Origin of the sequence: Micromonospora sp. KC723 (assembly GCF_004348595.1) — a bacterium.
In the GTDB taxonomy this organism is placed as follows: domain Bacteria; phylum Actinomycetota; class Actinomycetes; order Mycobacteriales; family Micromonosporaceae; genus Micromonospora.
Genome location: NZ_SMKD01000019.1, coordinates 1 through 56,807, shown reverse-complemented (window position 1 = coordinate 56,807; position 56,807 = coordinate 1). Strand labels below are relative to the sequence as shown.

The 56,807-nt window shown below is 71.8% G+C and carries 50 protein-coding genes and 2 tRNA genes (1 of these 52 running past the window's edge); 27 read left to right on the top strand and 25 right to left on the bottom strand.

What is annotated here, in order from left to right; genetic code table 11:
• Positions 1–172, bottom strand: partial view of a beta-N-acetylhexosaminidase gene (locus E1165_RS07275; protein ID WP_132389006.1) — the 5' portion only. It extends 1,607 nt beyond the left edge of the window; only the first 172 of its 1,779 coding nucleotides appear in the window; it begins with the start codon at positions 170–172; its stop codon lies off the left edge, out of view.
• Between the two features lie 313 nt (positions 173–485).
• Between E1165_RS07275 and ppdK the strand changes: the two genes are divergently transcribed.
• Positions 486–3,215 (top strand): pyruvate, phosphate dikinase, encoded by a 2,730-nt coding sequence (gene ppdK / locus E1165_RS07270; protein WP_132389004.1) that lies wholly within the window; start codon positions 486–488, stop codon positions 3,213–3,215.
• A gap of 54 nt (positions 3,216–3,269) precedes the next feature.
• Here ppdK and E1165_RS07265 read toward each other — a convergent pair whose 3' ends face one another.
• A complete protein-coding gene (locus tag E1165_RS07265) occupies positions 3,270–3,731 on the bottom strand; it encodes a roadblock/LC7 domain-containing protein (RefSeq protein ID WP_132389014.1) in 462 nt (153 codons plus the stop codon).
• 379 nt (positions 3,732–4,110) lie between these two features.
• On the opposite strand from E1165_RS07265, the gene E1165_RS07260 reads away from it, so the two are divergent.
• The 4 genes from E1165_RS07260 (at position 4,111) to E1165_RS07245 (ending at position 8,747) form a co-directional block, all read left to right on the top strand.
• Positions 4,111–5,358: a deoxyguanosinetriphosphate triphosphohydrolase gene (locus tag E1165_RS07260; RefSeq protein WP_132389012.1), complete on the top strand. Its 1,248-nt coding sequence runs from the start codon at positions 4,111–4,113 to the stop codon at positions 5,356–5,358.
• Between the two features lie 56 nt (positions 5,359–5,414).
• A complete protein-coding gene (locus E1165_RS07255) occupies positions 5,415–6,251 on the top strand; it encodes a siderophore-interacting protein (RefSeq protein ID WP_132389002.1) in 837 nt (278 codons plus the stop codon).
• An 85-nt stretch (positions 6,252–6,336) separates the two neighbouring features.
• Positions 6,337–8,214, top strand: coding sequence for a DNA primase (dnaG, locus tag E1165_RS07250; protein WP_132389000.1), 1,878 nt, complete (start codon positions 6,337–6,339; stop codon positions 8,212–8,214).
• Entirely contained in the window at positions 8,214–8,747 is a 534-nt protein-coding gene (locus tag E1165_RS07245) for a hypothetical protein (protein WP_132388998.1), read from the top strand. Before dnaG ends, E1165_RS07245 begins: the two co-directional genes overlap by 1 nt.
• Positions 8,748–8,766: 19 nt before the next feature.
• Here E1165_RS07245 and E1165_RS07240 read toward each other — a convergent pair whose 3' ends face one another.
• From E1165_RS07240 to E1165_RS07220, 5 genes are all read right to left on the bottom strand, one after another.
• The gene (locus E1165_RS07240) at positions 8,767–9,732 is read right to left on the bottom strand and encodes a TAXI family TRAP transporter solute-binding subunit (RefSeq protein ID WP_132388996.1); all 966 of its coding nucleotides are present in this window, start codon (positions 9,730–9,732) and stop codon (positions 8,767–8,769) included.
• Entirely contained in the window at positions 9,729–10,121 is a 393-nt protein-coding gene (locus E1165_RS07235) for a roadblock/LC7 domain-containing protein (RefSeq protein WP_132388994.1), read from the bottom strand. The genes E1165_RS07240 and E1165_RS07235 overlap by 4 nt, the downstream gene beginning before the upstream one ends.
• Positions 10,118–12,403: a sensor histidine kinase gene (locus tag E1165_RS07230; RefSeq protein WP_132388992.1), complete on the bottom strand. Its 2,286-nt coding sequence runs from the start codon at positions 12,401–12,403 to the stop codon at positions 10,118–10,120. The genes E1165_RS07235 and E1165_RS07230 overlap by 4 nt, the downstream gene beginning before the upstream one ends.
• A gap of 65 nt (positions 12,404–12,468) precedes the next feature.
• Positions 12,469–13,488 carry a TAXI family TRAP transporter solute-binding subunit gene (locus E1165_RS07225; RefSeq protein ID WP_132388990.1) on the bottom strand — a complete coding sequence of 340 codons (1,020 nt, stop codon included), beginning with the start codon at positions 13,486–13,488 and terminating at the stop codon, positions 12,469–12,471.
• Positions 13,485–15,590, bottom strand: a complete 2,106-nt coding sequence (locus E1165_RS07220) for a TRAP transporter fused permease subunit (protein WP_132388988.1) — start codon at positions 15,588–15,590, stop codon at positions 13,485–13,487. The genes E1165_RS07225 and E1165_RS07220 overlap by 4 nt, the downstream gene beginning before the upstream one ends.
• Positions 15,591–16,027: 437 nt before the next feature.
• On the opposite strand from E1165_RS07220, the gene E1165_RS07215 reads away from it, so the two are divergent.
• From E1165_RS07215 to E1165_RS07190, 6 genes are all read left to right on the top strand, one after another.
• A complete protein-coding gene (locus E1165_RS07215; protein WP_132388986.1) occupies positions 16,028–16,960 on the top strand; it encodes an ABC transporter ATP-binding protein in 933 nt (310 codons plus the stop codon).
• Between the two features lie 55 nt (positions 16,961–17,015).
• On the top strand, positions 17,016–17,567 hold the full coding sequence (locus E1165_RS07210; protein ID WP_132388984.1) for a hypothetical protein: 552 nt from the start codon (positions 17,016–17,018) through the stop codon (positions 17,565–17,567).
• Between the two features lie 97 nt (positions 17,568–17,664).
• Complete coding sequence (locus E1165_RS07205; protein WP_243704631.1) at positions 17,665–18,459, top strand: ABC transporter permease; 795 nt, start codon at positions 17,665–17,667, stop codon at positions 18,457–18,459.
• 9 nt (positions 18,460–18,468) lie between these two features.
• The gene (locus E1165_RS07200) at positions 18,469–19,278 is read left to right on the top strand and encodes an ABC transporter permease (protein WP_132388982.1); all 810 of its coding nucleotides are present in this window, start codon (positions 18,469–18,471) and stop codon (positions 19,276–19,278) included.
• A gap of 62 nt (positions 19,279–19,340) precedes the next feature.
• Positions 19,341–20,342: a YihY/virulence factor BrkB family protein gene (locus E1165_RS07195; RefSeq protein ID WP_132388980.1), complete on the top strand. Its 1,002-nt coding sequence runs from the start codon at positions 19,341–19,343 to the stop codon at positions 20,340–20,342.
• Between the two features lie 86 nt (positions 20,343–20,428).
• The gene (locus E1165_RS07190) at positions 20,429–21,190 is read left to right on the top strand and encodes a sensor histidine kinase (RefSeq protein WP_132388978.1); all 762 of its coding nucleotides are present in this window, start codon (positions 20,429–20,431) and stop codon (positions 21,188–21,190) included.
• Positions 21,191–21,308: 118 nt separating this feature from the next.
• Here the strand turns inward: E1165_RS07190 and E1165_RS07185 are convergent, their stop codons facing one another.
• Positions 21,309–21,707 carry a hypothetical protein gene (locus E1165_RS07185; RefSeq protein ID WP_132388976.1) on the bottom strand — a complete coding sequence of 133 codons (399 nt, stop codon included), beginning with the start codon at positions 21,705–21,707 and terminating at the stop codon, positions 21,309–21,311.
• A gap of 398 nt (positions 21,708–22,105) precedes the next feature.
• Here E1165_RS07185 and E1165_RS07180 point away from each other — a divergent pair.
• Positions 22,106–22,178 (top strand) — tRNA-Asn (locus E1165_RS07180).
• A 128-nt stretch (positions 22,179–22,306) separates the two neighbouring features.
• On the opposite strand, the gene E1165_RS07175 is transcribed toward E1165_RS07180, so the two are convergent.
• The 6 genes from E1165_RS07175 to E1165_RS07150 all read right to left on the bottom strand — a co-directional run bounded on the left by E1165_RS07175 (position 22,307) and on the right by E1165_RS07150 (position 26,180).
• Positions 22,307–23,071, bottom strand: coding sequence for an ABC transporter permease (locus tag E1165_RS07175; RefSeq protein WP_132388974.1), 765 nt, complete (start codon positions 23,069–23,071; stop codon positions 22,307–22,309).
• Complete coding sequence (locus tag E1165_RS07170) at positions 23,068–23,859, bottom strand: ABC transporter ATP-binding protein (protein ID WP_132388972.1); 792 nt, start codon at positions 23,857–23,859, stop codon at positions 23,068–23,070. The genes E1165_RS07175 and E1165_RS07170 overlap by 4 nt, the downstream gene beginning before the upstream one ends.
• Complete coding sequence (locus E1165_RS07165) at positions 23,856–24,236, bottom strand: DUF1048 domain-containing protein (protein WP_132388970.1); 381 nt, start codon at positions 24,234–24,236, stop codon at positions 23,856–23,858. The genes E1165_RS07170 and E1165_RS07165 overlap by 4 nt, the downstream gene beginning before the upstream one ends.
• Before the next feature lie 2 nt (positions 24,237–24,238).
• Positions 24,239–24,586: a PadR family transcriptional regulator gene (locus E1165_RS07160; RefSeq protein WP_132388968.1), complete on the bottom strand. Its 348-nt coding sequence runs from the start codon at positions 24,584–24,586 to the stop codon at positions 24,239–24,241.
• Between the two features lie 458 nt (positions 24,587–25,044).
• A tRNA-Ile gene (locus E1165_RS07155) sits at positions 25,045–25,121 on the bottom strand.
• Positions 25,122–25,295: 174 nt separating this feature from the next.
• Complete coding sequence (locus E1165_RS07150) at positions 25,296–26,180, bottom strand: NAD(P)-dependent oxidoreductase (protein WP_132388966.1); 885 nt, start codon at positions 26,178–26,180, stop codon at positions 25,296–25,298.
• 93 nt (positions 26,181–26,273) lie between these two features.
• Here E1165_RS07150 and E1165_RS07145 point away from each other — a divergent pair, with 93 nt between their 5' ends.
• Together E1165_RS07145 and E1165_RS07140 are read left to right on the top strand one after the other, a co-directional pair.
• On the top strand, positions 26,274–26,585 hold the full coding sequence (locus E1165_RS07145; RefSeq protein WP_243704630.1) for a helix-turn-helix domain-containing protein: 312 nt from the start codon (positions 26,274–26,276) through the stop codon (positions 26,583–26,585).
• Positions 26,586–26,803: 218 nt separating this feature from the next.
• Positions 26,804–27,199, top strand: coding sequence for a hypothetical protein (locus E1165_RS07140; RefSeq protein ID WP_132388962.1), 396 nt, complete (start codon positions 26,804–26,806; stop codon positions 27,197–27,199).
• A gap of 115 nt (positions 27,200–27,314) precedes the next feature.
• Here the strand turns inward: E1165_RS07140 and E1165_RS07135 are convergent, their stop codons facing one another.
• Both E1165_RS07135 and E1165_RS07130 read right to left on the bottom strand, forming a co-directional pair.
• Complete coding sequence (locus E1165_RS07135) at positions 27,315–28,631, bottom strand: extracellular solute-binding protein (protein WP_165945160.1); 1,317 nt, start codon at positions 28,629–28,631, stop codon at positions 27,315–27,317.
• A 77-nt stretch (positions 28,632–28,708) separates the two neighbouring features.
• Entirely contained in the window at positions 28,709–29,935 is a 1,227-nt protein-coding gene (locus tag E1165_RS07130; protein ID WP_132388958.1) for a GNAT family N-acetyltransferase, read from the bottom strand.
• A 374-nt stretch (positions 29,936–30,309) separates the two neighbouring features.
• On the opposite strand from E1165_RS07130, the gene E1165_RS07125 reads away from it, so the two are divergent.
• The 4 genes from E1165_RS07125 (at position 30,310) to cmdF (ending at position 37,106) form a co-directional block, all read left to right on the top strand.
• The gene (locus E1165_RS07125; protein WP_132388956.1) at positions 30,310–31,686 is read left to right on the top strand and encodes a condensation domain-containing protein; all 1,377 of its coding nucleotides are present in this window, start codon (positions 30,310–30,312) and stop codon (positions 31,684–31,686) included.
• 83 nt (positions 31,687–31,769) lie between these two features.
• Positions 31,770–32,033, top strand: coding sequence for an acyl carrier protein (locus E1165_RS07120; RefSeq protein ID WP_132388954.1), 264 nt, complete (start codon positions 31,770–31,772; stop codon positions 32,031–32,033).
• 40 nt (positions 32,034–32,073) lie between these two features.
• Positions 32,074–35,301 carry an AMP-binding protein gene (locus E1165_RS07115; RefSeq protein WP_132388952.1) on the top strand — a complete coding sequence of 1,076 codons (3,228 nt, stop codon included), beginning with the start codon at positions 32,074–32,076 and terminating at the stop codon, positions 35,299–35,301.
• 188 nt (positions 35,302–35,489) lie between these two features.
• A complete protein-coding gene (cmdF, locus tag E1165_RS07110) occupies positions 35,490–37,106 on the top strand; it encodes a tyrosine 2,3-aminomutase (RefSeq protein WP_132388950.1) in 1,617 nt (538 codons plus the stop codon).
• Between the two features lie 236 nt (positions 37,107–37,342).
• Here the strand turns inward: cmdF and E1165_RS07105 are convergent, their stop codons facing one another.
• The 4 genes from E1165_RS07105 to E1165_RS07090 form a co-directional block, all read right to left on the bottom strand.
• Entirely contained in the window at positions 37,343–38,542 is a 1,200-nt protein-coding gene (locus tag E1165_RS07105) for an acyltransferase (RefSeq protein WP_132388948.1), read from the bottom strand.
• 535 nt (positions 38,543–39,077) lie between these two features.
• Positions 39,078–40,562, bottom strand: coding sequence for an FAD-dependent oxidoreductase (locus E1165_RS07100; RefSeq protein WP_132388946.1), 1,485 nt, complete (start codon positions 40,560–40,562; stop codon positions 39,078–39,080).
• A 314-nt stretch (positions 40,563–40,876) separates the two neighbouring features.
• A complete protein-coding gene (locus E1165_RS07095) occupies positions 40,877–42,244 on the bottom strand; it encodes an FAD-dependent monooxygenase (RefSeq protein WP_165945161.1) in 1,368 nt (455 codons plus the stop codon).
• A 63-nt stretch (positions 42,245–42,307) separates the two neighbouring features.
• Positions 42,308–43,060 (bottom strand): SDR family NAD(P)-dependent oxidoreductase, encoded by a 753-nt coding sequence (locus E1165_RS07090; protein WP_132388942.1) that lies wholly within the window; start codon positions 43,058–43,060, stop codon positions 42,308–42,310.
• A 439-nt stretch (positions 43,061–43,499) separates the two neighbouring features.
• On the opposite strand from E1165_RS07090, the gene E1165_RS07085 reads away from it, so the two are divergent.
• A complete protein-coding gene (locus E1165_RS07085; protein ID WP_132388940.1) occupies positions 43,500–44,687 on the top strand; it encodes an acyl-CoA dehydrogenase family protein in 1,188 nt (395 codons plus the stop codon).
• Positions 44,688–44,884: 197 nt separating this feature from the next.
• The gene (locus tag E1165_RS07080; protein WP_132388939.1) at positions 44,885–46,186 is read left to right on the top strand and encodes an MFS transporter; all 1,302 of its coding nucleotides are present in this window, start codon (positions 44,885–44,887) and stop codon (positions 46,184–46,186) included.
• 118 nt (positions 46,187–46,304) lie between these two features.
• Here E1165_RS07080 and E1165_RS07075 read toward each other — a convergent pair whose 3' ends face one another.
• Entirely contained in the window at positions 46,305–47,318 is a 1,014-nt protein-coding gene (locus E1165_RS07075; RefSeq protein WP_207916694.1) for a LacI family DNA-binding transcriptional regulator, read from the bottom strand.
• 564 nt (positions 47,319–47,882) lie between these two features.
• Complete coding sequence (locus E1165_RS07070; protein WP_132388937.1) at positions 47,883–48,551, bottom strand: DUF4097 family beta strand repeat-containing protein; 669 nt, start codon at positions 48,549–48,551, stop codon at positions 47,883–47,885.
• Between the two features lie 226 nt (positions 48,552–48,777).
• On the opposite strand from E1165_RS07070, the gene E1165_RS07065 reads away from it, so the two are divergent.
• The 4 genes from E1165_RS07065 to E1165_RS07050 all read left to right on the top strand — a co-directional run bounded on the left by E1165_RS07065 (position 48,778) and on the right by E1165_RS07050 (position 52,118).
• The gene (locus tag E1165_RS07065) at positions 48,778–49,554 is read left to right on the top strand and encodes a helix-turn-helix domain-containing protein (protein WP_132388935.1); all 777 of its coding nucleotides are present in this window, start codon (positions 48,778–48,780) and stop codon (positions 49,552–49,554) included.
• A gap of 307 nt (positions 49,555–49,861) precedes the next feature.
• Entirely contained in the window at positions 49,862–50,131 is a 270-nt protein-coding gene (locus tag E1165_RS07060) for a hypothetical protein (protein WP_132388933.1), read from the top strand.
• On the top strand, positions 50,131–51,168 hold the full coding sequence (locus tag E1165_RS07055; RefSeq protein WP_132388931.1) for a hypothetical protein: 1,038 nt from the start codon (positions 50,131–50,133) through the stop codon (positions 51,166–51,168). The genes E1165_RS07060 and E1165_RS07055 overlap by 1 nt, the downstream gene beginning before the upstream one ends.
• Positions 51,169–51,188: 20 nt before the next feature.
• A complete protein-coding gene (locus tag E1165_RS07050; RefSeq protein ID WP_132388929.1) occupies positions 51,189–52,118 on the top strand; it encodes an LLM class F420-dependent oxidoreductase in 930 nt (309 codons plus the stop codon).
• 12 nt (positions 52,119–52,130) lie between these two features.
• Here E1165_RS07050 and E1165_RS07045 read toward each other — a convergent pair whose 3' ends face one another.
• The gene (locus tag E1165_RS07045; RefSeq protein WP_132388927.1) at positions 52,131–52,532 is read right to left on the bottom strand and encodes a hypothetical protein; all 402 of its coding nucleotides are present in this window, start codon (positions 52,530–52,532) and stop codon (positions 52,131–52,133) included.
• Between the two features lie 7 nt (positions 52,533–52,539).
• Between E1165_RS07045 and E1165_RS29495 the strand changes: the two genes are divergently transcribed.
• The 3 genes from E1165_RS29495 (at position 52,540) to E1165_RS07035 (ending at position 54,878) form a co-directional block, all read left to right on the top strand.
• Complete coding sequence (locus E1165_RS29495) at positions 52,540–52,677, top strand: hypothetical protein (RefSeq protein WP_207916691.1); 138 nt, start codon at positions 52,540–52,542, stop codon at positions 52,675–52,677.
• Positions 52,678–52,682: 5 nt separating this feature from the next.
• Positions 52,683–53,927, top strand: a complete 1,245-nt coding sequence (locus E1165_RS07040; protein WP_207916688.1) for an FAD-binding protein — start codon at positions 52,683–52,685, stop codon at positions 53,925–53,927.
• Between the two features lie 84 nt (positions 53,928–54,011).
• Complete coding sequence (locus tag E1165_RS07035) at positions 54,012–54,878, top strand: AraC family transcriptional regulator (RefSeq protein WP_132388923.1); 867 nt, start codon at positions 54,012–54,014, stop codon at positions 54,876–54,878.
• Here the strand turns inward: E1165_RS07035 and E1165_RS07030 are convergent.
• Positions 54,875–56,017, bottom strand: coding sequence for a site-2 protease family protein (locus E1165_RS07030; RefSeq protein WP_132388921.1), 1,143 nt, complete (start codon positions 56,015–56,017; stop codon positions 54,875–54,877). The two genes, E1165_RS07035 and E1165_RS07030, sit on opposite strands and share 4 nt — an antisense overlap.
• 111 nt (positions 56,018–56,128) lie before the next feature.
• On the bottom strand, positions 56,129–56,807 hold a 679-nt coding region (locus tag E1165_RS07025), incomplete at its 5' end, for a L,D-transpeptidase (RefSeq protein ID WP_132388919.1).

The following is a 56,807-nucleotide window of genomic DNA, read 5'->3' as shown; positions in this document are numbered from 1 at the left end:
AGACCGGGGCCGGCACCACGTCGCCGAGCCGGACCGGGGCCGGCGGCGCGAGCAGGTTCCCGGCCGCCCGGGCGGCGGTCCGCGCCAGGTCGCCGACGCCCGGCCGGTGGGTGGGCAGGCCGGCCGCCGGTGGTTGCTGGCCGGTCTCGGGGCTGCGGGGTGTGGGCGGCACGGCGACGACTCCGGGGTGTATTCGCGAGGGATATGGCAAATGTCAGGCTCGGTGGAAACGGCGACGACAACAGTACGGGGGGAGACGCGAATTGCGTGATCATGCGCATGGAAACGTTCCCAGAAACCGCCACGAACGCGGATAGTCGTGATTACTGTGCGCATTGTCACCGAATGGTCCCAGGTCACTCGATGTTCGCTTAACCTTCGCCCACCGACTGCTGACGACGCCGGGATTGCCGGCGGTCGGCCCCGGGGTACCAGAAAACTAAACCTTCGTTAAGTGTCAATTCCGGCGCGTGTGGGAGGCTCTGGTGGCAGCACAGGAGACGGTCGAGCACAAGTACGTCTACGACTTCGCCGAAGGAAACAAGGACCTCAAGGACCTGCTCGGCGGCAAGGGGGCAAACCTGGCCGAGATGTCCAATCTCGGCCTGCCGGTCCCGCCCGGCTTCACGATCACCACCGAGGCGTGCAAGGCGTACCTGGCCACCGGTCGGGAGCCGGACGGCCTGGCCGACCAGATCGAGGCGCACCTGGAGTCCCTGGAGCGGACGATGGGTCGCCGGCTCGGCGACCCGAACGACCCGCTGCTGGTGTCCGTACGTTCCGGAGCCAAGTTCTCCATGCCCGGCATGATGGAGACCGTCCTCAACGTCGGCCTCAACGACCGCAGCGTCGTGGGTCTCGCCCGACAGGCCACCGGCAGCGCCGACCAGGCCTCCGGCGCGGACAGGTTCGCCTGGGACTCGTACCGCCGCCTGATCCAGATGTTCGGCAAGACCGTCTGCGAGGTGCCGGGCGAGGACTTCGAGCACGCCCTCGACGAGGCCAAACGCGCCAAGGGTACGCACAACGATCTGGACCTCGACGCCGACGACCTGCGCGGTCTGGTCGACGCGTACAAGAAGATCTTCGCCAAGCACACCGGCCGGGAGTTCCCGCAACAGCCGCGCGAACAGCTCGACCTGGCCATCCGCGCGGTCTTCGACTCGTGGAACGCCGAGCGGGCGGTGCTCTACCGCCGCCAGGAGCGCATTCCGGCCGACCTCGGCACCGCCGTGAACGTGGTGTCCATGGTCTTCGGCAACCTCGGTCCCGACTCCGGCACCGGCGTGGCCTTCACCCGCGACCCCGGCAGCGGCGCGCAGGGCATCTACGGCGACTACCTGGCCAACGCCCAGGGCGAGGACGTCGTCGCCGGCATCCGCAACACCGTGCCGTTGCAGCAGCTGGAACAACTCGACAAGAAGTCCTACGACGAACTGCTCGAGATCATGGCCCGGCTGGAGCAGCACTACAAGGACCTCTGCGACATCGAGTTCACCATCGAACGCGGCAAGCTCTGGATGCTCCAGACCCGGGTCGGCAAGCGCACCGCCGCCGCCGCGTTCGTCATCGCCGGCCAGCTCGTCGACGAGGGCCTGATCGACCTCGACGAGGCGCTGCACCGGGTCAACGGCGCGCAGCTCGCCCAGCTGATGTTCCCCCGTTTCCAGCTCGATCACGGCATCCGACCGGTGGCCAAGGGAATCGGCGCGTCCCCGGGCGCCGCCTCCGGCAAGGTGGTCTTCACCTCCGCGCGCGCCGTCGAGCTGGCCGCCGAGGGCGAGCCGGTGATCCTGGTCCGCCGGGAGACCAACCCGGACGACCTCAACGGCATGATCGCCGCCCAGGGCATCCTCACCTCCCGCGGCGGCAAGACCAGCCACGCCGCCGTGGTGGCCCGGGGCATGGGCAAGACCTGCGTCTCCGGTGCCGACGACCTGGACGTCAACGTGCCCGCCAAGCGGTTCACCGTCGGCGGGCAGGTCGTCGTCGAGGGCGACGTCGTCTCCATCGACGGCACCACCGGCCTGGTCTACCTGGGCGAGGTGCCGGTCATGCCGTCCGAGGTGGTGCAGTACTTCGAGGGCGAACTCGACCCGGAGCGGACCGACGACGCGCTGGTGGAAGCCGTACACCGGATCATGACGCACGCCGACGCGACGCGACGGCTGCGGGTCCGGACGAACGCCGACACCGGGGCCGACGCCGCGCGGGCGCGGCGGTTCGGCGCCGAGGGCGTCGGCCTGTGCCGGACCGAGCACATGTTCCTCGGCGACCGCCGGGAGTTGGTGGAACGCCTCATCCTCGCCGGCACCGACGCCGAACGGGAGGACGCCCTGGCGGCGCTGCTGCCGTTGCAGCGCGCGGACTTCGAGGAGATCTTCCGGAAGATGGACGGCCTTCCGGTCACCGTCCGACTGATCGACCCGCCACTGCACGAGTTCCTGCCCCCGTTGGAGCAGCTCGCGGTCAACGTGGCGGTCGCGCAGGAACGCGGGGAGGACGTGGCCAAGGAGGAGGCGCTGCTGGCCGCCGTCCGGCGGATGCACGAGGAGAACCCGATGCTGGGCCTGCGCGGCGTCCGCCTGGGCCTGGTCATCCCCGGCCTGTTCGCCATGCAGGTCCGGGCGATCGCCGAGGCCGCCGTCACGGTCGTCCGCGCCGGGGGCTCCGCCTGCCCCGAGATCATGGTGCCGCTGGTCGGCGCGGTGCAGGAGCTGGAGACGGTCCGTGCCGAGGCCGAGAAGATCATCGCCGAGGTGGTCGGGGACAGCGGCGTCGAGGTGCTGATCGGAACGATGATCGAGGTGCCCCGCGCGGCGCTGACCGCCGGTCAGATCGCCGAGGCCGCGGAGTTCTTCTCCTTCGGCACCAACGACCTGACCCAGATGGGCTGGGGCTTCTCCCGCGACGACGTCGAGGGCGCGTTCTTCTGGCGCTACCTCGAACTGGGCATCTTCGGCATCTCGCCGTTCGAGTCCATCGACCGGGAGGGCGTCGGCCGGCTGGTCCGGATCGCCGCCGAGGAGGGCCGGGCGGCCCGCCCCGGCCTGAAGCTCGGCGTCTGCGGCGAACACGGCGGCGACCCCGACTCGGTGCACTTCTTCCACGAGGTCGGCCTGGACTACGTCTCCTGCTCCCCGTTCCGTGTCCCGGTGGCCCGGCTGGAGGCCGGTCGCGCGGCCGTCCGGACCACCGGCTCCGACAGCCGCTGAACGACCCGTCGGCGGCGGCTCCGGTCAGACGCGGAGCCGCCGCCGAGGCGCGGGTCAGCGCGGCGGATGGTGCCGGTCGGTGGTCGCCCCCGGCCGCCGCCGGGCCAGGACACCCAGCGAGGTGCGCGCGCCCAGGGCCGCGTGCACGGCCGGCACCGGCGTCGCGCCGACCGGCTGCGCGTCCACCGCCGCGCCGGCCCGCCCGGCCACCGCCCGGGCCGGGCCGTGCAGGTCCGGCAGGTCCGCGCCCGCGTCCACGACCAGGGCCAGCAGCGCGTTGCGCCCCGCCGGATAGGTCACCACGCACCCGGCCGAGGTGCACACCACGGACTCCCGGAAGGTGCCGGCCCGGAGCCGGTCGGCGACCTGGTGCCCGACCCCGACGCTCACCGCGGCCAGCGCCGCCAGGTGAACGGCCTCGGTGGGCGGCAGGTCGCTGGAGATGAGCAGCCCGTCGCGTCCCGCCAGCACCGCCCCGGTCACCTCCGGATGGTGCCGGCGCAGCTCCCGCAGCATCGCCCCGATCGCAGTGTCCGTGTCTGGTTGCACGAGCGTCCCCCGTTCGTCGCGTCCTCACGTACCGCTCCCGGAACGCTACCGAAGGCCATGCCGGAGCCGCGATCCCGTCACCGTCGGCTCTCAGGCGGCAACTCTCGTCTGATCGGTGGTTGTGCGGACGTCATCGTCTGTTCGCCGGCGCGCCGTCCGCGCCGGTTCGGCGTAACCTGGGCACCCGCGAGGAGTTCCGCACGGTGAAGGGTGGCCGCATGACCAGCGCCTGGGCGAGCGTGAGCGTCGACGCCCACGACCCGGCCCGCCGGCGGGCCGAGGCGCTGGGCCACCACGGCACGCGGTCGAAGGGCTGACGGTGCCGGCCGAGCCGCCCGCCGCCGACCTGTCCGGCGCCGACCCCGCCGACGCCCGCCGATTCGTCGACGAGCCGCCGAAGGACACCGGCGACGGCCGGTCGCCGTACGAGCGGGACCGGGCGCGGGTGCTGCACTCCGCGGCGTTCCGGCGGCTGGCCGCGAAGACCCAGGTGCACGTCGCCGGCACCGACGACTTCCTGCGTACCCGGCTGACCCACTCGCTGGAGGTGGCGCAGATCGCCCGGGAAATGGGCGCCCGGCTCGGCTGCGACCCGGACGTGGTGGACACCGCGGGGCTCGCCCACGACCTCGGCCACCCGCCGTTCGGGCACAACGGCGAGGACGCCCTTGACCGGCTCGCCGCGAGCTGCGGCGGATTCGAGGGCAACGCGCAGACGCTGCGGGTGCTGACCCGGCTGGAGGCCAAGGTGCTGGGCCCGGACGGGACGTCGGCCGGGCTGAACCTCACCCGGGCCGCGCTGGACGCGGTCAGCAAGTACCCCTGGCCCCGCCGCTGCGGTCTGCGCAAGTTCGGGGTGTACGCCGACGACCGCCCGGTCTTCGACTGGGTACGGGCCGGCGCGCCGCCGGGCGGTGTCCGGCGCTGCCTGGAGGCGCAGGTGATGGACTGGGCCGACGACGTGGCGTACTCGGTGCACGACGTGGAGGACGGCATCCACGGCGGGTACGTGTCGCTGCGTCCGCTGCTGGACGATCCGGACGAGCGGGCCGCGCTCTGCGCCGACGTGGCGGCGGTCTACTCCGGCGAGTCCCCGGCCGACCTGGGCGAGGTGCTGGTGGATCTGCTCGCCGAGCCGGTGCTCGCCCCGCTCGCCGCGTACGACGGCAGCCACCGCGCGCAGGCCGCGCTGAAGGCGACGACCAGCCTGCTCACCGGCCGGTTCGTCGCCGGCGTGGTGACCGCCACCCGGGACCGCCACGGCCCCGGCCCGCACCGCCGGTACGCCGCCGATCTGGTGGTGCCGCGACCGGTCCGGGCCCGGTGTGCGTTGCTCAAGGGCATCGCCTGGCGGTACGTGATGCGCCGGCCGGGCGCCCGGGCCCGCTACGACCGGCAGCGGGAGATCCTGACCGAGTTGGTCGCCGTGCTCGCCGACCGGGCGCCCGACGTGCTCGATCCGGTCTTCGCGCCGTTGTGGCGGGCCGCGCCGGACGACGCCGCCCGACTGCGGGTGGTGATCGACCAGGTCGCCTCGCTCACCGACCCGGCCGCCGTGGCCTGGCATGACCGCCTGGTCCGCCCCGGCGCCTGACCGGGCGACGCGGGGCGTCGTCGGACCCCTCCCGCTGGTTAGGCTACCCTAACCTCATGACGGAGCGCGCGAAGATGGTCACCGCCGCCACGGTCCTGCGGACCGAGCGGCCCACCCCCCACCTGATCCGGCTGGTGCTCGGTGGGGAGGAGCTGGCCGGGCTGCCGGTCGGGGAGCACACCGACCACTACGTGAAGCTGATCTTCGCGCCCGAGGGCGTCACGTACCCGCACCCGACCGACCTGGCCACCATCAAGCGGGAGTTCCCGGCCGAGCAGTGGCCCCGGCTGCGCGCGTACACGGTGCGGGCCTTCGACCCGCTGGCCGGCGAACTGACCATCGACGTCGTGCACCACGGCGACGAGGGGTTGGCCGGGCCCTGGGCGGCCCGGCTGCACCCCGGCGACGAGGTGCGCTTCGTCGGCCCGGGCGGAGCGTACGCGCCGGACCCGACGGCGGACTGGCACCTGCTGGTGGGCGACGAGAGTGCCCTGCCGGCCATCGGGGCCGCGCTGGAGCGGCTGCCGGTCGGCGCCCCGGCCGCGGTCCTGGTCGAGGTGCACGGCCCGGCGGACGAGCAGCCGCTGCCCAGCCCGGGCGCGGTGGCGCTGACCTGGTTGCACCGCGGCGACCGGCCGGTCGGCGAGGCACTGGTCGCCGCGGTGCGGGCCCTGGAGTTCCCGACCGGTCGGGTCCACGCGTTCGTGCACGGCGAGGCGACGTTCGTCAAGGAACTGCGCCGGTTGCTGCGGGTCGAACGCGGGGTGCCCCGTGAGGCGCTGTCCATCTCCGGCTACTGGCGGCGCGGCATGGACGACGAGGGCTGGCGCTCCACCAAACCGGACTGGAACCGTCAGGTCGAGGCCGAGGAGGCCGCCGTCGTCGTGGGCTGACCGGGCGTCGGCCGCACGCCCGTCCCCCGGGCTACGGACCGTCGGTCCGGCAGGGCAGGATGTAGGGCCGAGGGGGTGGCAGGAGATGGCTGGGCGGATCCGGGACGAGGACATCGCGCTGGTCCGGGAGCGCACCTCCATCGCCGAGGTCATCTCGGACACGGTGACCCTGCGGTCGGCCGGCGGCGGCAACCTCAAGGGCCTCTGCCCGTTCCACGACGAGAAGAGCCCGTCGTTCAACGTCTCGCCCGCCCGCAACGTCTTCTACTGCTTCGGCTGCGGGGCGGGCGGCGACGCGATCAAGTTCCTGATGGACGCCGAGCACCTCAGTTTCGTCGAGTCCGTCGAGCGGCTCGCCGCCCGCGCCGGCATCCAACTGCGGTACGTCGAGAACGACCAGACCGCGCCGCGCAGCCGCCCGCAGCAGGGGCAGAAGCAGCGACTGGTGGCCGCGCACGCCGCCGCCGTCGAGTTCTACCAGGCCCAGCTCACCACGGCCGGGGCCCGACCGGCCCGGGAGTTCCTGGCCGGGCGCGGCTTCGACCGGGCCGCCGCCGAGCGGTACGGCTGCGGGTTCGCCCCCGACGCCTGGGACCTGCTCACCCGGCACCTGCGCCAGCAGGGGTTCAGCCACGACGAGCTGGTCACCGCCGGGTTGTCCCGCCCGGCCCGCTCCGGCTCGCTGATCGACCGGTTCCGCCGCCGGCTGCTCTGGCCGATCCGTGACCTGGCCGGCGACGTGATCGGTTTCGGGGCCCGCAAGCTCTTCGACGACGACGACGGCCCGAAGTACCTCAACACCCCCGAGACGCCGATCTACAAGAAGTCACACGTCCTCTACGGCATCGACCAGGCCAAGCGGGAGATCGCCAAGCAGGGCAAGGTGGTCGTCGTCGAGGGCTACACCGACGTGATGGCCTGCCACCTGGCCGGCGTGCCGACCGCGGTGGCCACCTGCGGCACCGCCTTCGGCGCTGACCACATCACCGTGCTGCGCCGGCTCCTGCTGGACACCGACGACGTGGCCGGCGAGATCATCTTCACCTTCGACGGGGACGCCGCCGGCCAGAAGGCCGCGCTGCGCGCCTTCGAGGACGACCAGCGCTTCGTCGGGCGTACCTTCATCGCGGTCAGCCCGGACAACATGGACCCGTGCGAGCTGCGCCTGGCCAAGGGTGATCTGGCGGTCCGGGATCTGGTCGCCCGCCGCGAGCCACTGGTCGACTTCGCGTTGCGTCACGTGATCAGCCGGTACGACCTGGACACCGTGGACGGCCGGGTGGAGGCGATGCGCCGTGCCGCCCCCCTCGTCGCCAAGATCAAGGATCGGGAGAAACGCCCGGAGTACGTCCGCAAGCTCGCCGGTGACCTCGGCATGGAGATCGAGCCGGTGCAGCGCGCCGTGCTCGCCGCGGCCCACGCCCCCACCGGCGAGCGGGGGTCGGCGAGGTCCGCCTCCGCCCGGGTCGCCGCGCCCGAGCCGGCGGCGGACAGTCCGCAGTCGATGGTCGAGCGGGAGGCGTTGAAGCTCGCCCTCCAGGAGCCGGTGCTGGCCGGCCCGATGTTCGACGCCGTCGAGGCGACGGAGTACCGCCACCCGGTGCACGCGGCGGTCCGGGCGGCGGTCGCGGCGGCCGGCGGGGTCACGGCGGCGACCGGCGGGGCGGTCTGGATCGAGTCGGTCCGCGACGCCTGCGAGGACCTGGCCGCCCGGGCGCTCGTGGGAGAGCTGGCCGTCGAGCCGCTGCGCATCGACGGCGAGCCCGACCCGCGCTACGTGTCGATCACCATGGCGCAGCTCCAGTGGGGCTCGGTCACCGGCCGGATCCGGGATCTCAAATCCAAGATCCAGCGGATCAACCCGGTGAACAACAAGGACGAGTACTTCGCCCTGTTCGGGGAACTGCTCTCGCTGGAGCAGCACGCGCGGGCGCTGCGCGAGCAGGCCGCGGGAGGACTGTGATGGGACTGTTCAGCCGCAAGCCGAAGCTGCCGCCCGCCGCCCGGCCACCGCTGACCGCCGACGAGCGGGTGCTGGCCTGGGCCGCCGCCGGCAACGGCGAGGGCGACGGCGTGGTGGTGGCCAGCAACCTCGGGTTGTGGCTGCCCGGCCACGGGCACCGCCTGGGCTGGCACGACATCCTCAAGGCGGTCTGGTCCGGCCGCGAGCTGACCGTCACCCCCGCCGAGCTGGTCACCGAGCGGGACGGCTACCGGGTGGTCGCCGACCACCCCGCCGAGACCTACCTGCTGCTCGACCCGGGCGACCTGCCGCACCAGGTACGGGCCCGGGTGACCCGCTCGGTGGCGTGGACCGCCCACCACCGGTTGCCCGGCGGCGCGGGCCGGATCGCGGCCCGGCGGGTCGCCGGCGTGGACGGTCTGGCCTGGACGGTACGCCTGGACCCCGGCACCCCCACCGACGACGAGGTGCTGGCCGAAACCGACCGGCTGGTCGCGGACGCCCGCGCCACCACCGCGCCCGCCGACGTCTGACCGCGCCCTCGCTCGACCGTCAGCCGCCCCGGTAGAAGCGGGCCGCTCCCGGGTGCAGCGGGATCGGGTCGGTGCCCGACGCGCTCTGCCGGGTGAAGTTCCCCGCTTCCGGGTGCACGTCGATCAGGTCACCCTGGTGGGCGAAGAGCAGCCGGGTCAGGTCGTACGCGAGCTGCTCCGGCATGTCGGCGCCGACCAGGATCATGTTCGACACCGTCACGGTGGGCGTGCCGGTTCGCGTCCCGTAGACGTCCCTCGGTAGCTCGGCGGTCGTGTACACCGAGCCGTACGTCGCGTTCAGCGGATCGATCAGGTCGGCGATCGGCAGCAGCTCGAACCTTCCCGGCGCGCTGGCGAGCAGATCGGCGATGCCGGGCGTGGGCAGGCCGCCGGAGAAGAACATCGCGTCCAGGGTGCCGGCCCGCATCCGGGTGACCGTCTCCGGCAGGGACAGGGTGAACCGGCGGACATCCCGTTCCGGGTCGATCCCGCCGGCCGAGAGCAGCCGGCCGGCGATGATGTCCGTGCCGGACCTGGGCGAACCGGTGGAGATCCGCTTGCCGCGCAGGCTCGCGAAGTTCGTGATCTCCGCCTCCGCCCGGACGATCACGTGCGTGTAGTTGCTGTACACCCGGGCCAGCGCACGGACCGGCTGCGGCTGGCGGAACGCCCCCCGGCCGGCGACCGCGTCGGCGGCGGTGTCGGAGAGGCTGAACGCGATCTCCATGTCCCCGCCGGCCAGCCGGGTGATGTTCTCCACCGAGGCGCCGGTCGGTTCGGCCCGCGCCTCGTACCCGGGCAGGTGGCGGCTGATCACGTCGGCGTAGCCGCCGCCGAGTTGGTAGTACACGCCGGTGGTGTTGCCGGTGGCCAGGAAGATCCGGCCACCGTGCCAGGCCTCCGGACGGGTCTCGTTCGGCCCGCAACCCGCCGTGAGCACGGTGACCAGCACCGCCGCCAGCCACCGCGACGGCCGGCCGGTCACGCCCGGACCGCCGGTTCCAGCGCCTCGGCCACCCGCTGCACGAGCGTGGCCGTCTCGAAGCCGATCTGGCCGAGGTCGCAGCCCGGCGCCGCCAGCACCCCGAGCAGCGCCCGCTCGCCGACCGCCATCACCAGCATCACGCCGCCGTCCATGTCGATGATCTGCTGCCGTACCCGGCCGGCGGCCATCAGCCGCGCGGCGCCGATGGTCAGGCTGGCCAGTCCACTGATCACCGCGGCGAGCTGGTCCACCTGGTCGGGGGAGAGATCAGGCGAGGACGCGAGCCGCAGGCCGTCCTGGGAGACCGCCACGGCGTGCGACACGTCGGGCACCCGCTCGGCGAAGTTCGCCAGGAGCCAGTCGAGGCCGGCGTTCCCGGATGAGGTCATTGAGGTCTCCCAATCGGTCCGTTGTGCTGGTCACGTCGCGTCGCGCTCGCCACACCCTCGGCAAGCGCGGAGAGCCTGGCCCGCACCACCTCCGGGTCGAGCGGGTCGTCCGCCTGCGCCGCCGCCGGGGCGTGGTGCAGCGCGGTGGGCAGCGCGCCGCCGCGGGTACGGCGGGGCAGGCCCGTCCCGGTGGTCACGGTGGCCCCGGCAACCGGCGGCAGCGCCGGTGACGCGGCAAGCGCCTCGGCCGGCACCGTCGCCGGGGTGGACGGCGAGTCGTCCCGGGGCCGGAACCAGGCGGCCGACGCGGTGGGCTGCGGCCGACTCGCCGCCGAGGGACGACGGGACACGGTTTCGACGCGGGTGAGCGCCTTCTCCGGGATCTCGACCTGGGCGACCGTGCCCTGCCTGGTGTTGTGCAGCTGCACCCGGATACCGTGCCGGGCCGCGAGGTGCGCCACCACGTGCAGCCCCATGCTGCCGGCCGCCGCGCTGGACAGCACGGCGGGCGCGAGGAGCCGCTCGTTGATCTCGGCGAGCCGGCTCTCGCTGATGCCGATGCCCTGGTCGTGCACCCGCAGGGTGAGCCCGTCGACGGTACGGCGGCCGTCGACGTGCACCGGCGCGTGCGGTGGCGAGTAGTGGGTGGCGTTCTCCAGCAGCTCCGCGAGGAGATGGACCAGATAGCCCACCGCGGCGCCGCGCACCGCGGCGGCCGGCACGTCGATCTCGACGCGCTGGTAGTCCTCGATCTCGGAGGCGGCGGCGCGGACCACGTCGGCGAGCAGATGATCACCCTCGTGCGCGCGGCCCGGCTCGCCGCCGGCGAGAACCAGCAGGTTCTCCCCGTTACGGCGCATCCGGGCGGCGAGATGGTCCAGGGCGAACAGCCGGGCCAGCGCGTCCGGGTCGGTCTCCTCACGTTCGAACTCGTCGAGCAGCCGCAGCTGCCGGGTGATCAGCGTCCGGATCCGCCGGGCCAGCGCCTCCGCCATCCGGGTCACGTCCCGCCGCAGCTCGGCCTGTTCGCCGGCGAGCCGTAGCGCGGCCCGGTGCACCGTGTCGAACGCCTCGGCGACCTGGGCGACCTCGTCGCGGCCCTGCCGGACGCCGGCGGTGAGCCGGGTGACCTCGCCGTCCGCCGGCGTCCCGTCACCGGCTGCGATGGCGGTGATCCGCTTGGGCAGCTCGGTGTGGGCCATGGTGAGCGCGGCGGCCCGCAGCCGGCGCAGCCGGCGGCTGGTGCGTACGGCGAGCAGGGCGGCGGCCAGCAGTGAGGCGGCGGCGACGGCGGTGGTGGCGCCGCCGGTGACCATGGCCCGCCGCCGGGCCTCCCCGGCCAGGCGCGCGGCCTGGTCGTCCAGGTTCTCGGACAGCTCCCGGCCAAGGAGGTTGTACCGCCGGATGACGCCGCTCTGCGCCACGTACCAGGCGTCGCCATCGACCCTGAGCGCCGCCGCGACGATGTCGCTCTCGGCGGCGCCGTCGCGCATCCGCCGCGCGGTCGTCACGTCGCTGCCGGTCATCAGCCGGTCGTGGGTGGCCTGCGCCTCGCGGCTGGCGATCCGGGTGAACTCGGCCTGGCGCTGCTCGTGCGCGCCGCGCAGCCGGCCGAGCCGGACCAGTTCCCCCGGGGCCAGCTCACCCCGGACGAAGACCGCCCGGAGCAGGTCGCGTTCCAGGGAAGCCAGGTGTTCCTGGGCGGCCACGGCAGCCACCTCGCGGGCCGCGTTGGCCAGCTCGGTGTCGCGCAACTGGGCCGGCAGCGCGTCGGCGACGGTGAGCAGGGAGCCGACCAGCGCCACGTAGGTCGCGTCGGTGGCCCCGGAGTTCGCGGCGGCCTCGCGGGCCGGTTCCAGCCGGTAGAGCTGGTCGTCGGCCGTGTCGAGCACCCGGCCGAGGTCGGGCGCCGCAAGGCGGGCCGCCCGCCCGGCGGTGCGGTACCGGTCCACCGCGGTGTCCACCCGCCGCCGCTGCGCGTCGACCAGCGGCCGGCCGCTGGCGCCGCCGCGCTGGCGCAGGGCTGCCGTCTCACCGAGTTCCCGCTCCAGCTCGTGCACCAGGCGCACGGTGGCGGTGGCGGTGCCGGCGAGGACCCGGGCGCGGCCGGCGTCGGTGGAGGCGTCCAGCGCGGTGTCGGTCTGGACGGCGCCCAGTACCACCAGGGACACGGTGGCCACCAGGATGGGCGCGAGAAGCTGGGTGCGTACCGACCAGAGCTGGTCGGTGTGGTCCGTGGGCCGGTTGTGCCGGCGGACGCGGGCGGGGTGGGGGAGCGGCACGGGGCCTCCCGGTGTGGGTCGGAGCGCCGGGTCCGGGCGGCCTCGGCCCGGACCCGGCGTGCGGGTCAGCTCGCGCCGAGGTCCCGCAGGGCCTCGGCCGCACCCCGGTGCAGCGGTACGGGGTCGGTCTTGCGGGCGTTGTCCAGGGTGATGCCCTTCGCCGCCGGGTTGGCCTGGCCCAGCGCCTCCTGCTTCTCGAAGACGGTCCGGGTGATGGCGCAGGCGACGTTCGCGTCGAGGTCCTTGCGGACCAGCAGCACGTTCGGTACGACGATGGTCGGGACGTCCGTGGCGGTCCGGTACGCGTCCGCCTTGATGGTGCCGGCCTGGTAGGCCGGGTTCAGCTCGGTCATCTTCGGCAGCAGCGGGCTGATGTCGATGAACTTCACCTTGTCGCCGGCCGTGGTGAACAGGTCGGTCACTCCGCCGGTGGGCACGCCGCCGGACCAGAAGAACCCGTCGACGCTGCCGTCCTTGATCCCGTCGACGGTCTTGGCCAGGTCGAGACGCTGTGCCTGGATGTCCTTCGCCGGGTCCAGACCGGCGGCGGTGAGCAACCGGTTGGCGATGACCTCGGTGCCGGACTTCGGCGAACCGGTGGAGATCTTCTTGCCCTTCATGTCGGCCACGGAGTTGATGCCCGCGTCAGCTCGGACCACCACCTGCGTGTAGTTGTCGTAGATGCGGGCCAGCGCCTCGACCGGTTGCGGGGCGGTGAAGGTGCCCTTGCCCTGTACGGCGTTGACGGCGGTGTCGAACAGCGAGAAGGCGACGTCGTACTGGCCGCCGACGAGCTGCTCGATGTTCTGCACCGAGGCCCCGGTCTCGGCGGCGGTGCCGGTCAGCTTGCCGCCGGTGGTGGCGGCGAGCTGACCGGCGAGGGCGCTGCCGACCACGTAGTAGACGCCGGTGGCGTTGCCGGTGGCGATGCCGACCCGGGTGTTCTCGGTGACCTCGCAGGTGACCTCCCTGGTGGCGTCGTCCTTCGTCGCGCTGTCCTGACGGCCCCCGCAGCCGGCGGTGCCCGCCACGACGAGGGCCAGCGCCCCCACGCCCACGGCTGTTCGCATGGTGGTTCGCCTCATGAGATCTCCTCCCCAGGATGTCCGGATGGGACTGGTCGTGGCACGCCGGTCCGGCCCGTCGCGCCGCGTCGTACCGCCACACCCGCCACCGCGGCGACGGCCAGGGTCGCGCCGACGGTGACGGGTACGGGTTCGAGCCAGAGCAGCGTCAACCCGGCGAGCGCGCCGAGGATCCGCTCCGGTGTGCCGGCCGGCCCGACGCCGGGCAGCCAGCCGCCCGCCGCGACGGCCAGCACCGCGACGCTCGACGCGCAGACCGCCCCGGCCACCGCGATCCGCCCGGCGCCACCGATTCCGAGCAGCCCGAGCCCGGTCGGGGTGACCACGAAGGCGAGCGGGATCAGGTAGGCCGGAAGGGCGTACCGCAGGGTCTGCCACATGGTCGGCACGAGCCGCCCACCGGTGACCGCGGCGGCGGCGACCGCCGCCAGCGCGGTCGGCGGCGAGACCTCGGACAGCACCGCGAAGTAGAAGACGAACATGGCCGCGGCGGGGGCGGCCACGCCCAGGTCGAGCAGGGCCGGGCCGATGATCACCCAGCCGATCACGAAGGAGGCGGTGACCGGCACCGCCAGCCCGAGCAGGCTGAGCGCGACGGCGGCGAGCAGCGCGGTCAACGCCAGCACCACCGCCGGTTCGGCGCTGACCGCCTTGGCCCCGCCGATCAGCAGGGCGGCGGCCTGCGGGCCGAGGCCGGTCTTGGTCGTGGTGGCGGTGATGACGCCGGCGGCGGCGCAGACCGCGCTGACCGCGAGCACTCCGCGTACCCCGGCGGCGAGCGCGCCGACCATCCGGGCCGGGGTGAGCCGGTGGCGCCGGTCCAGGAAGGACAGGGCGGCGGCGAGCACGATGGCGCCCACCACCGCCCTGGTCGCGGAGAAGCCGAGAGCGAGCAAACCGGTGATCACCAGGAGGGAGAGGAAGTGGTAGCCGAACCTGCCGAGCAGCCGCCAGGGTGAGGCGGCGTCGATGGCCACCGGCCGCACCCCGGAGCGGCGGGCGTCGATCTCCACGGAGAGCAGGATGCCGAGGTAGTAGAGGATCGTCGGGACGGTCGCCCAGCCGAGTACCCGCAGGTACGACACGCCCAGGTACTCGGCGATGATGAATGCCGCCGCGCCGAGGGTGGGCGGGGAGAGGATCGCGCCGACGCCGGCGGCGGCGAGCATCCCGCCGGCGCGCTCGGGCGGGTATCCGGCCCGGCGCAGGACGGGCCAGGTGACCGCGCCGATGCTGACGGTGGTGGCCGCGCCCGATCCGGAGACGGTGCCGAGCAGGAAGCCGGAGGCGACGGCGGTGCGGCCGGCGGCCGTGCGGGAGCGCCGGAAGGCGGCGGCGGAGAGGTCCACGAAGAAGCGGCCCGCGCCGGAGAGGTCGAGCACCGCGCCGTAGACGGTGAACAGCACGATGTATGTGGCCGCGACGTCGAGCGGGGTGCCGTAGAAGCCGCTGTCGGAGTTGTAGAACGCGTCGACCAGTTGGGCGAAGTCGATCCCGGCGTGCGCCACCGGCCAGGACTGCGGCAGCAGCCCACCGTAGTAGCCGTAGCCGAGGAAGAGCAGGCAGACGGCGGGCAGGATCCAGCCGGTGGTGCGCCGGCACGCCTCCAGCAGCAGGAGCAGCAGCACGCTGCCCATGGCCACGTCGAGCGGGGAGAGCAGCGCCTGCCGGTCGAGGAAGGCGTCGTAGCCGCCGCCACCGCCGGGCAGGGAGACCGGTAGCACCGGGTAGAGGCAGCAGACCAGGGCCGCCGCGGCCAGGACCCAGTCGGTCGCGGTGGGTCGCGTGCCGCTGGTGGTCATGCGACGCCGCCACGGCAGGGGCAGATCCGCCGGGTACGCGAGGAAAACCAGTGGCAGTACGCCGGCGAGGAAAATGATCAGGTAGTACTTGCTGCCCTGCGGCAGCGGGGCGAAGACCTGCCCGAGCGCGAACAGGGCGACCGCCACCGCCGTGCCGGTGACCAGCAGTCCCGCGGGTCCGCTGAGATCCCGCCCGGGTTTCTCGTCCTCGAACCGGGCGGCGAGATCGTGCGGGTCGGAGGCGTCCGGGCGGGTCGGATCGGGTGGCGGGTCGTCGGCGGGCGCGGGTGCGCCGTCCACCGTGGCGCCCCGGCCGCCCGATCCGGGCTGCGGCGGTGGCGGAACGGGACCATCGGGCGAACGTACGGACGACACGAGGGGGCACGATACGCGAATTGCCCACCCCAGGGAACATTGCTCATTGTGATTGCGCTCGGTGATGAAGGTGGGCTGCGAATCACGCAGAGACACATCTATTAGGCGTCGTTTCCCAAGAATGGTGAACGGATAGGTTGACAAACGGGCAGAGTGGCCGGCGGGTGGAAGTGATCCGTCCATGATGGTGGTGGATTGCCGGTCCGGCCGACGGTGGCGCGGGTGGCGGACGGTGAGGAAAGATCTCGACACGGCCAGGCACGCTCTGTAGCTGACGTCACGGTACGTGTCGAGCTCCGTGCCGGTTGTGGCGGATGTCGAAAGGCGTCGCGGCTGTCGGAGGTCGCCGGTACGGTCGGCCGGTGACCAGTACGGCACCACTCATCCGGGCGCGCGGGTTGGTGAAACGGTTCGGCGACTTCACCGCCGTCGCCGGCATCGACGTGGACGTCCTTCCCGGCGAGGCCTTCGGCTTCCTCGGCCCGAACGGCGCCGGCAAGTCCTCCACCATGCGCATGATCGGCTGCATCTCCCCACCCAGCGGGGGCGAGCTGCGCATCCTCGGGATGGACCCGGTGCGGGACGGCCCCGCCATCCGTGGCCGCCTGGGCGTCTGCCCCCAGCTCGACAATCTGGACCCGGACCTGACCGTCCGGGAGAACCTGACCACCTACGCCCGCTACTTCGGCGTCCCCCGCGGCGCCGCCCGCGAGCGCGCCGCCGAGCTGCTCGACTTCGTCCAGCTCACCGAACGGGCCGACAGCAAGGTCGAGCCGCTGTCCGGCGGGATGAAACGCCGCCTGACCATCGCCCGCGCGCTGGTCAACGAGCCCGACATAGTGCTGCTCGACGAGCCGACCACCGGGCTCGACCCGCAGGCCCGCCACCTGGTGTGGGAGCGGCTGTTCCGGCTCAAGCAGCAGGGCGTCACCCTCGTGCTGACCACCCACTACATGGACGAGGCCGAGCAACTCTGCGACCGGTTGGTGGTGATGGACGGCGGGCGGATCGTCGCCGAGGGCTCGCCCCGCGCGCTCATCGAACGGCACTCCACCCGCGAGGTGGTGGAGCTGCGCTTCGCGGCGGATTCGCAGGAGGCGTTCGCCGGCAAGCTGGACGGGCTGGGGGAACGGATCGAGGTGCTACCCGACCGGGTCCTGCTCTACGTCGCCGACGGGGACGCCGCCCTCGCCCAGGTCGAGGCGCGCGGGCTCACCCCCGCCGCCGTCCTGGTCCGGCGCAGCAGCCTGGAGGACGTCTTCCTGCACCTCACCGGTCGTACGCTGGTCGACTGACCGCGCCTGCGGCACCGGGGCGTAGCATCGGCGGCCGAAACGGGGGAGGGCCACGATGGATGTTCGCGCACGGCGGCAGGCGGGTCTCACCGCGCTCTATCTCGGTGTCTTCGCGACGATCTGGTTCAGTGTGCCGGCGGCCGAGTCGCCGCTGCGCACCCTGCTCGTGGTGGCCAGCGGCGGGGCGCTGCTGACCGCGTTCGGCGGCGCGGCCCTGGCGCTGCGGGCGGGTCGCGCCGGTGCCGCGGTGCCCCGCGACCGGCGGGCCGACCGGCGGTACCTCGTCATCGTCGCCGTCGAGTTCGCCGTGGCGGTGCTCGGCGCCGTGCTGCTCGCCGCCCTGGGGCGGGCAGAGTACGTCCCCGTCCTGGTCTGCGCGGTGGTGGGCGCGCACTTCCCGCCGCTCGCCCCGGTGCTCCGGGACCGGCTGCTGGTGCCGCTCGGGGTGGCGATGTGCCTGCTCGCCCTGGCCGGGCTGGTCGTCGGGTTCGTCTCCCCGACTCCGCCCGGGCTGGTCGTCGGCACCGGCGCGGGCCTGCTGCTCTGGGCGTACGCCCTGCTAGCCCTGCTCCGCGCGGCCCGGACGGGCCGGGTCGCGGGCCGGTAAAGGCCGCGACACCCCCGGCGGGCGACCGTAGGGTGGGCCTGTTCTGTCGTACCCGGCCGGTAGGAAGACGGGGTGCGCGACGGCGGGGGGAGTCGAGGTGAGCGTGACGCAGCGGGCGCGACCGGGGTTGCCCCGGGTGCCGGCGGTGGCGGTGCTCGCCTACCACCTGACCGGCTACCGCCGCACCTGGCGCTCCGGCGTCTTCTCGTCCTTCCTGCTGCCGACCCTGACCGTGCTGGGCTTCGGTTTCGGCGTCGGCGGTTACGTCGACCAGGGCGTCGACGGGGTGCCCTACCTGGAGTGGATCGTGCCGGGGCTGCTCGCCTCCACTGCCATGCAGGTGGCGATCGCCGAGTCGACCTTCCCGGTGTTCGGCAACTTCCAGTGGACCAGGACGTACACCGCGCAGAACGCCGCGCCGTTGCGGGCCGGCGACATCGTCGCCGGTCACCTCGCCTTCGTGCTGGTGCGAGCGGTCACCGCCAGTGCGGTGTTCCTGCTGGTGACTGCGCTGTTCGGGGCGGTGGTCTCGGTCTGGGCGGTGCTCACCCTGCCGGTGGTGGCGCTGCTCGGTTTGGCGGTGGCCGCGCCCACCTTCGGGTACGCCGCCGCCGTGTCCAGCGACAGTTGGCTGGCCATGCTCTTCCGGTTCGCGGTCATCCCGATGACGCTCTTCGCCGGTGTCTTCTTCCCGGCCGAGTCACTTCCCGACGGCCTGCGTCACCTGGCGTACGCGACCCCGCTCTGGCACGCCGTCGACCTGTGCCGGGCGGCCACGCTGGGCGTGCCGCCGCACTGGTCGGTCGCCGGGCACCTGCTCTATCTCGCCGTCTGGGCGGTGGGTGGCGCGGCGCTGGCCGTCCGCCTGTTCCGTCGCCGGCTCGTGGTCTAGGAGCCGTCCATGGTCACCCTCGTCCTGCCTCGGCTGCTCGGCATCGCCGCCACCACCCGTCGCTCCGCCTCGATGGTCGAGCGGAACGTGGCGGCGCTGAAGTGGGTCTACTCGCTGCTGCTCGTGTCCGGGTTCGTCGAGCCGGTGCTCTACCTCTTCTCGATCGGCGTCGGGGTGGGCCAGCTGATCGACGGCATGACCCTGCCCGACGGCCGGGTGGTGGAGTACGCAGTCTTCGTCGCTCCGGCCATGCTCGCCTCGTCCGCGATGAACGGGGCGCTCGCCGAGACCACCTTCAACTTCTTCGGCAAGTTCAAATACCAGAAGCTCTACGACGGGATCATCGCCACCCCGGTGCGGCCGTTCGAGATCGCCCTCGGCGAGCTGACCTGGGCGATGGTGCGCGGCTCGGCGTACTCGGCGGCGTTCCTCGCGGTGATGGTGGCCATGGGCCTCACCACCGCCGGGCGCGCACTCGTCGCGTTCCCCGCGGCGGTGCTGGCCGGCTTCGCGTTCGGGGCGGCCGGCATGGCGCTCTCCACCTTCATGCGTAGTTGGCAGGACTTCGACCTGATGGGGTCGGCGCAGTTCGTTCTCTTCCTCTTCTCCGGCACCTTCGTGCCCGCCGAGGCGTACCCGGCGGTGCTGCGCTGGCTGGTCGAGGTGACCCCGCTCTACCGGGCGGTGCACCTGCTCCGGGGCGTCTGCGTGGACGGCGGCGGCTGGCCGGTGCTGCCCGACGTGCTCTACCTGCTGGCGTTGACCTCGGTCGGGCTGACCGTGGCGGCCCGGCGGATGGCGGGCCTGCTCTACCGCTGACGGGTTAACGGTCGGCCCTCCCCGGGCATGTCGAGGACACCACCGACCACGAGGAGGGGCACATGGCCTCCGACGACCCGTCCGCCCGGGGTGGGCGCGACCGCACCCGTGACGACCGGCCGGCCCCGACCGACCTGCCCGGCAGCGGGTGGACGGCGGCGGCGCGGCGTACGGTCCGGGAGTTCCGCGACGACAGCCTGGTCGACTGGGCCGCCGCGCTGACCTACTACGGCGTGCTCTCCATCTTCCCGGGCGTACTGGTGCTGATCTCCCTGCTCGGCCTGCTCGGCGACCGGGCCACCACCGGGGTACGGGACACCGTCAACCAGGCGGTGCCGGAGGAGAACATCCGCCGGATCATCGAGGGCGCGATCGACCAGGCGGGCGCGTCCGGCGGGCTGGCCAGCCTCGCCGCGATCGTGGGGCTGCTGGCGGCCTTCTGGTCCGCCTCCGGCTACATCGCCGCCTTCATGCGCGCCTCGAACGCCATCTACGACGTGCCGGAGGGCAGGCCGATCTGGAAGACGCTGCCGATCCGGCTCGGGGTGACCGCGGTGATCGGGGTGCTGCTGCTGGCCAGCGCGGTGATCGTGGTCTTCACCGGTGGCTTCGCCGAGCAGGCCGGCAGCGCGATCGGCGTCGGCCCCACCGCCGTTGCGGTGTGGAACGTCGCCAAGTGGCCGGTGCTGCTGGTCCTGGTCAGCCTGATGTTCGCGATCCTGTACTGGGCCTCGCCGAACGCCCGGCACGGCGGCTTCCGCTGGGTCAGCCCGGGCGGCCTGCTGGCCGTGGTGATCTGGCTGGTGATCTCCGGTCTCTTCGCCCTCTACGTCAGCAACCTCGGGTCGTACAACAAGACCTACGGGGCGCTCGCCGGCGTGATCATCTTCCTGGTGTGGCTCTGGCTGAGCAACATCGCCATCCTGCTGGGCGCGGAGTTCGACGCGGAGTTGGAGCGCAGTCGGGCCATCCTCCTCGGCCACCCGGCGGAGGAGGAGCCCTACGTGGAGCTGCGCGACGACCGCAAGCTTCGCAAGAAGCGCAACGCGCCCGGGAAACGCTGACCCTCCCGGACGTGCACCCGAGCGGGCGCCGGTCGTACCCGCGGTGCGCCGGCCCGGTGGCGGGTCGGCTGCCGTACCGTGGCCGGATGGGAGACCTCGGGCGATGGCGCCGGGTCGCGCGGGCCCGTCCGGCGCTGTCCGACGCGCTGCTGGCCACCGCGCTGCTGCTGGTCAGCCTGCTGCCGGTGGGCCTGTCCGGTGGCGCATCCCGGGGCCTGTCGACCGCCGGAGCGGTGCTGCTCGCCGTCGTCGGCTGCGCCGCGGTGGCACTGCGTCACCGGTACCCGCTGCCGGTGCTCGTCGTGGCCGTCGGCGCGGTGCTGCTCGGGCAGTTCACCGCGCTCGCGTGGGGGCCCTTCGTGCTCGTCGTGGCGGTCGCCGCGTACACCGTCCTGCGGGGCCGGGGTCGCCCCGCTGGCACCGGGGCACCGCCGACGCCCAGCCTCACCCGGCTGGACGCCCTGGTCGAGGCCGGCGGCAGCGGGCGGCCGGTGCGGTGGACGGTCGCCGGCCAGCCCCGGCCACTGCCCGTCGCCGTGGACGAGACGGCGTACCGGATCATCGAGGTGTCGCTGGCCGACGCCGACCGGTACGCGCCCGGAGCGGCCGTCGTGGTCCGCCTCCGGTACGACCCCGACGGCGTCACCGTCGAGGTCCGCGACGGCGGCGTGTCCCGGCCGACGCCGCCCCTCGGGGCCGCCGGGCTCCGGGCGGAGGGCGGGCACGGCCTCGTCGGACTGCGGGAGCGGGCCGAGACGTTCGGTGGCACCCTCGCCGCCGGCCCGTGCCCCGACGGCGGTTGGCTGGTCCGGGCCGCGCTGCCCGCCCCCGAGGAGCAGGCCGGATGACGATCCGGGTGCGGCGACGGCCGGCCGGGCCCGCCCGAACCGCGGCCCTCGTCGTACGTGCGCCCACGCACGTCGGGCCGGTCACCCTGCGGTGACCGGCCCGACGGACGTACGCGAATCAGGCGATGCTGCCGTTGGCGCCCGAGCCGGGGGCCTTGGGCTTCGGGGTGGTGCTCGACGAGCTGGTGGCGTTGGTCGGGCTGGTGGAGCTGCTGCCCGACTTGGCGCCGACGGTGGCCGGGGTGCCGGCGAAGGTTTCGTCCGCCGCGGTGAGCCCCGGCTTGCTGCCGTTGCCGCTCAACTTCTCGCCCAGCTTGGACTGGCCGAGCTTGTCCTTGCCCTCCGAGTAGAGCCGGGTCGCCTGGGCCTGCGCGACCCCGGCCGCCTCCTGCACGGTCGGGTGGTCGAGCACCTTACGGCCGCGGACGACCAGCTCCTCGTACTTCTCCCGGCCGGCACGGGCGCCCAGGACGAAGCCCGCAGCCAGCCCGCCAAGAAACATGATCTTTCCGCGCATGGCGGCTCCTTCCGTTCCTGACGCTCCGCCGATCCCTGCCCGGCTCACCCGGACCGGGGACCGACCTGTTCGCGCCTGCGTCCTCTGTCGGCAGCTAACTACCCATCCTGCTCCGTGCTCATACCTGGTGGTGCCGGGATGGCGATTTGTCCGTATTATTAGTTCGGCGCGGCGACCCCGCCACCCCGGCTGGCGTGCCCGCGCTGCCGAGGTGCCGGTCCCGGGTGCCGCGAGACGGGGTGTCTTGGCTGCCGGGACACCACAGGCTCGGGCGACCGGAGTCGACCGCCCGGCTGGCGTAGGCGGAGGAGTAACCCCCTGGACCGAACCCCCGGGGAATCCTGTACTCTTGTGCCGTCGCCGAGCGCCGGAGAGATCCGGAGCAGGGCGGCATACGGTCCCCCGTAGCTCAATTGGCAGAGCAGCCGGCTGTTAACCGGCAGGTTTTTGGTTCGAGTCCAAACGGGGGAGCTCAGCTCCACACCAAACCGTCGGCCCAGGTCGGCGGGTTTCTCGCTGTCACCCTCCGGCCGGAACGGTCACGTACCAGGGGACAGCGCCGTATCCATGCGGATGCGGCGCTGTCTTCGTGCGATCAGCTAGCTGATCTTCTTGCGGTAGATCGCTGTCGCGGCGGCGTAGGCGGCCACGAGGATGCCGGCGCACCAGGCGAGGGCGATCCAGATGTCGTTGCCGACGGGTTCCTGCGCGAACAGCGCGCGGATGGTGTTCACGATGGACGTCACCGGCTGGTTCTCGGCGAACCACGCGACCGGGGCGGGCATCGAGTCGGTGGGTACGAACGCCGAGCTGACGAACGGCAGGAAGATCAGCGGGTAGCTGAAGGCGCTCGCGCCGTCGACGGTCTTGGCGGACAGTCCCGCGATCACGGCGATCCAGGTCAGGGCGAGGGTGAACAGGATCAGGATGCCGGCGACCGCGAGCCAGTCAGCTACGGAGGCGCCGGTGCGGAAGCCCATGATCAGCGCGACGCCGGTGACGATCGCGATCGAGGCCAGGTTGGCGACGAGTGAGGTCAGCACATGCGCCCACAGCACGGACGGTCGTGGGATCGGCATCGACTGGAAGCGCTCGAAGATGCCGCCCTGCATGTCGAGGAACAGACGGTAAGCCGTGTAGGCGATGCCGGATGCGATCGTGATGAGCAGGATTCCCGGGAGCATGTAGTTGATGTACGAATTGTCAGATCCGGTGTTGATGGCGCCGCCCAGCACGTACACAAAAAGCAGCATCAGCGCGACCGGGGTGACCGCTGTGGTGATGATGGTGTCCGGGCTGCGCAGGATGTGGCGCAGGGAGCGGCCGGTGAGGGTTCCGGTGTCGCTGAGGACGTGGGTGGTCATCGGGGTTCCTCTCCTGCGGGCACTGTGTCGTCGCCGACCAGGGCCAGAAAGACGTCCTCGAGGGTCGGCTGCTTCTGCACGTACTCGACCTTGGCGGACGGGAGTAGCTGCTTCAGTTCGGCGAGGGTGCCGCTCTGGATGATCGTGCCCTTGTGCAGGATCGCGATCCGGTCGGCGAGGTGCTCGGCCTCGTCGAGGTACTGGGTTGTCAGCAGGATGGTCGTGCCGTCCTTGGCGAGCCGCTTCACCGTCTGCCACACCTCGATGCGGGCCTGCGGGTCGAGGCCGGTGGTCGGCTCGTCGAGGAAGACGACCGGCGGGTTGCCGACCAGGCTCATCGCGATGTCAAGCCGCCGACGCATGCCGCCCGAATATGTCGCCGCCCGGCGGCTGCCCGCGTCGGTGAGTGAGAAGCGGGCGAGCATCTCGTCGGCGATCGCACCCGGGTTCTTCAGGTGGCGGAGCTTCGCGACCAGGACGAGGTTCTCCCAGCCGGTGAGCACTTCATCGACTGCGGCGAACTGGCCGGTCAGGCTGATCGACCTGCGTACGTCACCCGGGGCCGAGGAGACGTCGAATCCGTGCACGGTTGCGGTGCCGGTGTTCGCTCTCAGCAACGTCGACAGGATCCGCACCAGCGTGGTCTTTCCGGCGCCGTTCGAGCCGAGCAGAGCGAAGATGCTTCCGGCTGCCACCTCGAAGTCGACACCCCGCAACACGTGCAGGTCCTTGTAGGACTTCGTGATGGCCTGGACCCTGATCGCCGGTTCGCGCGTCATGGTGGTCATGCCCCCTTCTCCTCGCCGTCGTCACCGGCGGCGGCGTCGATCGCCGCCCTGAGGCGCGCGCGTTCCTTGTCTATCCACTGCTTGCCGGAGTACGCCTGCAGGAACGTCTCGGCGAACTCGGCCGGGTCGTCCCCGACGATCGCGCGGACCGGCGTTCTGTCGGCGGCCGCACGCTCCCAGAGGTCGACGAAGTCGCCGAACATCGTGATGAGCGTGTCGCCGTCAAGGATCCCTCCCTGATACATGAAGTACCGGTGAAGCGCCTTCGCGGCGCTGCGATAGGGCTCCGGCAGGGCCCTCATCCGGGCCATGTGCTGCCGGTACTGCTTCTTCTGCTCGAGCGATCCGACCAGCGTCTCGATCCACTTCGCGGCCATGCTCATGCTCCTTCGTGGTGCCGGTTGTCGGTGTGGTGAAGTTGCTCGATGCGTTCGGCGAGGACCGTCCACGTCCTCCAGAACTCGGCGAGCTGGTCCCGCCCCTTCGCGTTGAGCGAATACACCTTCCGCGGGGGACCCTTCTCGGACGGGACCTTCTTCACGTCCACGAACCCGCGCTGCTCGACGCGGACGAGCAGCGCGTAGATGGTGCCTTCCGCGATGTCCGAGAATCCCCGGTCCCGCAGCCACGCGGTGATCTCGTAGCCGTACGCGGGCCTGCGGGCCAGGATCGCCAGGACGATGCCCTCGAGAGTGCCCTTCAGCATCTCCGTCATCTGGTTGCCCATGGGGCTCATCTCCTCGCCTATTCAGCGTCGCTGAGTACCGGTAGACGGTAACACTAGGTACCGGTAGATAGCAACGCTGAATACCGAGGGGTTTCAGAACGGGCCACTCGGCGCGCCGGAGTCCGCACCATGCTGGACTGGGCCCTCATCGCCACGAGCTTTGAGCCCTTGACGCGCACTCTGCCGCCGAGCTCAGTCAGGTGCCAGCTGCTTACCGACGAGCTGCCCGCCGGCGTGCGTGCACCACCGGCGCCGTGCCCCGAGACCGGGTGCGCGGGACCTGAGCCCGAGTGGTAGCCGATCAGGCCGATCGCCGCATCTCTTGGAACGCTCGACCGTCACCGCACGAGCACGCTCGCTCGGCTGGGGTAAGCACGCTCTCCGAGCTCGCGCCGCCTACTGCTAAGACGGCTCGCGTACCGCCCGGCCGTTGCACGTTCTCCCAGCTCGCATGCTGTTGGTGGGGCGGGCGGGACTCGAACCCGCGACCGAGGGATTATGAGTCCCCTGCTCTAACCGGCTGAGCTACCGCCCCGATGCCGCGCCGGATCCTAACCCGCGCGGCGGATCACCGGCCACCACCGAACCGGCAGGAACGATCACGCCTGCACCAGCACGATGGGCTACGCGAGGATAACAGTCAGCACCTGTCGTCGGGTGCCCGCAGGTCCGGTTGAGCCTCCGCAGCGTGCTGACCTCCGAAATCGGCTCAGCGTCGGCCGAGGACCTCGGCGATCCGGATGAACCCGTCCGCGCCGTGGCCCAGCCCGATGACGCGGCGGGCCATGCCCTCGGCCGCGCGCATCACGCCCGCGTCGATGCCGTGCACCTCTGAGGCGTGGATGATGTGGGCCATGGACGATGCCGCCGAGGTGATCGGGTTGTCCTCGCCGGAGTAGCTGCCGCTCTCCACGTCCTGCGCCAGCTCCTCGAACAGCGGAGGGAGAATCGAGCCGATGCCCTTGGCGAAGGGCGCCAGTTCCCGGGCGGAGATGCCTTCCGCCTTCGCCACAGCCAGCGCGTGCGCGTAGCCCGCCATGGAGGTCCAGAAGATGTCGAGCAGGGCGATGTCGTACGCCGCTGCCCGGCCGATCTCCTCGCCCAGGTAGGTGTGGGTGCCGCCCAGCGCGTCCAGCACCGATCGGTGCTCCTCGTAGCGGTCCTTCGGGCCGCTGTGGATGAACACCGCCGCCGGCGTACCGATGGTGCTGGTCGGGGTCATGATCGCACCGTCCAGGTATCCGATACCGTGCCGGGCCGCCCAGTCCGCGGTGTCCCGGGCCCGGTCGGGAGTGTCGGCGGTCAGGTTCACCACCGTGCGCCCCTTGAGGGCGTCGGTGACAGGGTCACGGCGCAGGATCGCGTCCGAGGCGTCGTAGTTCACCACGCAGACGACGGTGAGTCCGCTCGCGGACACCGCCTCCTCGGCGGATCGGGCGCCGATCGCGCCGCGCTCGACCAACCCCCGGTCCCGGCCCGGGGTGCGGTTCCAGACCGTGGTCCGCAGCCCGGCGTCCAGGAACGCGCCGGCCAAAGACCGTCCCATCGGCCCCAGGCCGAGCACGGTGACAGAATTGTCGGGATACGAGGACATGCGGCACTCCTCACTGAGATCTGAAGCGGAACGAACAGAGTGGATAGGACGAACATGGTGCGCAGCCGTGCCCAGGACCCCAACGTCTGCGGAGTGACCGCCGCCATCGCCGTGATCGACGGCAAGTGGAAGACCACCCTGCTCTGGCTGCTGGAATCCGGGCCGCAACGGCCCGGACAACTGCGCCGGCAACTGCCGGGCCTCACCGAGAAGGTGCTGACCCAGGCGTTGCGCGAGATGGAAGCCGACGGACTGGTGCACCGGGAAGCGCACGACGTGCTGCCCCTGAAAACCGAGTACTCCCTCACCGCGTTCGGTCGCGACCTCGCCGAGGCGGTGGCTCCCCTCTCCGAATGGGGCCATCGTCGCCTGGCGATGCTCGCCGAGGCCGAACAGGTCTCCTGAGCCATCACCACCCTCGTCTCGTCGGCGAAACCGCGGTAACCGGCCGCCCGTGACAGCTTCGCCGGGCGCGTCGGCCGCCGCCAAGTACCCACAAAGAAGTGGCTACCCGAGGCAGCCCGCCGCGTCTATGCCGACCGGTCACGATGCGACGGCCACCACAGGGGACGGTGAGTACGTGGGCTCATGCCCGGCTGACCGGCGGCGGCAAGGATGATGGCGTGAACGACACGACTCGCAGCCGCACCCTCCTCAGCGCCCTGGCCCTCGCGGCCGTCACGGTCGCCACCTGGGCAGCCTGGCTGGGCTGGAACACCGGGTACCGGACCGATCCGGTCACCGGCTCGACCACCGGTCCGTACTCGGTCTGGCAGGTGGCCGGCTGCGTGCTCACCCTGGTCCTGGTCGCCGCCGTCGCTGGTCGCAGGTTGCGCCCCTGGCTGGTGGCTCCGGTGATGACGGTGGCCTTCACCGCCGCCTGGTCGGGGCACGCCGCGGCGAACGACGCCAGCGGCCTGTGGGCGGTCGGGGCCCTCCTGGTCCTCGTCGGCACGGCCAGCGGGACCACCGCGGTCAGCCTGGCCGCCGACCTGCTGCGCCGCCGCCGAGCGGCCTGACCGGCCCCACCCCTGACTGCCCGTCCCCGTCCCGGGGGCCCTGTTGGTCGGCCGCGTGTTCAAAGCGGGTGACGCAACGAGGCGGCTCTTCGTGCACGCTGAAGCGATCAGTCGCTCAGGCCGTTGTGGACAGTACGCGGATGTGATCGTCCACGATCTGCTGCGCGGTCGCCGTGGCCGCGGCGAAGCGTTGCGCGGGGTCCGCGTCGTGCACCAGGACGTCGTGCATCGCGGCGGCGAGAACGTCGTCGATGCGGGTGAGCCTGCCGATGATCGGTCCGAGCGCCGCGGGCGACCCGTCCGACCGGCGTAGCTGCTCCACCGCAGCGCGGTGGTGCGGATGCCGCGCGAACCAGCCCTCGGCCTCGAGCAGCCGCTGCCCGGCACCCGTGACCGGCAGGAAGCCGTTGCTGCGGTGCCAGGCGGCGACCGCTGACGGCTGCAGCAGTGACAGCACGAACGCGAGCGCGTGGTCGCGCTTGACCCGGTTCGGCCCGTCGGCGAGCCAGAGCGCGTCACCGGAGACGAAGTTCCCGGCGTACGGCACGTCGTCGTTGTGCGGCATGGCGCTGACAGCGACCTCGAACCCGGCCTCGCGGCCCGCCCCGACCAGTTCCTCGGCCGACTTCGACGAGCTGATCAGGAACGCGACCTGCTGACCGGCGAACGCGCCGAAGCAGCCTTCCCAGTCATCGGGCGTGCCGCTGTAGTGGAACAGCCCGTCGGCGTGCAACTGCCGCCACCAGCTGACCCAGGCCAGCATCGCCGCGGAGGCCAGGTCGACGGTGCGGGCGGTACCGGCGCGTCCGTTGTCGTGGTCGGCCAGCAGGCCGCCCTGCTGGGCGACCGCCTGCTGGAACAGCCATCCGTGGTTGGCCCAGGTGGCCCCGGTCGCGTGACCGCCGGGCAGGGCGCGTACCGCCTCGCAGGCGGTCCGCAGCTCGCGCCAGGTACGCGGCGGTTCGGCGATCCCGGCGAGGCGCAGGAGCGTCAGATTGCTGTACAGCACCGTGGTGGTCGCCGAGAGCGGCACGCAGAGCAGCTCGCCGCTGCGGGTGTAGTAGGAGCGCACCGCCGGTTCGAGGTCGTCGAGGACGACGGCCTCGCCGAGAACGCGGTCCCGGCCGGCCAGGGCCTCGGTGACGCTGACGTACCGCGGGCGCCCGTCCGGTGTCCGGGTGTCCAGCGCCATGCGGGTGTCCGAGGCGTAGTAGCCAGCCACGTCCGGTGCCCGTCCCTGCTCGACGGCCTCGGAGACCTCCTGTGCCATGTCCCAGAAGTCGACACCCCGTACGGAGATCCGGCAGCCGGGATGCCGCTGCTCGAACGCCGCCGCCTGGTCGCGCAGCGGCTGGAGGAACGAGGTCCCCTGATAGGTACGGAACGGGTAGTCGGCGAACCATACGTCCACGACGATGTCTGCTGAGGCCATGCGAACAGGTTGGCCGCCGGTGGGCATATCAGGCATCTCGCCACGTGCGCAGTTGCGTGGCTAGCACCGGACCGGCATCAGTAGATCTCCGGACCGACTGGGGCGAGGTGCCAGCCGAATGCCGTCGAGGCCTCGAACAGCGCCCCCGGGCGCAGCTCGCGAACCCGTCCGGCTGTGGCGAGTGCACCCAGACTCGGCCCACCCAGGTAGGCGGAGCTCAGGTCGCGGATATCGCAGCCGAGGTCGGCCGCTTCGTCGGTGGCGACGCACCGGGCGGCGGTCGGACCGCCGGTGAGCCGCCAGCGGCCAGCGTTCTCCGGGATCACGCTGTCGGTGACGTCGAAGACAAGGTCGACTGGGGTGCGATATCGGCGGGCCGCCAGCGCGGCGTCCACGTGCACGATACGGGCCCACAACGCGTCGACCACGCGGGCGCCCAGGCGATTGGGCTCGCTGGCCAGATGCAGTAGCGGCTCGTCGATGGCGGCGAACTCGTAGTGCACCGTCCGCGTCAGATCGATCGACAGCAGGAACCTCCACAGCGCCAGATACGCGTCGCTGTCCCGGGCCACGACTTCGTCGACCCGCACCTCGCAAGCCGGTCCGGTCGGCGTCCAGTTGAAGCTCGTGCGCCACAGGGCGTAGCCGTCGACGACGCCGTCGACCTCGTGGAACACGCAGATCCGTTCCCCGGCGCCGCCACGAATCGATGGGCTGTCATCGAGGACGTGCGCCCAGTCCACGGCGCTGCGGCTGGAGAAGCCCGGTCGGCCGCCGCGGACCTCGTCGTACACCTTGGCCAGCGTGGTGAGCAGGCTGTGCGGCGCGCCCGTGCGCAGCCTCCCGGGTACCCGTTGCTGTGGCAGGCTCAGCTCGCCGGTCTCGATCTCCAGGCTGAGACGCTGTGTCGCCAGGCCGCAGCCATAGCGCGGATAGATGCGCCCCTCGCTCGGCCAAAAGATCGCTAGCGGCTCGCCAGCCGCCCGGGTGTCACGCAGTTCCTGACAGAACAGCCGGGTCATCAGCCCCCGGCGACGATGGGTGGCGGCCACCGCGGCGAGCGTAATGTGCGCGGCGGGCACGACCGCACCCGGGACACTCAGGTCTCGGGTGCGGGCCGAGATATGACCGATGATGAGGTCGTCATCGGTGATGACCAGTGAACGGTCTGCCTCGAAGATGGGCCGGAACCGCTCGCGGAACAACTCACCGGACGGATTGTGGTAATTGACGGTGAGCAGTTGCGCGATGAGGTCCCAGTCCTGCGGCGTGGCGGTGCGCATCGGCAACTCGGTCTCGGTCATTGCATCTGTCTATAACGCCGGGCGCGTGCGGTCCGACTTCCAGCGTGCGCAGATGCCGCCGTCGGCCACATCCTCAGCCGGTGCCAGTTGATTCGGGCGGCGAAGGCCGCGAACCTCGTGCGCTGGCCGAGGGGTGTTCCACGCTCCTACCGCAAAGCTCCCAGTGACGCTCCGCGTCCGCGTTTCCGGAACCGCACCCTGCTTGCTCGAATGTGGTTACGCGTCGACTGGGCAATGTGAGAGAAGAGCCGCCGCCGATCCGCTGGTTAACCTGGCATCGTCATTGAGGTGTGCGGCGCCGGCCGCCACCCGATCGGCCGCGGAGCGCGACGCGCGAGCGGCCGAATCCCCTTCATAGACGGAGGCCCGGCGGCATGACCATTAGCCGTACGCCCGAAACAGCCGCCGAGCTGTCGGCGGTCGCCCCGCTGTCGGCCCACCAGCAGTTCCTGTTCATGTTCAACCAGGGCGAGGAAGCCGGCCCGTTCGGGCCCCACTACCACATCGCCGCCGGCTGGCGGGTTCGTGGCGCGGTCGACGTGGCGAACCTGCAGGCCGCGCTCGACGGCGTGGTGATCCGGCACGAGGCGCTGCGTACCGTGATCGTCCGCGACGCCGAGCGGCCCCACCAGCGCATCTGCCCGCCCGGCCGGGTCCGGCTGGAGGTGCTCGACCGGCCGGAGCCGCAGGAGTCGCTGCGCGACCTGCGGGCCCAGTGGGCACTCAACGAGGTCGAGGCGGGCCCGTTCCCCCTCCACGACCTGCCGTTGCTGCGTGCCGTGCTGATCCGTTTCGCCCCAGACGATGCCGTCCTGGTGCTACAGGCGCATCATTCGGCCGTGGACGCCTGGTCCCTGCAGATCCTCATGCGTGACGTGGCCAACCTCTACGCGGCGTCGTCCGACTTCGACGTGCCGGAGCTGCCGGAAGTCGCCCAGTACGCCGAGTTCGCGCGGTACCAGCAGGAGTTGGTGGCCGAGGACGCAGACCGCGAGTACTGGAAGAGCACGCTGGACGGCGCGCAACTGCTCGCGCTGCCGACCGACTGGCCACGCTCCGCCGGCCTGCCGAAGGCGTCGTCGTGGCACCGGTTCACGCTCTCCGCCGAGACCACCACGTCGGTGCTGACGCTGGCCCGGCAGACCCGCAGTACGCCATTCATCGTGCTGCTGGCCGCCTACAGCGCGGTCGTACAGCGCGGCTACGGGCAGGACGACATCACGGTGCCGACGTTCTCGCTGGGTCGGGGACCACAGCGGTTCCAGGAATCGGTCGGCTCCTTCTTCAACTGCCTGCCGCTGCGGGTACGGCTGGCCGGGTGTGCCTCGTTCCGTGAGGCGATCCTGCGGGCCCGGGCCGCGTGCCTCGGCGCGTACAAACACGAACTGCTCTTCGGCCAGGTCGTGCAGGACAGCCCGGAGGTGGCCGCGTCCCTGGCCCGCGACGACCGGACCCTGTTCGTGTTCCAGGTGGAGCGCACGCTCTTCTCCGACACGGGCACCACCGTCGGTGACCTCACCTTCACCGAGATCCGTCGCGACATCTCGGCGCCGGTCGGGGGCGACGTTCCCGACGGCGCCCTGTGGACGCTGAGCATCATGGCCGGCGGCGACACGGTCGGCAGCCTCGCCGTCAACAGCAACCGGTACGACTCGGTCACCGCCGGGGCGATGGTGACGGACTTCTGCCGTACGGTCACCGCGCTCGTCGCCGACCCCGATGCGGCCCTGCCCGGGTTCGCCGGCCGCTGACCGTCGAGCCGCCCGACCGCCCGTGGTTTCCTCCCGGCCGCCAGCGCCGGATCCCTCAGCGCACGAACGAGAGGAGCACCGTCATGTCCGGCGATACCACCGAGGACGTCGCCCAGGCCATCAACAGCACCGTCGAGCAGATCTGGTGCGGGGCGCTCGGCGTGCCGCCGGGCGCCAGTGAACAGACCTTCCTCGACCTCGGCGGCCAGTCCATCTCGGCGGTGCTGATCGCCACCCGTCTCAAAGACGAGCTGGGCGTCGGCATCGAGGTCGACGACCTGTTCGACGACCCGACCCTGGCCTCGCTGCAGGAGCAGGTCCGCCTGAAGTACTCCGCCCGCAGCTGAGCCCGGCCGCCTACGGCACGACGCCGGCGAGGAAGGTACCGTGAACGTCCGTCGCACCGAGTACGAGACCCTCGTGACGTCGTCCGCCCAGGACCGCTCGTGGTACCTGCACAGGCTCGTGCCGGAGTCGGCCGAGCAGAACCGCTGCCGTCAGTACGTCGTCGTCGGTCCGCTGGACCTCGCCGCGGTGCGGCGGGCATGGGCCGTCGTGTCCGGCCGTCACGAGATCTTGCGCACCGTGTACCGCGAGGTCGACGGCTGCCCGGTGCCCGTCGTCCGGCCGGACGCCGACGCCGCGCTGCGGGTCGTCGACGCGCGAGCCCTGTGGCCGTGGCCCGACTCGGAGGAGGCCGCCGATCAGCTCGTGGCCGGCTGGATGGGGACGCCGTTCGACCCGGCCACCGGGCTGATCAGCATCAGGGTGCTCGTGCTCACCGACACCCGCGCACGGCTGCTCCTCGTCGCCGACGCCATGATCTGCGACGAGGCGTCTGTCGGCATCATCGCGCGGGACCTCGCCGCGGCGTACGTCGCGGCCGTCGACGGCACGGACCAGGACGGCACGGACGACGTCGTGCAGTACCGCGCCGTCGCCGCCGCCGAACGCCAGGCCCTCGTCCGATCGGCCGGGCAGCGGACACCGGACTGGGTGTCCGCGCTCGATCCGGCCGCCGGCCCGCTGGACCTGCCCGTGGACCGTGGCCGTCCGCAGGGCCCGGCACCGCGGAGCGGGGGCGCGCGCTTCGACTGGCCGCCGGAGGTCGCCGGGCGGGTGACCCGGGCGGCCACCGCCGTCGGTGTTGACCGGCGGGTCGTGTTCCTCGCCGCCTTCCACGCGCTGCTGCACCGCTACGACCGCTCCGCCCGGGTCGCGATCGCCATGCCGGCCACGACCCGCACCGAGGCCACCCGCGCCGCGATCGGCCCGTTCGACAACCCGATGGTGGTCGCCGTCGAGTTCCGGGACGTGCCGACGTTCCGGCAGCTGCTGGAGACTGTGCAGCGACAGGTGCACGAGGGACTGCGGTACCGCATGCTGCCGTTCGACCACGTCGTGCGGCTGGCCGGCGCGGACCGCGACCCGCGCCGCCCTCCGTTGTACGACGCGGTCTTCGTCTGCCATGACGGGCCGGAGGCGCCGCTCGACCTGGGCAGCGCGCGAGGGCTGCCCGTCCCGCTGGACAACGCCACCGTGCAGGCCGACCTGTCCCTGCGGATCCACCGGTGCGAGCCGTCTGTGGCCGGCTCGGTGCGGTACCGCACCGACATGTTCGACCATGCCTCCGCGGCGCGCATCGCCGCGCAGCTGCGCACCTTCGTCGAGGCCGCCACGGAGCGGCTCGACGACCCGATCGACACGATCCCGCTGGAGCGGCACGACGAGCTGCTGGCCGCGGTCCGCGACGCCGACCGGGTCGAGGACGGCGCCGTCACGCCGGTACACGACATCGTCGCCGGGCTCGCCCGTCGCAGCCCGGACGCACCCGCCGTGGCCTGGTCGTCGGCGGCGGTGACGTACCGTGAACTCTGGCAGCGCGCCGGTGCGGCAGCGGCGGTGCTGCGGAAGGTCGCCGGTGCCGACCGGCTCGACGGCGTGGCGGTCGCGGTGCGGATCACCCCGAGCCCCTCGTTCGCCGTAGCCGCGCTCGCCGTGCTGCAGACCGGCGCGTACCTGGTCTGCCTCGGCGCCGACGACTCCGGTGAGCGTGACCGTGCCGTGCTGGGAGGGCTGCGGCCCCTGTGCCTGCTCGTCAGCACCGCCCCGGCCGGCGTGGACGGGACCGCCGACGACGGGTTCGCGGCGTGGTACCGCGACGAGTGCGGCGGCACGGTCCTCGACCTTGCCGACGTGCGCGGGGACGGGACGGGCCCAGCCTTGCGGCCCGCCATCGACCCCGCCGCGCCGGCCTACGTCGCCTACACCTCCGGCTCTACCGGTGTGCCGAAGGGCATCGTGCAGTCCCACGCCGCGTTGGCCCAGTTCACCCGATGGTTCGCCGGCGAGTTCGGCATCGGTCCGGACAGCCGCGTCGCACAGTGGTCGGCGCCGGGGTACGACGCGAGCCTCATGGAGGTGTTCGCCGCCCTCACCGCCGGCGCCACCCTCTGCCCCGTACCCGAGGGCATCCGCGGCAATCCGGACAAGATGGTCGCCTGGCTCGCCGCCGAGCGGGTCACCGTGTTCCAGACGGTGCCGAGCTTCGCCCGGGAGATCCGCCGGGTGCTGACAGCCGGCGCCGCGTTGCCGCACCTGCGGGTGCTGCTGCTGGCCGGCGAACCGTTGCCCGGTGCGCTCGCCAACCACCTGCGGGCGCTTCTGCCGTCGATCCGGCTGGTGAACCTCTACGGGCCTACCGAGACGATCCTGGCCACCTGGCACGAGGTTACCGGCGACGTGGTCGGCACGGTGCCGATCGGGCGGTCCATCCCGGGGCGGCACGTGGTTGTCCTGGATGAGGCGGGCCGGCCGTGCCCGGCCGGGGTGACTGGCGACCTGGTCATCCGCAGCCCCTTCGTGACCCCCGGCTACGTCGGTGTCGAGGCCCGGCCGCCGCACCTGTTCCCCGACGAGCTGTCGCCTGACGGATTCGGCATCGGGCCCGGTCCGTACTACCGCACCGGAGACCGCGCCCGGCGGCGGTGGGACGGCGCGCTGGAGTTCCGCGGCCGCACGGACCTGCAGATCAAGTTCTTCGGCCGGCGACTGGAGCTGGACGACATCGAGGCCGCCCTGGCCGAGCACGAGTCGGTCGCCGGCTGCGCGGTGCTGCCACTCAGTGACCAGGAGGGCCTGGTCACCCGGATGGTGGCCTACGTGGTCCCCCGGACGGTACCGGGCGCGCCGCCGGCGACCGCGAACGTGTGGCGTACGCACCTGCGGCGCCGGTTCGGCCGGGTCAAGCTGCCGCTGTCGTTCCGGACCGTCGACAGCCTTCCGCGCACGCCGGGCGGGAAGGTCGATCGGCGCCGCCTGCCGAAGCCCACCGAGGTCGCGGACCGCGCCGAGCGCCGTCCGCCAAGCACCACCGAGGTCGTGCTTGGCGCGGTCTGGCGCCGGCTGCTCGGCTGCCACGAGGTGATGGGGGAGGACACCTTCGTCGGCCTCGGCGGGCATTCGCTCCTGCTGCCGCGGCTGGCCGCGTCGATCCGCGACCACTTCGGGGTCGGCGTCGCCCTGTGGGACCTGGCCGTCAACCCGACTCTGACCGACCTGGCGGCCGCCATCGACGCCGCCCTGGCCGCGACACCCGACCGGCACCCGCCGTGACGGGCCCCGCGGAGGTCGGTGGCGAACCCGACCTGACCGGGCGCGCCCGCCCGCGTGCTCCGATGCGGCCCTCCGCGGCGCGGCGTCGCACCGTCCGGGCGGGCGAACCGCGCACCGTCCCGAGAAGCCTCCGACCGCCTCCCCCATCTTCAGCCGTCCCCAAACCCTTCATGATGAGGTGACCAACAGTGACCACGCTTGCACAAGCTATAGCCGTAGCCTTCGACGGTGAATCGCTGGACCTCGGGACCATCCGCCGGGTCGCCGAGGACCGGATGCCGTGTGTCGTCGCCCCGCAGGCCCTGGCCAAGGCGGCCGCGAGCCGCAGGCTGTTCGAGGACATCGCGCGGCAGAACACCCCGATCTACGGGGTCACCACCGGTTACGGCGAGATGGTCTACATGCAGGTCGACGCCGCCAAGGAGACCGAGCTGCAGACCAACCTGGTGCGCAGCCACTGCGCCGGCGTCGGCCCGCACTTCGGCGAGGCCGAGGCCCGGGCCATCGTCGCGGCCCGGCTCAACGCCCTGGCGAAGGGCTACTCGGCGGTGCGCCCCGAGCTGCTGGAACGGCTCGCGCTGTACCTCAACTCCGGCATCACGCCGATGATCCCCGAGATCGGCTCACTCGGCGCGAGCGGCGACCTGGCCCCGCTGTCCCACATCGCCGTCACGCTGATCGGCGAGGGGTACGTGTTGCGCGACGGCATGCGGGTCCCCACCGGTGAGGTACTCCGCGAGCTGGGCATCGAGCCGCTGCGGCTGCGGTTCAAGGAAGGGCTCGCCCTCATCAACGGCACCTCGGCGATGACCGGCCTCGGCGCGCTCGTCGTCGGTCGAGGGCTCGACCAGGTCCGGCAGGCCGAGATCATCGCGGCCCTGGTGGTCGAGACGATGCGTGGGTCGACCAGCCCGTTCCTGCCCGAGGGCCACGACATCGCCCGGCCGCACCAGGGCCAGATCGACACGGCCGCCAACATGCGGGCGCTGATGCGCGACACCGGCCTCGCCGTGGGGCACGCCGACCTGCGCGAGCAGGCGCAGCAGCAGCGCCACGACACCGGCGGCAACGGCAACGTCGCCCGGACCGAGGTCTACATGCAGAAGGCGTACACGCTGCGCGCGATTCCGCAGGTCGTCGGCGCCGTACGCGACACGCTGTACCACGCCGAGCGTACGCTGCGCACCGAGCTGAACTCCTCCAACGACAACCCGCTGTTCTTCGAGGGCCAGGAGGTCTTCCACGGTGCGAACTTCCACGGCCAGCCGGTCGCGTTCGCCATGGACTTCGTCACCATCGCCCTGACCCAGCTCGGGGTGTTCTCCGAACGGCGCACCAACCGGTTGCTCAACCGGCACCTCAGCGACGGGCTGCCGGAGTTCCTGGTGGCCGCCGAACCCGGCCTCAACAGCGGCTTCGCCGGGGCGCAGTACCCGGCCACCGCCCTGGTGGCCGAGAACAGGACGATCGCCCCGGCCAGCACCCAGAGCGTCCCGTCCAACGGTGACAACCAGGACGTGGTCAGCATGGGCCTGATCTCGGCCCGCAACGCGCGCCGTGTGCTGCAGAACAACACGGTCATCCTGGCCGTGGAGCTGCTCGCCGCGGCGCAGGCGGTCGACCTGCACGCCTGCGCCGACCGGCTCAGCCCGTCCTCGCGGCTGGCCTACGAGTACGTGCGGTCGTTCGTGCCCACCCTGGACCACGACCGCTACATGGCCGACGACATCACCACCCTCGCCGAGACGCTGGCCAGCGGCGGGCTCGTCGATGCGGTCACCGCCGGTGGCATTCAGCTCCGCTGACGTCGCCGGCCCCGTACCGCTAGCCCAGGCTCCGCCTCTGCCAGTCCGCCGGCGCCGGGGTCAGCGGCGCCGACACCGTCCCGCAGGGCGACCGGACGCGCGGGTCCCGACCTTCGACGGCCGGGACCCGCGCACGGCTGGCTCCGGCCGAATCCGGCTCGGCCGGGCCCGCCGGAGCCTTCATCGTCGGGATCGGACCCGCGATCCGACCGCAGCCACCGGAAACACCTGACCACTCATCCCTCGCGGGCGTCGGCTCGGTCGTCCGGGTGAACCGGCGTGACGGCGGCGACCGCGGGCACCTGGGGCCGGTCGCGTCGGGAAACGGCGAAGCGGCGCATCATCGGGCGCTCGATCCTGGAGAACTGCAACCACGAGACCACCAGGATGACCTCGAACAGCAGCGCGATCTCGGCGAGGGCGGTCGCGGCGTTCGAGGCGGGACCGAACAACCATGGATGAACGTAGAACAGGATCAGGGCGTGCCACATGTAGAAAGCGAAGGACACGTCGCCGAGCCAGACCATGATTCGGCTGGACATCCAGCTAGGTCTGGCTTCCGCGTCGGCCTTGGCGGCCGCGGCGATGAGCAGCCCGAGCGGGAGGACCATGACCGCCACGAGGCTGAAGGCCGGCGGGAGAAGTGGTGACACGGCGTACGCGGCGACGACCAGCGTCGCCGCGGCGCCCCGGCTGACCGGGAGCTTGCGTCCGGTCAGGACGATTCGGGCCAGCAGGATGCCGACGACGAAGTCCAGCATGCGCGTCGGGGGGAACTGGTAGATGATCCAGAACTCCAGCTCGGTCACGCGTGCGAAGGGAAACAGGGGGTTCTGCGGCAGGGCGCTGGACAGGAGCGGGACGACGGCGATGGCTGCCACCATGCCGCCCAACCAGGTCCAGAGGCGCTCGGGCCGGATGCGATCGATCCAGCGCAGCAGGAACGGAAACGACAGGTAGAACAGCGCCTCGCAGGAAAGCGACCAGGACACGCTGTTGAAGCTGCCCCTGGTGTCCAGTTGCGGGAACCACGACTGGATCAGCAGCAGGTTCAGGAACGCGTCTCGTCCGTTGAAGGCGACGCGCGCCACCGTGGCGAGCAGGATGGCGGCGGCGATGAAGGTGATCACGTGGTTGGGGTAGAGCTTGAAGAAACGTCGCCGCCAGAACGCCCGCGGGGTGTCGGTGGGCCGCGCCGACCAGGTCAGCACGAAGCCGCTCAGCACGAAGAAGAAGCTGACGCCCGACCAGCCCCCCTGCCACAGGATCGCTTCCATGACGCGCTGCACGCCGGGCGGGTACATGCCCAGGTACGTGCTGTGGAAGGCAAATACCATGAACGCGGCGACGAACCGCAGTCCCGTCAGCGACCGCAGTTGAACAGGCCGAGGCTCGACGCGTGACGGTGCCTCGTCACGGTGCGACAGATCAACCATCTGGGGCGTACCTTCCATCTCCGAAGTCTTGGACGAACCGTCACACCGCGGATACGGACGTACTGCCCGTCAGGTTTTTGTGCCCGCAAGCGACCGTCGGGTGCCACAGTTGCTCGCGATGGCGAACCGAGCCGTGCTCTGCCTGCTCCCACCAGCGTCCGGTTGCTGCGACCGACCGTCACGTGTCTGGGACGCACAATGCTTCCGCGACAGGAACGGCTCACAAATATCCATCGCATTCTTTCCTGGTGGACCCGCCGGCCGCCTCTTCCAATGTGCGCTCTTGTCGGACGCACCGGGGCCCGTGTTCGGTGACCGGGTGGGCGGCTAGGGCAACCGCCCGCCTCACGCCCTCGCGCGCCCAGTGATCCCGAGGCGGGCCGGGGTGGCTGGGGTCGGGCTGAGGCCGCATCCCCGGCTGGCGCTCATCGGCCGGTGCTGCTGTCGGCTGTGGGGTCAAGCCGGCGAAGGCCGCGCGCCGGCCGCCACGACGCCGGCTGCGGCCCTCCATGGTGGACCCAGTTCGGAGCCAAGCTCAGGCGGTGTTTCCGGTGCGAGTCGTGTCGGGAACCCAGCTGAGCCCGTCCGGCGACGCCCCGAGCCCGCCGGGCTCGAGCGGCCTGCCCTCACCGGCGTTGACGCCGATGACCGCGCGACCCTGCAGCGCCGTGCCCTGCTCCAGGATGCGGCTGGGCACCGCGCCGATCACGTGCTCGTCGTCGTCTGACCTGGTGTCGACCAGCTGGGACAGTTGCTGTGACGAGTCCTCGAACGACTTCCGCACCTGGGCGACCGAGAGCAGCTCGTTGCTCGCGACCCCGCCGACCAGCTCCACGAACGCCTCCAGATCCGGCACGGAAGCGTTGGTGACCTTCCTGGCCTGCCAGAAGTACGAGCTCTCGGACTGGTGCATGTCGTAGAAGCCGACCAGGAACTCGTAGAACAGGCCGTACTCCCGGCGGTACCGGCGCTCGAACTCCGCGAACGACTCCTTCTCGTCCACGTCACCGGCCAGGCAAGCGTTGATCGAGCGGGCCGCGAGCAGCCCGCCGTAGGTGGCGAGATGCACGCCGGAGGAGAACACCGGGTCGACGAAGCAGGCGGCGTCACCGACCAGCACCATGCCGGGGGCCGAGAAGGTGGTGTTGCAGTACGACCAGTCCTTGCGGACCCGAAGCTGGCCGTACGGGCCCTCGGTCACCCGGGTCGCGTCGGCGAGCTTCTCCGCGATCTGCGGGCAGGCGGCGATGAAGCGGCGCATCGCCTCCTCGGGATCGCCCTGCACCATGGTCGCCGACTCCTGGTTGACGACCGCACCGACGCTGGTCAGCGTGGGGCTCAGCGGGATGTACCAGAACCAGCCGTGCTCGAAGGTGCAGCTGAAGATGTTGCCCTCGTTCGGCGCGGGAAGCCGGCCGCCGCCCTCGAAGTAGCCGAACAGCGCCAGGTTCCGGAAGAACGGCGAGTACTCGCGCCGCGCGCCGGACTTGCCCGACAGCCGGGTCGTGTTGCCCGAGGCGTCCACGACGTAGCGCGCGGTGGCCTCGTGCGACTGGCCGTTGCCGTCGGTGTACCGCACGCCGGTGACCCGCCCGTGCGCCTTGAGCACGTCGGTGACCGGGCTGTTCTCGTGGACCTCCACACCGTTGCGGCGGGCGTTGTCGAGCAGGATCTTGTCGAAGCGCATCCGCTCGACCTGGTAGGCGTACGAGGTAGGACCGGCCATTCGCCGGGACGCGGCGAAGTCGAAGGTCCACGGCCGCTCGCTGGAGCCCCACTTGAAGGTCCCGCCGTGCTTGACGGTGAAGTTGGCGTTCTTCAACTCTTCGTCCACACCGAGCAGGTGTGCCACGCCGTGCACGGTCGCCGGCAGGAGCGACTCGCCGATCTGGTACCGCGGGAACGTCTCCTTCTCCAGCAACAGCACCCGGTGCCCGCGTTTGGCGACCAGGGTGGCGACGGTGCTGCCGGCGGGTCCGCCGCCTACCACGATGGCGTCGTACGGTTTCTCGGAGTTCATGTGATGCACCTCGCTGTGTCGGCTTGTCACGTGCCGGTCCCGCCGGCACGTGCCCAGTTCGCCGGTCCCGTTACGGGACAGGTCCGCACTTGCAATCGTCAGCGCCCATCCGATGCCCGGTCATCTCCGAGCATGCCGTGCCGAGCTCGGTCAGGAACGCCCTCCTGCGAGGGAGCGCCGACGAGCGCGCCGGACTCGGCCGTACGTCCTTGCGGGCCGCGCCGACGACGGCGTCCACCCTTGCGCCGACATCGCCTGTCAGTCCGACCCGCGGCGCTCGCTGTCCGAAGGAGGCCCGCGGGGCGATCGCGCGGTCAGCCGGCGACCGCGTCCGGAATGTGGTGCGCGGCAGACGACGCCCTGGTCGGCGCGGGCTGGCCGCCGAACCACGACTTCCACAGCACACGAAGAACGAATCCCGGCCGCATCATCGCCTCGGGCCGGTCGACCAGCCCGGCGGCGCGCATGTACGCCGCCGTGACGGCGCCGTCGCGCGTGGCGGCGAGCTGCACCCGCTTGAGGAATGCCTGGCCCAACCGCACCTTCAGCGTCCGCTCCCCCTCCACGCCGGGGAATCCAAGGTCCACCGTCTTGGTCATCTCCCACGGGGCATCGATGACGTCGCGGGCGAGATCCTGGAAGTACCGGCGCGGCTCTGGCGCGGCGCCGGTGTGCAGGTGCGAGCGCAGGGTCAGCGCGCCGAGCGCGGCGACGGTCATCCCCTGCGCGTACACCGGGTTGAAACAGCAGACGGCGTCGCCAGTGGCGACCAGTCCGTCCGGGAGCCTGCTCATGCGCTCGTACCTGCGCCGGATGGTGGTCGGGAACTTGAACGCGACCGGCTCGTCGAGCGCCTCGGCGCCCTCGAGCGCGTCGTAGATGTCGGGCACCGCCATCGTCCTCATCCACTCGCGCAGGCCGGCCGTGTCCGTCGGCGGGTGGTCGCCCAGCATGCCGTACGTGGTCATCTCGATCCGGTCGCCGTCGGTCCGCACGAAGATGGCGCCGCGGGGCACCTCGGCCGACGCCACCGGATTGATCGACACATCGCCGAAGTGGGCGTCCTTGGCCAGCCGGTAGTGCTGGGTGACGTAGCCCAACCCGACCTTCCGGCTCTCCTCCTCGACCCGGCCGTAGCCGAGCTCCTCCAGCCACACCGGCATGCGGGAGCCCCGGCCCGTCGCGTCGACGACCAGATCGGCGCGCAGTATCTCCTCCTCGTCGCTCTCGAGACGCTGCACCCGGACGCCGGTCACCCGGGCTCCCCCCGCCGAGGTCTGCAGGCCGAGGACTTCGTGCTGCTCGGCGAAGGTGATGTTCGGGATCACCTGGGTCCGCGCCCGGATGTGCTTCTCCAGCAAGGGGCGGGTGGCCGCGAGGCAGAGCAGCCCGGCGTGCTGCTGCTTGAGATGCTTGCCGTTGAAGTACCACCGGACGTCACCGGCGAGGTCACCGGTCGGCACCCCGTCGGCGATGATCTCGTCGGTGATACCCGGGAACAGTTCCTCCATCGTCTGCTGACCGCGTGCGAGCAAGCCGTTGATGTGCCGGCCCTGCGGGCAGCTCCGGCGCGGCCCCTCTACGCCGAGCAGGAGGTCGCGGTCGACGATCAGAACCTCGTCGTACGCGTCCGAGAGCACGCGGGCCGCGAAGAGCCCGGCGATGCTGCCGCCGAGCACCACCGCCCGGGTCCCGTGGCCGCCATTGTTAGCAGGCAAGTTCGTCACCCTCTCACGAATGTGCCGTCAGCCGGCGATCGACCCGACCAGGCCGCCGTCGACGACGAGTTCCTGACCACTGACGTAGGACGCGGCCGGCGAGAGCAGGAAGGCCACCGCGTCGGCGACGTCCCGGGGCTGACCGATGCGGCCGAGCGCGACCTGCCCGCGGAAGAACTCGCGGATCTGGTCGTTGCCGGTCACGGCGTCGAACATCTCCGTCTTGATGTGACCGGGCGTCACGGTGTTGATCCGGATGGACCGCTCCGCCAACTCGGGGGCGAGGGAACGGGCCAGGTTCAGCACCGCGGCCTTGGTGGCCGCGTAGAGCGACCCCGCGGCCATGCCCCGGTGCGCGAGCCAGGACGACACGAGCACCACCGACGCGCCGTCGGTGAGAAGGGGGAGTGCCGTCTGGACGGTGAAGTACACACCCTTGAAGTTCGTCCCGACGACCTGGTCGAAGTCGGCCTCGGTCACGTCGGCGAGGCGCGCGCGGAGGCCGACACCGGCATTGGCGACCACGCCCTGCAGGTTGCCGAACCTGTCCTTGACCCGCTCCATCAGCTCGCGGAGCTGATCCGGTGCCGACACGTCCGTGGGCATCGCGAGCACGCGGTCGTCGGCGTCGAGGTCCTTCGCCGCCACGCCGAGCCGGTCGGCGCTGCGGCCGGCCAGCACGACCTGACCACCCGCGTCGAGCACCCGCCGGGCGACGGCGAGGCCGATACCGGTCCCGCCGCCGGTGATGAGGATCGTCTTGCCACTGAAATCTGACATGGCGTAGAGCGTCGCACCGCCCCGCCGGCCGGAACATCTCCGACGTTGCGCGCCACCGCACGTCCGCACGCCCGAAGAAATCGCCGAGAGTCCACACGTGTGGAGAGTCGCCGTTCGACGACGCCCCGCCCTTGGACGGTGAGCGATCGTCACCGGCGAGGCCACTCGTGATCAGGGCCGGCACCGGTGGGCCCTCCGCCACGCTGGCGCTGCGCCGGACCGCCAACGTCCAGGAGCGCGGGGTGCCCGGCGAGGCCCGCGACCGACTTCGCCGCTGCCGGGTCAGCCGGCGACCGACTTCGCTGCTGCCGTCGACCGTCTCACCAGTCCAGCCTGCGGCTCATCTTCCCGATTGCGGCAATCCAGGAGATGAGCAGCCGGGTTGCGGCATGTGAGCATTCGGGGGTGTGACCGGTCAGAACGCCGAGGAGGGTGAGGCATGCAGACAACCCAGGCGCCGTCACGGGCCGATCTGGTGGCCGCCGCCGCCGAGCTGGCACCGCTGCTGAAGTCGCACTCGAGGTGGCAGGAGGAGCATCGGCGCCTGCACGACGAGACCGTCGCCGCGCTCAGCGCCGCCGGTGTGTTCCGCATGCGCTTGCCTGCGCGGTACGGCGGCTTCGAGAGCGACGCGCGCACCGTCGTGGACGTGCTCGCCGAGCTCGCCAGGGGCGACGGCTCAGCGGCTTGGGTCGCCGCGGTCAACGCGATCACCACATGGATGGCCGCGTTGCTGCCCGACGAGGTCCAGGACGAGGTGTTCGGCGCCGGCGAAGTGCGTCTGTGCGGCACGTTGAGCCCGACCGCGATGTGCACGCCGGTCGACGGCGGCCTCGTACTCAACGGCAAGTGGGGTTTCATCAGCGGCGCCCACCACAGCCAGTGGCAGATCGTCGTGGCGATGGCGCCCGCACCGGGGCCCGATGCGGGCCTCTGGCCCATCATGGCGGTGGTGCCGATGAGTCAGATGCAGGTCGTCGACGACTGGCACACCTCGGGCCTGCGCGGTACCGGCAGCATCAGCACCGTCGCGCAGGACGTGTTCGTACCGCAGCAGCGGATCCTGCCCCTTCCGTTGGTGCTCGCGGAGCAGTACGCGTCGGCGACGAACGCGGCCTCGCCGGTGTACCGCACGCCACTGTTGCCGACCGCCTCGGCGCTGGCGGTTGGCGCCGTGGTGGGCATGGCGAAGGCCGCACGGGACGAGTTCTTCGAGCGGCTCCCGGGCCGGAAGATCACCTACACCGCGTACGAGAGCCAGCGGGATGCCCCGCTGACCCACTTGCAGGTCGCCGACGCGACGATGACCGCCGACGAAGCCGAGTTCCATGCCCACCGGCTGGCCGGCCTGCTCGACGCCAAGGCCGCCGACGGCACGCAGTGGACGCTGGAGGAACGTGCGCGGGCGCGGGCCGACACGGGCCGGGTGTGCCGGCTCGCCAAATCCGCCGTCGACGTGCTCAACCTGGCCAGCGGCGGCTCGTCCATCTACAGCGACGTGCCGATCCAGCGCATCGCCCGCGACGTCCACGCCGTCAACATGCACGCCCTCATGCACCCGAACACCAACGACGAGTTGTACGGGCGCGTGCTGTGCGGCCTGGAGCCCAACACGCTGTACATCTGAACCCACCGCATCCGAAGGGCCCCGCCGCCGGCGAGGGCCCTTCGGCACGCCCCACGGCCTGGGCAGCGCGAACACCGCCGGGAACCTCCTGGTGCCCTGGGGCAGGCTCCGCGGCCGTCGGTGGTTGACCCGCGCCCTCGTCTGGTTTATCGCCAGCCCTTCCGGGAAGGCCCGCGAGCAGCAGGGGAGGGCACCGGATGACCGAACCCACGTTGAAGCCCAGACAGGTGGCGTACGCCGCGATGGCCGGCACCGCGTTCGAGACGTACGAGTACTTCCTCTACGGTTTCGTCGCGGCGACCGTCTTCGGCCCGATCTTCTTCCCTGCCTTCCACCCCTGGCTGGGCACCCTGGCGGCGGTGTCGAGCCACGCGGTCGCGTTCTTCGTCCGACCGCTGGGTGCCGTGCTGTTCGGTCGGATGGGCGACCGGCTCGGCCGACGACCGGCGCTGATCACCTCGCTGACGTTGATGGGCGTGGCCACCATCGGCGTCGGTCTGCTGCCGACCTACCCGGCCATCGGTGTGACCGCGCCGATCCTGCTCGTCGTGTTGCGTCTTGTTCAGGGCCTGTCCGTCGGTGGCGAGATTCCGGGCGCGGTGCTGGTCGGCGTCGAGCACGCGCCGCCGGATCGGCGTAACTTCTTCGGCGCCTTCGCCTACATCGGGGTCACCATCGGGTTCCTGATCGTCTCGGTGTCACTGCTGCTGGTCACCACGGTGGTCGGCGCGGAGACCTTCCAGAGCTGGGGATGGCGGATCCCGTTCCTGTTCAGCGCGGTGCTCCTGGTCTTCGGGCTGGTGCTTCGTACCCGGCTGGCGGAGACACCCGAGTTCATCGCCGCGGAAAGCCGGATCCGCCGGGAACGGGCCGCCGGTCGACTGCGTACGTTGTTCCGCGGGTGGGGACGCCCCCTGCTCGGCGCCATTCTGATCTGGATCGGCCCGTCCACCTTCTTCTACGCGTTCCTGACCAGCCTGCTCGCCTACACGAAGAACTTCGTGCCTGAGCTGAGCACCACGACCGTGCAGTGGGCGTTGCTGCTGACCGCGATCGCGCTGACCGTGATCGCCACTGTCTCCGCCTACTACGGCGACCGTGCGAACCGGGTACGGATGATCATCATCGCGGGTATCTGGTGGACCCTCTGGGCGGCACCCTCGTACCTCCTGGTCGAGGCCGGGTCCGCTCCGGCGCTGTTCACGGCCATGCTGGTCGGTGTCGTGCCCCACGCGATCGTCACGGGGATGGCGCCGGCGCTGACCGCCGACCTGTTCCCCGTCGAGGTGCGCTATCTCGGCCTCGCCGTGGTCCTCACCCTCAGCGTGCTGATCGGCGGGCTCCTGCCGATACCCGCCCTCGCCCTGGTCGGCGCGACCGACGGCTCGGTCGTACCCATGATCGTCGTCATGCTGCTGGCCGGCATCGCCGTCATCGTCGGCGGCCTCATGGTCCGGCGGATGCGCGAGAAGAAGCCCGCGGCGCGGGTCGCGCGGTGACCTCGGGGTTGATGAGCAGCACGCCGGGCGGTGCGGAGGGAACGGCCGGGTTCACCACCACCATCGTCGGTTTCGGGGCCGGTGACGGAGGCGATGTCGGTTTCCGGCAGCCACGGGGTCACGTCGTGCCGCGTACCACCAGACGGGGGCTGAGCAGTGCCGGTGGTGGCAGTTCACCGGCCAGGAGTTGCGCCACCTGGTGGATGGCGAGTTCGCCGAGTCGCCGTTTGTCGAGGTGGATCGTGGTGAGCGGTGGATCGATCAGTTCCCCGATGCTCAAACCGTCGAAACCCACCAGTGCGCACTCGGCCGGCACGGCGACGCCGAGGCGACGGGCCGCCTGGAACGCGCCGATCGCGACGAGGTCGTTGAAGGCGAGGATCGCGGTGACGTCGGGGTGTGTGGCGCGCAGCGTCTCGAACGCGTCGCCGCCGCCGGCTGTCGACTGCTCGCCGAGGACGACCCAGCCCTCGTCGACCGGTAGCCGATGGGTGTGAGCGACGTCGAGGAAGGTCTGGCGCCGTACCTCCGGCTCACAGGTGGAGACACAGTCGATCATGCCGATGCGGGTGTGCCCCCGTTCGATCAGGTGCCCCAGCCCGGCCCGGATGCCCGCTTCGGTGTCCACCCGCACCAACGCGTACGTCGCCGAGTCCAGCCCTCGGTCGACGATGACCAGCGGCACGCCCGCGACGTACGGCTCCAGTTCCTCGTCGGTGTGGCTGACGTAGGCGACGAGCGCGTCGACCTGCCGGACGAGTGACCGAAGAAGCGCCAACTCGCGAGGGCGGTCGTTCTCCGTGCTGGCGACGACGACCTGCCAGTCCCGCTCACCCGCCGCTTCGATCACGCCGGCGACGAACTCCGGGAAGAACGGGTTGACCACGTCCGGGACGACCAGGCCGACGGTCACCACGTCGGGCCGGACGAGCCCGCGGCCGAACCGGCTGGGCCGGTAGCGCAGTTCCCGTGCGACGTCGAGCACCCGGCGCTGGGTCTCGGGGTCGATCTCACCCTTGCCGTTGATCGCCCGCGAGACGGTCTGGTGCGAGACGCCTGCCACCCGGGCGACGTCCCTGAGCGTGACCCGTCTGCCGGTGTGCGCCGGCATCGTCCCGTTCTTCTCCACCACGCTCCCTACTCAACCATGACCGCTTCCGTCCCGGCTTTCCGGTTGACGGCCGGAGCCCGGTGCGAGAAGCTTCGTTAGCGGTCACGTTACCGGTAACGGACAGGCTCGGGTGACCGCCCCTGCCCCCAACCATGTTCGAAGGAGATGTCGTGGCTTCCGTGAGGCGTACCCGTTCAGGCGAGACCCACCTGATGTTCCGCGCGGTGTTCGACGACTGGCAGACCCGGGCCGACGTCTGGTCCGCCCTGCCCGACGCCCCGGTCGTACCGGACGACCACCCGCGGCGACGACCCGCCTGGTGGTGGCCGTGGACCGCCAACAGGCGTCGAGAACTATTGACCACCGGCGAGGCCGGGGGCGACTGCCCTCGACCTCGCCCCCCTCGCTACCGCGGTCAACCTCACCGGGCGGGGTGAGGAAGGCGTCGTGGGTCGCGAGCGGCTCCAGCCGAACCGCTCACCAGGCCGGTCCAGCTGGACTGCGTGTTGATCATGGTTCTCCTCTCCGGGGTCGTTGTGTGGATGAGGAGCGGTGGACGGCCGTGTCACGGTGGGGGCGGTGCTCCTACCGGCTGCGGGCGTCGATGTCGCCGTGGCCGGTGGTGGCGTGGATGGTCAGGTCGGCGACACCGTCGGTGTTCTTGAGCGCGTTGTGGACCCGGCCGTAGCCGGTGCCGGCGTCCAGGGAGGCGGATACGCCGTGGGCGGCGCGGATCGACACGTCGCCCATCCGGGTGCGCAGGACGACCGTGCCGCGTCGGGCCTCGTGGATGTGGATGTCGCCCTTCGCGGTGCTGATCTCGGCGGGGCCGTCCAGGCGGCCGACCGTGACGTCGCCGGCGGCGGTGGTGACCCGGACGCTCGCGGCTTCGTCGATCTTGATCGCGCCCTGCGCGCCTCCGAAGGCGACGTCGCCGAAGCGTCCGACGCCCCGGAACTCGACACAGGACGACGTCGCCTCGACTCGGGAGCCGGCGGGCAACTGGACCGTGACCTCGATGGATCCGGAAGGGCCGAAGTACTGGTTCCTCGCCGCCGGGGCCTGGATCCGCAGGACGCCGTCGCCGTACTCGACCCTCGTCTGCTGCGCCGCCTTCACGTCGCGGCCCTTGGTGGCGTCGGCGGGCAGAACCTCGACGGTGGTGTCGGCACGGTCGGCGGCGATGAACCGCACGCGCCCGGCGGGGATGTCCAGGGCGACGGAGATCGGGGTGGGGGTGGCGAACTTCGACATCGTGCTCTCCTGCTGCGCTCGTTGTTTCTGACGCGGCAAACGCTACGTTGCGTTCTATGAATCGGCAACGACGCTGTTGCGCACTTGTGGCATTTCCGCAGTTAGACGAGCCAAAATCGTTGCTACGAGTGTGGTTTCAATGCAACGTCGGTCGCTGCGCTCGTTGCGTTGGATGGGCAGTGAACGCTAGGTTGGGGGCGTCAGGGAAGCACGGAGGGAGATCGTGGTGCCGGGAGGCAGGCTCACCCAGCAGGAACGCCAGCAGATCGCGCTCGGGCTGGCCGACGGGCTCGCCTACGCGGAGATCGCCAGACGCCTCGACCGCCCCACCTCGACGATCAGCCGTGAGGTGATGCGCAACGGCAGTCCCACCGCCTACCGTGCCGACCTCGCCCACCGCGCCACCGAACGCCGCGCCCGGCGGCGCAGGCAGCCCGCCGCCCGCGGGCCGCAGCCACCCGAGCAGGCGCACGGGCGCGACCCCGAGGCCGTGCGCGAGTACGAGGAGACGTTCACCACCCTGCTCATGCAACAGGGCGTACCCAAGATGATGTCCCGGGTGCTGACCTGCCTGTTGACCACCGACGCGGGCAGCCTTACCGCCGCCGAACTCGTCGGGCACCTTCAGGTCAGTCCGGCGTCGGTTTCCAAGGCGGTCGCGTTCCTCGAAAGCCAGGGCCTCATCCGCCGGGAACGCGACGAACGCCGCCGCGACCGCTACCTCGTCGACGACGACGTCTGGTACCAGTCGATGATGGCGGCTGCCCGATCCCACGCCCAGCTCGCCGAAACCGCCCGGCAGGGTGTGGCCATCCTCGGCACCGAAACCCCGGCCGCCGTCCGCCTGGAGAACATCGCCCGCTTCGTCGACTTCGTCGCCGAGAGCATCACCCGCGCCGCGGAACAGGCCCGCGACATCCTCCACAACAGAACCCAGGCGACCTCAGGCGGCACGGCCGCGCCACGTGCCGATCAGCACCCCGAGTCCGGCTCCGGCGGCTGACACCGGCCACCGGGCCTGACGGCAACCGGGTGGGTGACAGTCCGACAGACGGATCACCGACAGGCACCGGCACCCGACCGGCGCATGGTGGAAGCAGGTGGAGAGGCTGCGGATGGCGGGCCACATCGCAACCCTCCGGCCCGGCGGCGGCCCGCGTGCCGCCGCCGGACGCCGCCCGCCAACGTCAGGACAAGGACGTCACCCCACCTCCGGTCGACGCCGTACGGCGTAGCGATTCCGTCGACGGGCGGCCGACCGGGCACGCCGGCCGTCGCCGTGCGTGCGAGTAAGGAAGGAGGGGGCGGAGATGGCCGCTCCCACCGTTACCGCCAGCCTCAACGCCTCGACCTACGCCCCCGGCGACCCGATGACGCTCACCGTCACCTACGGCGACCCGGACACCCGGCCCGTCACGGTCACCGTCGTGGTGACCGACTCCCTGGGCAACCGCAGCGCTCCGGCCAGCGTCACCGCCGTCATCGACCCGCTCACCGTCGCCGTCACCGACGACTCGGGGCGAACCTGGACGAAGCTCTCCGACAGCGGGTCGGTGGCCGTCTACCGGGCGGTGGCGTGATGCCCCGGGTCACCGTCACCGTGCGGGACCACGGCGGGCGTACCGCGACCACCACCGCCGACTACACGATCGCCCCGCCCGTGCTGGGCGGCTACTACCTGGCCGGCAACGGCGATCCGACGGCGGACCTGACCGGAGGCAACTTCCGTTCGCTCACCCAGTACCGCAGCCTCGCCGACGGCTACGTCTTCCCGGGTTGGAACAAGCCGTGGCTGCTCGCCCTCGGGCGCAACGGGTTCGCGATCACCGTGGTGCTGGAACTGAAGCACTACGGCGCCCCGGAGAACGGGCCGCAGACGTTCACAATCGACGGGATCGACTACACCGTCCCGGCACCCGCGATGACCATCCAGCAGCGCCCGGGGACAGCGTGGCCGAAGGCGTACGGGTACGGCCAGGTCCTCGCCGGCCGCTGCGACGGACTGTTCGCCCGGGCCCTGTCGCAGTACCGGACGCTCGGCTTCCCGGTGAACATCCAACTCGCCTCCGAACTGGACACCGACCACGAGTTCGGCACCACCGAGTCGGGCGTGACGTACGACTGGGCGGACTCGGACGGCCGCGCCGTGCAGGCGATGACCTACATCGTCGACTGGTTCCGGTCCCGTCCGCTGCCGGCCGGCACCACCTTCTCCGTCGGCGCGGGCGGCTTCGACCGGGCCGCCTACCGGCGTACCCACCCCGAGTCGTTGATGGCGAAGCTGGACTACCTCCAGTGGAACGTCTACGCCACCGATCCGACCCACACCGCGCTGGCCCGGTTCCGCCGTACCCGGGACTGGGCGGTCGCCGACCTCGGCCCGGTGGCGCTGTCCCGCCCGGTGATCGTCGCGGAGTGGGGGGTGCGGGCGGCGGAGTTCCCCGACCAGGCGGCCTGGATCGCCACGGTGCCGTCGGCCATCGCCCGGCTCAACGCCGAGCGGGGGCCGCGGATCGTGCGGACGAACTACTTCAACTCCGGCTGGGGCACCCTGTCGCCGAAGGCGGCGGGGCTGGCCGCGCTGCGGGCGGCGTACGCCACCCGGCCGTACGCCTGACCTCGTCCTATGCTCGGGGCATGGAACTGCGGATCTTCACCGAACCCCAGCAGGGGGCCAGCTACGACCAGTTGCTCACCGTGGCCAGGGCCGCCGAGGACGCCGGCTACGGGGCGTTCTTCCGCTCCGACCACTATCTGAAGATGGGCGCGGTGAGCGGGGACCCGGGGCCGACCGACGCCTGGACGACCCTGGCCGGGCTCGCCCGGGACACCTCCCGGATCCGCCTCGGCACGCTGATGACCGCCGCCACGTTCCGGCTGCCCGGTCCGCTGGCCATCACCGTGGCGCAGGTCGACCAGATGAGCGGCGGTCGGGTCGAGTTGGGCATCGGCACCGGCTGGTTCGCCGAGGAGCACACCGCGTACGGCATCCCGTTCCCGCCGGTGGGGGAGCGCTTCGCCCGGCTCGAGGAGCAGCTCGCGGTCGTCACCGGGCTCTGGGCGACGCCGGCCGGCAAGACCTTCGACTTCGCCGGGACGTACTACCAGGTGGTGGACTCGCCGGCGCTGCCCAAGCCGGTGCAGCAGCCGCGCCCGCCGATCCTGCTCGGCGGGCTGGGGCCGAAGCGCACCCCGCGCCTCGCCGCCCGGTACGCCGACGAGTTCAACCTCCCGTTCGCCTCCGTCGAGGACACTGTCGCCCAGTTCGGCCGGGTCCGCGAGGCGTGCGCCGAGATCGGTCGCGACCCGGGCACGATGCGCTGGTCCCACGCCCTGGTGCTCTGCTGCGGCCGGACCGACGCCGAGGTGGCCCGCCGGGCCGCCGCGATCGGCCGGGAGCCGACCGAGCTGCGGCAGAACGGCCTGGCCGGCACCCCGGCCGAGCTGGTCGACACCATCGGCCGGTACGCCGAGACCGGCAGCGAGCGGATCTACCTGCAGCTGCTCGACCTGACCGACCTGGACCACCTGGAACTGGTCGCCGCCGAGGTCCTGCCGCAGCTGTAGAGCGGGGTGCGGTCAACGGGCCGAGGCGGTCGCGCCCGGCTCGCGCAGCACCGTGTCCAGCCGGCCGTCCCGGTCGCTGTCCAGGTAGGTGATGTCCGGTAGGCCGTCGCCGTCGAGGTCGAACTGCACCACGTCGGCGATACCGTCCCCGTCCAGGTCGGTGACGACCTGCGTGGACCCGTCCAGGTGGTGGGTGACGATGGACGTCGCGCCCCGGTCGTCCGTGCGCGGGGCCGGGCCGGGGCCCGGCGGCTCCGGCTCCGGTTCCGGCTTCGGGGTGGGTGCCGGCGCGGTCAGGTACGGGTACCCGGCCGGCCGCGCGCTCTCCGGCTCCAGCCCGACCCCCGTCGGGTCCATCTCCTCCTCCGACGGGTAGACGTCACCGTGCAGGGTCGGGTCGCGGTAGCTGCTCATCGCCCCAGTGTTCCCCACCGGCACCCCGTACAACCGCGATCACGGCGGATGGCACGAGTTCCTGATCGCTCCCGTGGCTACAGTGATGCTCCGGGTCGACGAGGCGCTGGACGTCCTCGCCGCCGCCCCGACCGAGGAGACGTGAGCGCCGTGACCGACCTTCCCCGCCGCAACTGGGCCGGCAACGTCACCTACGCCGCCCGCGCCTTCCACCGCCCCTCCTCCCCGGACGAGCTGCGCCGGCTGGTGGCCGGCAGCGACCGGATCCGGGCGGTCGGCACCGGACACTCCTTCAACCGGCTCGGCGACACCACCGGAGATCTGGTCTCCCTCGCGGGCCTGCCGCCGACGGTCGAGATCGACCGGGAGCGCGGCACCGTCACCGTCGCCGCCGCGCTGCGCTACGGCGACCTGGCGACCCGGCTGCACGCCGAGGGGCTGGCCCTGGCGAACCTCGCCTCGCTGCCGCACATCTCGGTGGCCGGCGCGGTGGCCACCGGCACGCACGGCTCGGGTGTGGGCAACCGCAACCTTGCCGCGGCGGTGGCCGCGCTGGAACTGGTCACCGCCGACGGGGACCTGGTCACGGTGGACCGGGACGACCCCCGTTTCGCCGGCATGGTGGTCTCCCTCGGCGCGTTGGGCGTGGTCACCCGGGTCACCCTGGACACCACCCCCACCTTCGACGTCCGGCAGTACGTCCACCTCGACCTGCCCGCCGAGGCGATCGACGCGGCGCTCGCCTCGGCGTACAGCGTCAGCGGGTTCACCTCCTGGCGGTCGTCCCGCGTCGACCAGGTCTGGCGCAAGCAGCTCGCCGACCAGCCGGCCCCGCCCGCCGACTGGCTGGACGCCACCGCCGCGAAGGAACCGGTGCACCCGGTGCCGGGGATGCCGGCGCGCAACTGCACCGCCCAGCTGGGCGAGCCCGGCCCGTGGCACGAGCGGCTGCCGCACTTCCGGCTCGGCTTCACCCCCAGCAGCGGCGACGAACTCCAGTCGGAGTACCACCTGCCCCGGGCCGCGACGGCCGAGGCGTTGGTTGCGCTGGACGGGATGCGGGACCGGATCGCCGGCGTGCTCCAGGTCTGCGAACTGCGTACGGTGGCCGCCGACGGGTTGTGGCTGAGCCCGAACCACGGCCGGGACAGCCTCGCCGTCCACTTCACCTGGATCGACGACGCCTCGGCGGTGCTGCCGGTGGTGACCGAGGTGGAACGGCGGCTGGCCCCCTTCGCGCCCCGCCCACACTGGGGGAAGGTCTTCACCCTGGAACCGGCCGCGGTGGCCGCGACCTTCCCCCGGTACGCCGACTTCCGGGCCCTGCTGGCCGAGTGGGACCCGGCCGGCAAGTTCCGCACCGAAGGGCTGGACCACTACCTCCCGCGCCCCTGAGGCACCGACCGCAGCGGGCACCGGATGTCGGGTCCGCCGGCCCGCGCCCGCCTAGCGTGGATCTCGTCAGGGAAGGAGATCCACGTGCTGGATCGGTTGAACGAGGCCATGACGCACGTCGAGCGGCACCTGGACCGGCGGGTGGACGTCGCCGAGCTGGCCCGGATAGCGCTCACCTCGGAGTACCACCTGCGGCGGATGTTCTCCGCGCTGGCCGGGATGCCGCTGTCGGAGTACGTCCGCCGACGGCGGCTCACCGTGGCCGCGGCCGAGGTGGTCGCCGGGGAACGGACGCTGCTCGACATCGCGGTCCGTTACGGGTACGGCTCGACCGAGGCGTTCACCCGGGCGTTCCGCGCGGTGCACGGCGTCGGACCCGGCGAGGCCCGGCGCGGCGGCGCCGTCCTGCGCTCCCAGCAGCGGCTCTCCTTCCGTCTCGTCGTCGAAGGGAGTGCCGAGATGCGGTACCGCGTGGTGGAGAAACCAGGAACCAGGCTGGTGGGTTGGCGGGTCCGGGTGCCCCTGGTGCACGAGGGGATGAACCCGGCGATCGTGGCGTTCCGCCGGGGGCTCGACCAGGCGGCGGTGGCCCGGCTGGCGACCCTGTCCGACCAGGAGCCGGCGGGTCTCGTCGACGCCAGTGACCAACTCGACCAATCCCGTGAGGAGGGCACCGAGCTGGACTACTGGCACGGGGTGGTGACCGACGCCGACGTGCCGTTGGGGTTGGCGTCGCTGACCCTGCCCGCCGGGACGTGGGCGGTGTTCGACACCTCCGGCGAGTTCCCGACCGCCGTGCAGCAGCTGTGGCGGGACGTGTTCACCCAGTGGTTCCCCGCCAACCCGTACCGCAGCCGGCCCGGACCGGAGATCTCCCGTACCCGGATCTCCGCCGACGGCACGCGCGCCGACTTCGCGCTCTGGATCCCGGTGGAGCGGGTCGCGGCCTAGCGGCGGTCACCGGCCGTCTGGTGGCGGAGGCTGCCGCGCTGTACGGCGCGGCTGATGTCGCTGGGCGAGACGATCCCGACCAGTCGCTGGTCGACCACGACCAGCGCCCGCCCGTCGGTGCACTCGCTGAGCCGGGGGAGCAGGTCGTTGAGCTGTTCCTCCGGCCGGGCCAGCACCAGGTCCCCGGCCCGGCAGGCCACCTCGGCGAGGGTGGTGGTGGCGCGCCGCTCGGCGGGGATGCCGCGTACCCGGTCGAGGGTGACCAGGCCCACCGGGCGGCCGTCCTCGGTCAGCGGCAACGCCGAGTGCCGGTACGCGAAGAGGTAGTGGTCGACGAAGTCGGCGACGGTCATCTCCGCCGAGGCGGTCTGCGGCTGCGGGGTCATCACGTCGCCGACCCGGACGCCGGCCAGCGCGCTGCCCATCCGGGCCTGGCGTTCCTCCATGCCGGCCGCCCCGATCAGGAACCAGCCGATCAGCGCCAGCCAGAGCCCGCCCACCCCGAAGCCGGTCAGGAACTGGAAGAGCCCGAGCCCGATCAGCAGCGCGCCGAGCACCCAGCCGGCGCGGGCGGCCACCACCGACGCCTTCGTCCGGTCACCGGTCGCCTTCCACACCGCGGCGCGCAGCAACCGGCCGCCGTCGAGCGGGGCGGCGGGCAGCACGTTGAAGACCGCCAGCAGCACGTTGATGCCGGCCAGCCAGGCCAGTGACCCGAGCAGCAGCCCGTCCGCCCCGGCCAGCGAGAGCACCACGGCGATGCCGCCGAAGAGGAACCCGAGCAGCAGGCTGACCAGCGGCCCCACCCCGGCGATGCGCAGCTCCGCGCCCGGGTTCGGCGCTTCGCCGCGTAGCTCGGCCACCCCGCCGAAGAGCCACAGCGTGATCCCCTGGACCTGGAGGCCGTTGCGCTTGGCGACGACGGCGTGCGAAACCTCGTGGGCGAGCAGGCCGAGGAAGAACACCACCGCCGCGGCGAGCCCGGCCGCGACGTACGCGACCACCGGCCGGCCGGGGTACGCCCGGGGGAACTGGGTGGCCGACAGCGCCCAGGCGATCAGCAGGAAGATGACCAGGACACTCCAGTTGACCCCGACGGGTACGCCCGCGATGCGGCCAATCCGGAAACTCGCCCTCATGCCTCCCCCCATACCCGGATGGGGCGTGTCCATGCCCGGGGCCGGAGCGCACCGTTGCCGCCGGGATGACCGTTACTCCGGTGCCACCCGAACATGCCGGGGCGACTGGGCTCAGGTGGCGGGCCGGGTGGGAAGCTGGTCGACCACGACGAGCGGGGTGCCGGGTGGCACCTCGGCGAGGAGCTTGCGCTGGGCGCTGCGGGTCAGCCGGATGCAGCCGTTGGTGACGTTCTTGCCGAGGGTGTCGTCGTTGTGCCAGCTGTGCAGGCCGATGTGGGCACCGCGCAGGCCGGCCGGCACCGCGTCGGGGTCGTCGGGGATCGCGCCGAGGGCGAAGATGTCGACGCCGCCGTAGACCGCCTCCGGTGGGGCGGTGCGGCCCAGGATGAAGGTGCGGCCCAACGGGGTGGACTGTCCGGGCATGCCGAGGCTCACCGGCCAGGAGTTCACCGCCTTGCCGTGCCGGTACCAGGTCAGCCGGTGCCGGGTCCGCTCCACCACGATCTGGTCGCGCAGGGCGACGGTGCGCCAGCCCCCGTCGGGCAGCCAGGCGATCCGCCGGGTTGCCGAGGGGAGCAGCACGGCCGTCCAGCCGGGGCGGCGCTGTGTCACCGGCATGGTCAGCGTGACACCGTTGATGGTGGGGGCGAGCAGGGCCAACGGTCGCCCGCCGGGTGCGTCGTACGCGGCGATCCGCCGGGTGGGGGTGAGACCCTCGGTCAGCGGGGTGGTGTCGTACGGATGTGGGTCGGCGGGGAAGCCGGCGGGGGCCGGCTCGTAGTCGACCCCG

Excerpts from the sequence above, each read along its gene's own strand:
- E1165_RS07265 (WP_132389014.1), bottom strand. The coding sequence starts at position 3,731 with ATGCTGCGGGAGCTGCGCCGGCACCATCCGGAGGTGACCGGGGCGGTG.
- E1165_RS07255 (WP_132389002.1), top strand. The coding sequence starts at position 5,415 with ATGACGGAGCGCGCGAAGATGGTCACCGCCGCCACGGTCCTGCGGACC.
- dnaG (WP_132389000.1), top strand. The coding sequence starts at position 6,337 with ATGGCTGGGCGGATCCGGGACGAGGACATCGCGCTGGTCCGGGAGCGC.
- E1165_RS07245 (WP_132388998.1), top strand. The coding sequence starts at position 8,214 with ATGGGACTGTTCAGCCGCAAGCCGAAGCTGCCGCCCGCCGCCCGGCCA.
- E1165_RS07235 (WP_132388994.1), bottom strand. The coding sequence starts at position 10,121 with ATGACCTCATCCGGGAACGCCGGCCTCGACTGGCTCCTGGCGAACTTC.
- E1165_RS07225 (WP_132388990.1), bottom strand. The coding sequence starts at position 13,488 with ATGAGGCGAACCACCATGCGAACAGCCGTGGGCGTGGGGGCGCTGGCC.
- E1165_RS07210 (WP_132388984.1), top strand. The coding sequence starts at position 17,016 with ATGGATGTTCGCGCACGGCGGCAGGCGGGTCTCACCGCGCTCTATCTC.
- E1165_RS07200 (WP_132388982.1), top strand. The coding sequence starts at position 18,469 with ATGGTCACCCTCGTCCTGCCTCGGCTGCTCGGCATCGCCGCCACCACC.
- E1165_RS07195 (WP_132388980.1), top strand. The coding sequence starts at position 19,341 with ATGGCCTCCGACGACCCGTCCGCCCGGGGTGGGCGCGACCGCACCCGT.
- E1165_RS07190 (WP_132388978.1), top strand. The coding sequence starts at position 20,429 with ATGGGAGACCTCGGGCGATGGCGCCGGGTCGCGCGGGCCCGTCCGGCG.
- E1165_RS07185 (WP_132388976.1), bottom strand. The coding sequence starts at position 21,707 with ATGCGCGGAAAGATCATGTTTCTTGGCGGGCTGGCTGCGGGCTTCGTC.
- E1165_RS07175 (WP_132388974.1), bottom strand. The coding sequence starts at position 23,071 with ATGACCACCCACGTCCTCAGCGACACCGGAACCCTCACCGGCCGCTCC.
- E1165_RS07170 (WP_132388972.1), bottom strand. The coding sequence starts at position 23,859 with ATGACCACCATGACGCGCGAACCGGCGATCAGGGTCCAGGCCATCACG.
- E1165_RS07165 (WP_132388970.1), bottom strand. The coding sequence starts at position 24,236 with ATGGCCGCGAAGTGGATCGAGACGCTGGTCGGATCGCTCGAGCAGAAG.
- E1165_RS07160 (WP_132388968.1), bottom strand. The coding sequence starts at position 24,586 with ATGGGCAACCAGATGACGGAGATGCTGAAGGGCACTCTCGAGGGCATC.
- E1165_RS07150 (WP_132388966.1), bottom strand. The coding sequence starts at position 26,180 with ATGTCCTCGTATCCCGACAATTCTGTCACCGTGCTCGGCCTGGGGCCG.
- E1165_RS07135 (WP_165945160.1), bottom strand. The coding sequence starts at position 28,631 with ATGGCCTCAGCAGACATCGTCGTGGACGTATGGTTCGCCGACTACCCG.
- E1165_RS07130 (WP_132388958.1), bottom strand. The coding sequence starts at position 29,935 with ATGACCGAGACCGAGTTGCCGATGCGCACCGCCACGCCGCAGGACTGG.
- E1165_RS07125 (WP_132388956.1), top strand. The coding sequence starts at position 30,310 with ATGACCATTAGCCGTACGCCCGAAACAGCCGCCGAGCTGTCGGCGGTC.
- E1165_RS07120 (WP_132388954.1), top strand. The coding sequence starts at position 31,770 with ATGTCCGGCGATACCACCGAGGACGTCGCCCAGGCCATCAACAGCACC.
- E1165_RS07105 (WP_132388948.1), bottom strand. The coding sequence starts at position 38,542 with ATGGTTGATCTGTCGCACCGTGACGAGGCACCGTCACGCGTCGAGCCT.
- E1165_RS07100 (WP_132388946.1), bottom strand. The coding sequence starts at position 40,562 with ATGAACTCCGAGAAACCGTACGACGCCATCGTGGTAGGCGGCGGACCC.
- E1165_RS07090 (WP_132388942.1), bottom strand. The coding sequence starts at position 43,060 with ATGTCAGATTTCAGTGGCAAGACGATCCTCATCACCGGCGGCGGGACC.
- E1165_RS07085 (WP_132388940.1), top strand. The coding sequence starts at position 43,500 with ATGCAGACAACCCAGGCGCCGTCACGGGCCGATCTGGTGGCCGCCGCC.
- E1165_RS07080 (WP_132388939.1), top strand. The coding sequence starts at position 44,885 with ATGACCGAACCCACGTTGAAGCCCAGACAGGTGGCGTACGCCGCGATG.
- E1165_RS07070 (WP_132388937.1), bottom strand. The coding sequence starts at position 48,551 with ATGTCGAAGTTCGCCACCCCCACCCCGATCTCCGTCGCCCTGGACATC.
- E1165_RS07060 (WP_132388933.1), top strand. The coding sequence starts at position 49,862 with ATGGCCGCTCCCACCGTTACCGCCAGCCTCAACGCCTCGACCTACGCC.
- E1165_RS07055 (WP_132388931.1), top strand. The coding sequence starts at position 50,131 with ATGCCCCGGGTCACCGTCACCGTGCGGGACCACGGCGGGCGTACCGCG.
- E1165_RS07050 (WP_132388929.1), top strand. The coding sequence starts at position 51,189 with ATGGAACTGCGGATCTTCACCGAACCCCAGCAGGGGGCCAGCTACGAC.
- E1165_RS07045 (WP_132388927.1), bottom strand. The coding sequence starts at position 52,532 with ATGAGCAGCTACCGCGACCCGACCCTGCACGGTGACGTCTACCCGTCG.
- E1165_RS07030 (WP_132388921.1), bottom strand. The coding sequence starts at position 56,017 with ATGAGGGCGAGTTTCCGGATTGGCCGCATCGCGGGCGTACCCGTCGGG.